Raw genomic sequence first — 57278 nt, 5'->3', positions numbered from 1 at the left:
AGCACCGCAGGACAGCAAACCCCCGGCCGAGGATCCGTTCTACACGCCGCCCGCACCGCTCCCGGCGGGCGCTCCCGGCGACGTCATCAGGTCGCGCCCGGCAGTGTTCAGCATGGACCCGATCGGCCATTCGCCGTACGCGGGCGTCAAGTCGTGGCAGGTGCTGTACCGGTCGGAGACGGTGCAGGGCGCGCCGACCGCCGTGTCCGGCATGGTGCTCGTCCCGACCAAGGCGTGGACGGGGCAGGGCAAGCGCCCGCTCGTCTCCTACGCCGTGGGAACGCGCGGCCTCGGCGACGCGTGCGCCCCGTCCTACACCCTCACCCAGGGCATGGACTACGAGATGTTCTTCGTCGCGGACGCCCTCAGCCGCGGCTGGGCCGTCGCCGTCACCGACATGGAGGGTCTCGGCACGCCCGGCCAGCACACCTACGAGGTGGGCGGCTCGCAGGGCAAGGCCGTGCTGAACATGGCGCGGGCCGCGCAGCGCCTCCCCGAGGCCGGTCTCGGCGGTGCGCCGGTCGGCCTCTGGGGCTACTCGCAGGGCGGGACGTCCTCGGGCTGGGCGGCGGAACTGGCCGACAGCTACGCCCCCGAGCTCGACATCAAGGGCGCCTTCGCGGGCGGCGTGCCCGCCGACCTGCTCGCGGTCGCCAAGGGCCTGGACGGCTCCCCGTTCGTCGGCCTGATGTTCATGGCGGCGGTCGGCTACGACACCGCCTACCCCGAGCTGGACCTGGAGAAGTACCTCAACGACGCCGGCCGCGAGCTGCTGAAGAAGGCCGAGAGCCTCTGCCTGGTCAGCGTCGACGGCATCGGCACCCTCGCCGGGACGCTGTTCAAGAAGATCAGCGACTACACCACCAGCGACCCGCTGGCCACGCCCGAGTGGCGGCAGCGGCTGGACGCCGGCAAGCTCGGCTCCACCGCGCCGTCCATGCCGGTGTTCCAGACGCAGGCCGTCTACGACGAGATCATCCCGTTCGCGCAGGCCGACACCCTGCACAAGGCGTGGTGCGCGAAGGGCGCGAACCTGACCTGGAAGACCTATACGTTCGCCGAGCACGCGACCGGCATGCTCTGGAGCGAGCCCGACGCGATGGCGTTCCTGTCGGACCGGTTCGCCGGCAAGCCCGTCACCGGCAACTGCGCCGCCTGATTCCGAGGCCGCCTGATTCCGAGGCCGCCTGATTCAGACGCCGCCTGATTCCGGTCTCCGGAAATCCCATGGGGCCGTCCCGCTCTCGCAGAGGGCAGGATGGCCCCATGGATTTGGTGGAGTTCCTCCGCGCCCGGCTGGCCCGGGACGAGCAGATCGCCCGCGACTGCGCGTCCGCCCCCTGGAAGGCCACCCCCTCCGGAACCATCGACACCGACACGGACGGACCCGCCTTCGTCGCCAAGGCCGAGAACGACGCCTACGCCGAGCACATCGCCCGCCACCACCCCGCCCGGACGCTCGCCGAGGTCGCCGCCAGGCGCCAGCTCGTCGACGACTACGAGAAGAACGCCTGGATCATCGGGCAGGGCCACCGCACGCCCGAGCTGGAGGCGGCGCAGGCCGTCCGCGAATCGGTCCTGCGCCTGCTCGCCCTCCCGTACGCCACGCACCCCGCCTACCAGGCGGAATGGCGTCCCTGAACGGCCTATGCGGCGGTGATCAGCGCCGGATGCTCGGGGTCGTCCACCTTCAGGACCACGTCGGCGGTGCGCACCGGGTCCACCTCGGAGTCGTAGCGCGCGTAGGCGGGCAGCGTCCACATCCGGTCATCCGGCGTGCGGCGCGCGAGGGCCCCGGCCGACAGCGTCAGATGGACGGCCAGCTCGACCGGCAGACCCCGGCCGAGCAGCAGCGATCCGTCCAGCAGGCACACCCCGCCGGGCTGGACGTCCACGTACCGGGCGCGGGTCGCCCGGTCGCGCTCGGCGTCCCACAGGCTCGGCAGCACCCGGCCCGTCCCGCCCGGCTCCAGCGGCGCCAGCACCTCCCGGACCAGCCCGTTCACGTCGAGCCACGCGTCGTAGAAGGCGTCGGGGTCGTCCCGGCCGAACTCGTAGCGCAGCGACGCGGGGCGCAGGAAGCCGCGCGCCGACACCCGGACCACGTCCCGCCCCAGCGCGCGCAGCGGGGCGGCGAGCGCGTCGGCGAGGTCCCACGGAGCCGCAGGTGGCGCGCCGTCCACCGCGACCCGGAGCCACGAGCCGCGGTCGGCGGCGGCGATCCGCTCGGAGAGTTCGGTGACCACCCGTGACGGTGAGATCGGTCGCGCGCGCATCACCTCATCGTGCCCGCATCGTGGGACGCGACTGACACACCGGATCTCGGGAAGGTAACCTCGAGACGGGTCCGAGAGGCGCTGCAACGGGCGTCAGCCCGCCACGCTCGGGCCCCTGACACCGACTTCCGCAAGGGCGCCTCCCACATGAGCTGGGAGGTGCTCGAAAACATATGACCCACACGAATCTGCGCGAGCTTCTGGACGAGCGGATCGCGGTGCTCGACGGCGCCTGGGGCACGATGCTCCAGGGCGCGGGGCTCAAGCCCGAGGACTACCGCGGCGACCGCATCGGCGGCGACCACCCGAAGGACGTCACCGGCGACCCCGACCTGCTCAACCTGACCAGGCCGGACGTGATCCTGGACGTCCACCGGCAGTACCTCGGCGCCGGCGCCGACATCACCACGACGAACACCTTCACCGCGACGAGCATCGCCCAGGCCGACTACGGCCTCGAGTCGCTGGTGCACGAGATGAACGTGCAGGGCGCCCGGCTGGCGCGCCAGGCGGCCGACGAGTTCGGCGGCCGGTTCGTCGCCGGGTCGGTCGGCCCGCTGAACGTGACGCTGTCGCTGTCGCCCCGCGTCGAGGACCCGGCCTACCGCACGGTCACGTTCGACCAGGTCAAGGACTCCTATGCGCAGCAGATCGCCGGGCTCGCCGAGGGCGGCGTCGACCTGCTGCTGATCGAGACGATCTTCGACACGCTGAACGCGAAGGCCGCGATCGCCGCGGCCCGCGAGGTCGCTCCCGAGCTGCCGCTGTGGATCTCGGTGACGATCGTCGACCTGTCCGGCCGGACGCTGTCCGGGCAGACGGTCGAGGCGTTCTGGCGGTCGATCGAGCACGCCGAGCCGCTCGCCGTCGGGGTGAACTGCTCGCTCGGCGCGACGGAGATGCGCCCGCACGTGGAGGAGCTGGCGCGGATCGCCGGCACCTACGTCGCCAGCCACCCGAACGCGGGCCTGCCGAACGCGTTCGGCGGCTACGACCAGACGCCGGAGGAGACCGGCGCCCTGCTGCGCGACTTCGCCGAGTCCGGTCTGGTCAACCTGGTCGGCGGCTGCTGCGGGACGGGCCCCGCGCACATCGCGAAGATCGCCGAGGCGGTGCGCGGGCTGGCACCGCGCGAGGTGGCCAGGCCGGCCAGGGCCAGCCGGTTCAGCGGCCTGGAGCCGTTCGAGATCGGCGCCGACACCGGCTTCATCATGATCGGCGAGCGGACGAACGTCACCGGCTCCAAGCGGTTCCGCAAGCTCATCGAGGCGGGCGACCACCAGGCCGCGGTCGACGTGGCGCTGGAGCAGGTCCGCGGCGGCGCGAACCTCCTCGACGTCAACATGGACGCCGACCTGCTCGACAGCGAGCGGGAGATGACGACGTTCCTCAACCTGATCGCGACCGAGCCCGAGGCGGCCCGCATCCCGATCATGGTCGACAGCTCCCGGTGGAGCGTGCTGGAGGCCGGGCTCAAGACCGTCCAGGGCAAGGGCGTCGTCAACTCGATCTCCCTGAAGGAGGGCGAGGAGCCGTTCCTCGCGCAGGCCCGCCGCATCCGCGACTTCGGCGCGGGCGTCGTCGTCATGGCGTTCGACGAGACCGGCCAGGCCGACACCGCCGACCGCAAGGTCGAGATCTGCGGGCGCGCCTACGACCTGCTCACGCGGAAGCTCGGGTTCCCCGCCGAGGACATCATCTTCGACCCGAACGTCCTCGCCGTCGCGACCGGCATCGAGGAGCACAACGGGTACGCGAAGGCGTTCATCGACGCGCTGCCCCGCATCAAGGAGCGCTGCCCCGGCGCCCGCACCAGCGGCGGCATCTCGAACCTGTCGTTCTCGTTCCGCGGCAACGAGGTCGTCCGCGAGGCGATGCACTCGGCGTTCCTGCTGCACGCCGTCCGCGCCGGGCTCGACATGGGCATCGTGAACGCCGGGCAGCTCGCCGTCTACGAGGACATCCCCGCCGACCTGCTCGAACTCGTCGAGGACGTGCTGTTCGACCGCCGCCCCGACGCCACCGACCGGCTGGTCACGTTCGCCGAGACCGTCAAGGGCAAGGGCACGGTCCGCGAGGTCGACCTGTCCTGGCGCGAGGCGCCGGTCGCGCAGCGCCTCTCGCACGCCCTCGTGCACGGCATCGTCGACTTCATCGAGGAGGACACCGAGGAGGCCCGCCAGGAGGCCGCCCGTCCGCTCGATGTCATCGAGGGCCCGCTGATGGACGGCATGAAGATCGTCGGCGACCTGTTCGGGTCCGGGAAGATGTTCCTGCCGCAGGTGGTGAAGAGCGCCCGCGCGATGAAGCGCTCCGTCGCCTACCTGGAGCCCTTCATGGAGAAGGAGAAGCAGGAGGCGCTGGCCGCCGGCCGCGTCCAGCAGGACCGCGGCCAGGGCAAGATCGTCCTCGCGACGGTGAAGGGCGACGTCCACGACATCGGCAAGAACATCGTCGGCGTCGTGCTCGGCTGCAACAACTACGACGTCGTCGACCTCGGCGTGATGGTCCCCGCCGCCAAGATCCTCGACACCGCGATCGCGGAGAACGCCGACGCGGTCGGGCTGTCCGGGCTGATCACCCCGTCGCTGGACGAGATGGTCTCCGTCGCCGCCGAGATGGAGCGGCGCGGCATGCGGCTGCCGCTGCTCATCGGCGGCGCCACCACCTCCCGCCAGCACACCGCCGTGAAGATCGCGCCCGCCTACGCGTCGACGACGGTGCACGTGCTGGACGCCTCCCGCGTCGTCGGCGTCGTCTCCGACCTCCTCGACGAGGACCGCGCCGCCGCGCTCGACACCGCGAACCGCGAGGAGCAGGCGCGGCTGCGCGAGCAGCACGAGAAGAAGCAGCGCCGGCCCATGCTCACCATCGAGCGGGCCCGGGAGAACCGGGAGAAGGTCGACTTCTCCGACATCCCGACGCCCGCCTTCACCGGCGTCCGGATCGTCCGGCCCGATCTCACCGCGATCCGCGAGATGATCGACTGGCAGTTCTTCTTCCTGGCCTGGGAGCTGAAGGGCAAGTACCCGGCGATCCTCGACCAGCCCGTCGCGCGGGAGCTGTTCGACGAGGGCAACCAGCTGCTCGACCAGATCATCGCGGACGGCGCGTTCGAGGCGTCCGGCGCCTACGGGTTCTGGCCGGCGCACTCCGAGGGCGACGACATCCTGCTGGACGGCGGGCCGCGCTTCCCGATGCTGCGGCAGCAGACGGCCAAGCCGGAGGGCCGCCCGAACCGCTGCCTCGCCGACTACATCGCCCCGGCCGGCGACCACCTCGGCGGCTTCGCCGTGACGATCCTCGGCGCCGAGGACCTCGCCGCGAAGTTCGAGGAGGAGAACGACGACTACAAGGCCATCATGGTCAAGGCCCTCGCCGACCGGCTCGCCGAGGCGTTCGCCGAGTACGTCCACCTGGAGGCCCGCCGCGCCTGGTTCGAGCCCGGCGCCGAGCCCGACCTGGCGGACCTGCACGCCGAGCGGTTCCGCGGCATCCGCCCGGCGCTCGGCTACCCGGCGAGCCCCGACCACAGCCTGAAGCAGCAGCTGTTCGACCTGCTGGACGCCGGCCGCCTCGGCATGAAGCTCACCGAGTCGTACGCGATGGCGCCCGCCGCCAGCGTCAGCGGCCTGATCTTCGCGCACCCGGAGTCGCGCTACTTCACGGTCGGCCGCGTCGGCAAGGACCAGATCGAGGACTACGCCGCCCGCTGCGGCCTCCCGGTCGCCGAGGTCGAGCGCTGGCTCGCCCCGAACCTGGCCTACGACCCGTCCTGACGGGCCGCCGGACGTGCGAAACGCCTGACGGCCGCCGCGCCGCGGCCGTCAGGCGTGCTCGCGCCCGAGGTCAGGGACGTCCGATGCGGACCTTCCACACCTCGGGGCCCGACTCCTCGTAGTCCCAGGTGAACGCGCCGGGGTGCTCGGCGGCGAACTGGTAGTACAGCGGCTTCGGGTCGTGGTCGTTGACGAGGACGAACGCCGTCCCGGCGGTGAGCCCGCCGAACGCGGCGAAGATCTGCTGGTGGCGCTGCGCGGGGACGAGCGTCCGCACGTCCAGCACCCCGTCGGCGACCTCGGCGGTCGCGCCCGGCGTGCCGGGGTCGTCGTGGCCGCCGCAGGTGCAGTGGTGGTCGCCGTGGGCCCCCTCGTCCTTGCCGAGGATGGCGTGCATGCCGTCGAGCAGCGCGTCGAGCTTCACGCCGGCGTCCACGAGCGCGGGCAGGATCAGGTCGTTCTCCTTCTCCAGGTGCGACTGGAACAGGGCGTTGACGGCCGCCGCCGCGCCGACCGCCTCGGAGGGCGTCCGGGCCGCCTCCAGCGCCGCGACCCGCTCGCGCAGCACGGTGTGCTCGCGCAGCATGGCCCGCAGCAGCAGCCGGGCCTCCGGCAGGTCCTCGGCGGCCTTGTAGAGCGTCGACTCCTCGGCCTCGGCGTGCGGGACGATCTCCTCCTTCAGGAACGCCACGAGCGTGTCCCGCCGCTCGTAGGGGGCGACGAGCTGGTCGACGGCGCGGGCGATGGTGAGCGCGTGGTCGGCCAGGGTCCGGCCGAGCCGCTCGTGGTGGTCCAGGATGGCCCGCACCGTCTCCTGCTGCGGGCTCGCGGTCGATGTGGTCATGCGCACTCCTCGATGCCGGCGTATTTTTCACAACGCTGCTTGTATTTATAATAGCTGCCATGGAGAATCAGGTGGCCGGGGTCCGCGGCCGAAGCCCCCGGGCCGCACCCCGCCTCGCGGCGCGCCGGCTACCGCTGCTCGCCGGCGCGCTGCTCTCCCTCATCGCCGGGCTCTGGGGCGCCCTCGCCCTGCTGGACGTCTCCGTCCCGCTGCCGCGCACGTCGTTCGCGCGGCAGCACGGCCCGCTGATGGCGCTCGGCTTCCTCGGCACGCTGATCTCCCTCGAACGCGCCGTCGCCCTCGGCCGGCCCTGGGCCTACGCGTCGCCCGCCCTCGCCGGCCTCGGCGCCCTCACCACCGCCGCGGGGCTCGCCGCCCCCGGCCGCGTGCTCCTCACCGCCGCCGGCGGCTGGCTCGTCGCGGTCTACATCGCCGTCCTCGGCCGCCGGACCGGCACGGACCTCGCCGTCCAGACCGCGGGCGCCGCCGCCTGGTACGCCGCCGGACTGCTGTGGATCGGCGGCCGCGGCGTCGGCGACATCGTCCCGTGGCTCGCCGCGTTCCTCGTCCTCACGATCGCGGGCGAGCGCCTCGAACTCGCCCGCGTCGCCTTCCTCGGCCGCCGCGCCTCCGACGGCCTCGTCGCCACCGCCGCGCTGATCGGCGCCGGCGCGGCCGTCTCCGTGTGGTGGGCCGAACCGGGCTGGCGCCTCACCGGCCTCGGCATGGCCGCCCTCGCGGGCTGGCTCGCCGTCCACGACGTCGCGCGCCGCACCGTCCGGGGGACCGGGCTGCCCCGCTACGCCGCCGCCTGCCTCCTCGCCGGATACGCCTGGCTCGCCGCGGCCGGAACCATCTGGCTCATCGCGGGACGTCCCACCGGCGGCGCCTACGACGCCGCCTTGCACGCGGTGTTCCTCGGCTTCGTGATGTCGATGGTGTTCGGGCACGCGCCGGTGATCCTGCCCGCCGTACTGCGAATCCGGCTGCCGTACCACCCCGTCCTGTACGCGCCGCTGGTCCTGCTGCACGCCTCGCTCCTGCTGCGCGTCGGCGGCGACCTGGCGGGCTCCTCCGGGGCGCGGACGGCCGGGGGAGTGCTCGGCGAGGTATCGCTCCTGCTCTTCGGCGCCTGTGCGGCGGCCGCGTCGCGGCTGGCAGCCAGGGCCGCGTCGCGGCTGGTCGGAAGGGAACGGTCATGACGTCCATCGGCCTCCGCCCGAAGGTGGGCCCGCCGCCCCCGGCGCCGCGCCGCCCGCGCGCGACCTGGCACGCCGCCGCCAACGGGGTCGTGCTCGCCTGGCTGGCACTGACCATCGTCGCCGCGCTCGTCCGGCACGAACTGCCCGCGCCGCGCTGGCTGCTCATCCACCTGTTCCTGCTGGGCGCGGTCACCAACGCCATCGTGACGTGGACGGAGCACTTCGCGTCGGCGCTGCTGCGCATCCCGGCGCCGCCCGACTGGTGGCCGATGACACGACTGGCCGCGCTGAACACCGGGATCGTCGCGGTGCTGTACGGCTTCTCGGACGGGCTTCCGTGGGTCGCCGTGGGCGGCGCCGTGGCGGTGGTCGCCGTGGTCGCGGCGCACATCAGCGTGCTGGCGCTGCGCGGCCGAGGCGCTCTGGGCGGACGCTTCGCGCACGTCGTCGGCTGGTACCTGTGGGCCGGAGCGGCCCTGATCGCGGGCGGCACGCTGGGCGGTCTGATGGCGTCCGGCCGCATCCCGTCGGAGTGGCACGGGCCGATGCGAGACGCGCACGCCCACGTCAACATCCTCGGCTGGGTCGGGCTCGCGGTGCTCGGCACGCTGTTCACGCTGTGGCCGACCGTCCTGCGCACCCGGATGGTGGACGGCACGGGCCGCATCGCCCGCTGGTCGCTGCGCATCGCCGTGCCGGGGCTGGGGATCGCGGTCGGCGGTCTGCTCGCCGAACTGCGATGGGTCGTCGTCGCCGGTCTCGTGGTGTACGCGGTGGCTGCCGGGCTGGCCCTCGTGCCGTTCGTCCGGACGCTGGTGCAGCGGCGCCCGCACACGCCCGCGTCCTGGATGCTCGCCGCCGGAACGCTGTGGTTCGCCGTGACGCTGCTGGCGGACGCGTCCCGGCAGAGCCTGTCGGGGCTGCTCCCGCTCGTGCTGGTCGGCTTCGTGGGGCAGACGCTCCTGGGCGCGCTTACCTTCCTGCTCCCGGTCGTCATGGGCGGCGGACCGGCGGCACTGAAGTCGAACGCCGCCCTGATCGAGCGGTTCTGGATCGCCCGGGTGGCGGCGATCAACGTCGCGGTGCCGCTGCTCGTCCTCCCGGTACCGGGATGGGCGAACCGGGCCGGCTGGCTCACCGTCCTCGCCGCGCTCGCCGCCTTCGTCCTGCTGGCGGTGGCGACGATCCTCCGCTCGCACCGGCCTTCACCGGTCGTCGCGGGCATCACGGCCGGTGTCGTCCTCTCGGCGCTGGCCGTGGGGGTCGCGGCGGGCAACGGCGGCTCGCCCCCGGAGACGGTGGCCGCGTCGGGGACGCGCGTGGTGGAGGTGACGCTGGCGAACATGCGCATCCAGCCCGGGACGATCGAGGCCGCGCCCGGTACGCGGTTGGTGTTGCGGGTTACTAACAAGGACGCGATGCAGCATGACTTGCGTCTGGCGTCGGGTCAGGCGACTCCGATGCTGGATCGGGGTGAGTCGGCGACGTTGACGGTGCCGCCGTTGAAGGGGGCGGTTGAGGGGTGGTGCACCGTTGCGGGTCATCGTGCGGCGGGGATGACGATGCAGATCAAGACGACCGGTGGGCGTGGGACGCACACCTCCTCGATGGGCCATCAGGCGATGGGGACCGGCCAGCTCGACCTGTCCGCTCATCCGTCGGCGGGTTGGAAGCCCTATGACGCGGCTCTGAAGCCCGCTCCTGGCGGGAGGGTGCATCGTCTGGAGTTGCGTGCGTCTGATCGGGAGTTGGAGGTTGCGCCGGGTGTGCGGCAGACGATGTGGACGTTCGGGGGCACGGTCCCGGGTCCGGTGCTGCGCGGCAGGGTCGGGGATGTGTTCGTGATCTCGCTGGTCAACGACACGTCGATGGGGCATGGGATCGACTTCCATGCCGGGAGTCTGGCTCCGGATGTGCCGATGCGGACGATCGGGCCGGGGGAGCGGTTGACGTACCGGTTCACCGCCGAGCGTGCGGGGGCGTGGCTGTATCACTGCTCGACCATGCCGATGCTGCAGCACATCGCCAACGGCATGTACGGCGCGGTCATCATCGACCCGCCGAACCTGCCGGCCGTTGACCGTGAGTACGTCCTGGTCCAGGGCGAGTTGTATCTGGGCGCGCCGGGCAGCGAGGGGCAGGTGGCCAAGATGCGCGAGGGCCGTCCGGACGCGTGGATGTTCAACGGCGCCGCCGCCGGCTACGACCATGCTCCGCTGACCGCTCGTACCGGTGACCGGGTCCGGGTCTGGGTGGTGGATGCCGGGCCCTCCTCCAGCACCGCGTTCCACATCGTCGGCGCCCAGTTCGACACCCTCTACAAAGAGGGCGCCTACCGACTCCGCAAGGGCGACCCCGGCGGCGCGCAGATCCTGGACCTGGCGGCGGGGCAGGGCGGGTTCGTTGAGACCGTCGTCCCCGAGGCGGGCCACTATCCCTTCGTCGACCACGACATGCGCCACGGCGAGTCCGGCGCCCACGGAATCCTGAAAGTCACCGACTGATGCAATCATCCTGTCCGTGGAGATACAGGCCCTCATAGAGCAACTGGCGGGACCGGACCACAAGGCCGCGAGCGACGCCCTCGTCCAGCTCGGCGTCCCGGCCGTGCGCCCCGTCCTGGACGTCCTCTGCGACGAGGACTCGCCGGTCGAGTGGAGCACCAGCGCGATCGTGCTGCGTCAGATCGGGCGCCCTTCCCTGGATCCGCTGCTCGAAGCGATCGCGGCGGCCCCCACCGCCGAGGTCGCCCGCCGCTGCGGCTGGGCCCTCTGCGGCCTGAAGCTCGACGACCTGTCGGCGCTCGTCCCCGGCCTGCGGCACCCGAGCCCGACCGTCCGCGCGGACGTCGCGTACACGCTGCAGCTCAAGGGCGAGGCCGCCCTTCCTTACGCCCCCGACTTGATCGCCCTCTTGGACGACCCTGACGCCGAAGTCCGGCAGCGCATCATCTGGGCCCTCCAGGGGATCGGCCCGGGAGTGCTCCCCCTGCTCGGCGAAGTCCGGCGCTCCAGTACCGCCGGCCGCCGCCGCGCACCCGCCTTGCAGGCCATCGCCGCGATCGCCGGGCCGTCCGCCCTGGACGACCGCGACCAGGCGCTCATCCGGCGCCTGATCCGCGTCAAGCTCGCGACCGAGACACCGGAGCCCATGCACCTCTGCGGCGCCTGGTACGCCGTCCCGACGACCGACCAGAAGGCCGTCCTGGACGCGTTCGGCCTCAGCGACCCCGAACCGGCGACGATGCGGCTCGGCCAGTCGGCGTGGAGCAACGACACCCACGAGTGGGACGCCGAGCACGGCGGCTGCTCCCGCGTGTACGTCTCCCCGGCCTTCGACGGCTGGACGCTGGTGTTCGGCCACCACTCCGACGACGCCCACGAGATCCGCGCCCTGGACGACGAGGAGGACGAGGGCGACGAGACCTTCCGCGACCTCGTCCTCGCCCGCTGCCGGAGCCTGAGCGACCGGTTCGGCGCCGTCCACTGGTACGGCGTGAGCGGCGGCGACGGGTGGACGTCCTGGTGCATCGCGGAGAAGGGCGAGATCGTCCGGTACTACGACTCCGAGGAACCGGAGGAGCAGCTCGGCTCCCTCGCCGCCGAGGAGGGCCACCACCTCCCCGACCTCGAAGAGTTCGGAGACGACGACCTCCCCGACGACCTCGAGACCGCCGACGCCACGACGATCGCCGCGCAGCTGTCGGTGAACCCGGAAGCACTCGGCCCGCAGACCCGCGTCCAAGGCCGCGGCGTCCTCGCCCTGACGGCCTGCGGCCGCGAGAACGGCCACCCGAGAGGAGCCCTGGAGATCTGACCCGGACGGCTACCAGCCGGCCGAGGCCAGCGCCTCGGCCAGCCTCGGCCCCACCACTTCCGCCTCCGCGAGACCGGCGATGTGGTCGAGCCCGTCGAACTCGATGACCTCGAAGCCGACCTGCCGCAACTGCTCGCTCCGGTCGCGGAGGCGGCGGGCGATGGCGCTGCCGCCGACGTACGCGTGCATCCGGCACTCGGGTTCGCCGTCCACGGAGCCGTACCAGACGATCTTCGGCCCCTTGAGGGCGGCGAGGGCCCCGGCATCGTCCCGAGCGGCCCACTCCTGGTACATGAGGACGCCCAGATGGTGCTCGTCCGCCTTCTCCGGCAACCCGGCCTGCAGCAGGGCGGCGCGGGCGCCCTCGACGTAGCCGAGCCAGTAGTCCACACCCGACAGCAGCGGAAACCCGCCGACCATGAGGCCCACCGCCCGTTCGCTGTCGCTCACCAGGAAGCCCGCGAGCGCGGCCATGCCCGAGTAGCCGGCCAGCACGAACTCGCCCACACCCGCCGCGTCCGCGACGGCGTGCAGGTCGGCGATCTCGACCTCCGTGGGAAACCGGGACCAGCTCGCCGCCGCCCAGGGGCCGCCCGCCTCCTCCTCGGGCTCCAGCACACCGACGACCTGCCGCGGCTTGTATCGCACGACCCGCCGCCCGCTCGCCGCCAGCACCCCCGCGAGCGCCGAGTGCTCGGCACGCATCCGCGACGGAAAGACGACGCCCGGACCGTCCCCCGTCACCTCGTACCACAAGGTGTAACCATCCTGAGTGACCGTCGTCGCCACGCTGCCCTCCCTGAACCAGTCGCCGCACCCAGCCTCCCAGCCCCGAGCGACTGGCCCCACCTACCCCCAGCCAACAGGCAATTCAGGCACCTGGCATCACCCTGTCTGACCAGCTAAAACAGCCCACCCGAGCCAAGTCGTCAAATGACCCGTTCATGAGGCACTTTAACGCTCCGCGAGCCTCCGGTTGCCGTTAGTTTGCTCCTTGCGTCGGACAGGTGCTCCGGCGCTCGGTCGCACGTACTCGGGAGGACGCGATAGAGACTCTTGCCCACCCCTGGAGGACGAACTTCGCATGGCAGCACTTCGAGGAGGCATGCTGCCGGGCGAAGGCGGATGCGGTGCTGCTCATCTTGGACGCCCGCGGCGTCGCTGTACCGGACGAGAGGCGTGCGCGCATTCTGGAGCAGAGCGACCGCAGTGTGATCGGTCGTTGGGTGTCGTATGACCGCCACATCGTCGACCCCGAGATCCTCTTTGAGAAGAGGTCCTTCTTCTACGACTACAAGTGGCAGTCCGACTTCGCCAAAGACCATCGTGCCGCGGGATACGTCCAGGGCATGTCCGGGGTGTTGGCCCAGGTGCTGCACTCCCATGGCGCCTACCTCGATGCGCTCCCTGAGCGCGTCACGGGGTGTACCGACCCGGACCAACTCAAACGCTGGATTCAGCGCGCCGCTGTCATGCGCGAGGGCGAAGACCTCTTCGAGTGACGGCTTGCCGTCGTCGGCCCCGTCCACTGTGCAGGTGGGCGGGGTCGTTTCGGTGGGGGATGGCAATGGGGGGTAGATCTTTGTTTTTTGCTGGTCAGGGGTGGGGGCGGTCGTTTCGTGGTGGTTTCTGGGGCTATGGCCCGGGTGTAGGAGGCATCGTCTAAGCGAGCGAAGTGATGACCATGGCGGACACGGGCGGCGGCGGAGACCAGGGCAAGGAGCTTCCCGTCGATCAGCTCAAGGAGGCCGGCCGGGATCTCGTCCAGGCGCTGATGGTGCGGACGCTCACCGGGGCCACCGGGAAGATCCAGGGCGTGACCCAGCGGCTGACCGACGCCGCGGACGGTGAGACCGGCACGAAGATGGCCGCCGCGGGCGCGAAGAAGATCGCCGAGGGGGAGTCCCCGCTGAAGGCGGGGGTCAGTGCCGGGGTGGCCGGCGCGAAGGAGAAGGTGAAGAACGCCCTGCCCTTCGGCGGCGGCAAGGACGGCGAGGGCGGCAAGGGGACCGGCGGCGGCCCCAAGGTGGTCAACATCATCGAGGAGTTCGATGTGGGACTGCCGCGCCGCGTCGCCTACGACCAGTGGACGCGGTTCGCCGACTACCCGAGCATCACGCGGAAGGTCGAGAGCGTCGAGCAGGAGTCGGACGAGAAGATCAACTGGCGGGCGCAGATCTTCCTGTCCCACCGCAGCTGGGAGTCGACGATCACCGAGCAGGTGCCGGACGAGCGGATCATCTGGAAGTCGAAGGGGGCCAAGGGCTACGTCGACGGCGCCGTGACGTTCCACGAGCTGACCCCGACCATGACGCGCATCCTGCTGGTCGCCGAGTACCACCCGGACGGCTTCTTCGAGAAGACCGCGAACCTGTGGCGGGCCCAGGGGCGCCGGCTCCGGCTGGACTTCAAGCACATCAAGCGCCACATGATGACCCAGGCCCTGCTCAGGCAGGAGGAGGTCGAGGGCTGGCGCGGCGAGATCCGCGACGGCGAGGTGGTCAAGACCCATGAGGACGCTCTGAAGGAGGAGCAGGAGGCTCAGGAGAGTCGCGAGAAGGAGAGGGCCGGGAGCGGCAGTGCCTGAGGGGCCCGACGTTTTCGCTGGTAGGCGTCGGGTAGCGGGTCGTGACACGGAGGCTGAGACCGGTCGAGGCTCTGGGGGAGCGATGGACAGCGGCGCGTCTGGCAGGCAGAAGCCCGAGCGGGAGCGGACCGAGGGGCCCGACGTCCACCTCGACGTTCCCCAGCTCGAAGTCGAGGAGATCTCCCTTGAGGTGGAGAACCTGGAGGCGCACGTCTCGCTCGTGGCCCAGGTCTTCGACCTGCTCAGACTGAACGTCGGCGCGGACGTGTTCCTCGGCAGGGTCAAACTGGAGATCAAGGGAGTCGAGGCGCAGGCGCGGCTCGACGTCCGGCTGGACAACGTGGCCGTCATCGTCGACCGGGTGCTGACCACCCTCGATCGCAACCCGGAGCTTCTCCAGCATGTCGGACGCGGCGTGGAGGCGGCGGCGCGCGACATCGGCGCGGGCACCGGCACCGCCGTCGGTGCAGTGGGCCGGGGCGCGGGCGGCGCGGTTCGGGACGTCGGCACGGGTGCGGCGGGTGCGGTTCGAGACGTCGGCCGGGGTGCGGGAGGTGCCGTCCAGGACGTCGGCACGGGCGCGGGAGGTGCCGTGCGGGACGTCGGCTCGGGCGCGGGCGGCGCGGTGCGAAACGTTGGCGAGGGTGCCGGCGGCGCAGTACAGGACGTTGGCGAAGGCGCGGGCGGCGCCGTCAGGGATGTCGGCACGGGCGCGGGCGGTGCGGTCGACGACGTCGGCGAAGGCACCGTACGGGCCGCGGAGACGGTCGCGCCGGGCGTCGCGGGCAAGGCGGGCACCGGCGATACCCCGTCCGAAGCGGACCGCCCCAAGGCGTCCGCCGAGAAAACGGAGGACGCCGACGACCGCCACAAGGAGACCCGGCCGGAGAGCGGCCCCGACGAGGGCGATTCCGGCGGCCCGGAGGAGAACGGCGGCGAGAACGGCGGCGAGACCGGCGAGCCGGGGTCCATGGAGCAGGCGCTTCACGAGGCGGAGGAGTCCGTGCGCGATCTGGGACGGGCGCTGCTCAGGATGGTCTCCGGGGCCGGCCGGTCATGAGCGGCGGCGAGCGTCCGGACGCCGGAGTCCGGCGGACGGCCGACATCCTCTTCACGGCCAGCATCAAGGCCGATGAGCTGCGCTTCGAGGTCGCCCCGGAGAACTCGGTGGAGTTCTCCGGTGACGCCTCCGCCGAGTCGTCGTCCGGCAGCGCGCGCACGAACCTCCCGGACGAGGTGCGGGAGCACGTCACCTACCGCGACGTGCGGATCGACTACGCGATCGCGGCCGAGCTCGCGTCCCCGGACCGGGACGGCGACGCCTGAACCAAGATCAGCTTTTCTGCGTCTGTACCTGGACATGTGACCGTCCAGAGGGAGCAGGATGCTGAACGTCGACGGATGGAACGCGATCGATGGGGTGCTCAAGGCGCGGTACGGCGACGCCGAGCGCCTGGAGTGGGACGCGCCGATGCCCTACCGGCCGATGGGGCCGATGCCGATGGGGCAGTTCGTCACCAACACGATCGCCGTCTACCCGCGCGCGGAACCGGTGCCGCACTGGCATCTCATCGGCTACGCGCTGACCGCGCCGTTCGAGGAGCGCGGCTACGAGTTCACGCTGCGCGTGCCGCGCCTCCCGCACGAGACGGCCGCGCCGAACTGGGCGATGGCGCACCTGGAGAAGCTGGCGTCGTACGTGTCGAACAGCGGCAACGACTTCGAGCCGGGCCACTACATCGAGTTCCCGGACCCGCTGGACCCGGAGCGCCCCGGTTCGGCGATCCGCGCGGGCGCGTTCGTCCTCGACCCCGAACTCGGCCGCGCCGGCACGTCCCTCGGCGAGGTCGCCTTCCTCCAGTTCGTCGGCATCACGACCGACGAGCTGCACGCCGCCCAGTCCTGGCACGTCGCGGGTCTGCTGGACGCGATGGCGCCGCACCTCCCGCTGCTCGTGACGAACCTGGACCGCATGTCCCTCGCGGACGTCCCCGGGGTCTCCGGCACCGTCCGGGAGGGGTCCCGGCGCGAGGGGTCGGGCACCGGCTACCTGTTCTTCCACCAGCTCGGCGCCGACACCTCCAACGGGGTGACGCTGGAGATCGGCGCGCGGCACGTCCCGCAGTTCACCCGCGTGCTGCCGGCCCGCGTCCCGCACGGGAACCCGCTGATCCTGCGCGGCCCCGGCCGTCCCGTCGCGCTGCTGCCGGGCCCGTCGGTCACGCACAACGAGGCCGCCCACGCGCTGGAGATCACCCTTCCGGACGCCGTCTGCCACGCCATCGCCGAGACCGTCCGCCCCCAACCGGGCACCTACCGCATCGACACGCTGACCGTCAGCATCGTCCCCTGACGCGGGCGAGCCGCCCCTCCGGGTCGGGGGCGGCTCGCGTCCGGGGTTTCAGGGGGTCCAGGGGGTGGTGACGGCCCAGGTGACGTCGGCCGCCCAGCTCGCGGACGCGTCGAAGTCGTGGGAACCGCCGTTGCTCGCGATGTAGAGGGTGTCGTTGTAGTGGCGGATGAAGCGGTCCGGGTAGTTGTAGGACGCGAAGGACGTTCCGCTGCCGCTCTTCCCGGCCTGCGGACAGAAGGTGGCGTCGGCGCGGAAGAGAGCCGAGCCGTCCATCGGCTGCCGGTAGAGCTGGTAGTTGAAGTGCCGCAGGAAATCACCGGGGTAGTTGCGCGACTCGAATGACACGCAGGAATTGTTCGCCAGGCCCCGGCGGACGATCCAGCTCCCGTCGTTCTTGTCCAGCGACGGGCTGCCCGACGAGATCTCCGACGTGACGACGTTGTCGTTCTGGTGCCGGATGTAGCGCGTGGTGCAGCAGGCCGTCGTCGCGCGTAGTGAAATGGTCGATCCGGGGTTGAGCGTGCCCGCCGCGACCGGGCTCGGCGCACCGTAGCCGACCGAGACGATGTTCGCCTGGACGGCGTTCTCCGCCGCGTCGGACGGCAGTCCCGACGTCATCACGCCCTCGTAGAAGGAGCCGATGGCGGTGTTGCTGTTGTCGCCGCCGATGCCGAGGATGATCGCGCCCTCCTTCTGCATCGGCGAATAGCCCGGACGGGACGTGGGCAAGGCCCCGGAATAGCGTGTGGCCAGCCCGCCCGATTGCGCGTTGCCGTCCTTGATGGCGAAGTAGTTCGTGCCGTTGTTCTTCAGCATCGCCGTGACGAACGGGTTGCGGTTGCCGGTGTAGCCGGTGTTCTGGCTGCCGCCGGTGTTCGACTGGAACAGGCCGTTCTCCAGGTCGGCCATCACCCACGGGCCGGAGCCGTGGCACGGCGAGAACCAGCACAGGGTGCCGAAGTAGATGGCGTCCATGTGGCCGTTGCCGTTGTCCAGATTGTTGGTCTCGGCGTTGCCGTAGTCGAAGCAGCAGCTGCTGTTGTAATGCGTCCCGGTCGTGACCATGTACATGCCCTCGGGCCGGCTTCCGGTGGCGATCCCGGACGTGGAGTTGTCGCGGTATCCCATGTGCCCGGAGAACGAGGCGCCGTAGACGGTGCGGCCGCCCGCGGTGATCGGCAGCCCGTCGGCGGGGACGGGGGCGTCCTGGCCGCCGACGCCGCCGGGCGGGGCCGGGGTCAGGTCGTTGTGGCGGGACGTCTGGTCGTAGATGACCGAGATGACGCAGGTGGTGCCGCCGCAGAACGAGTCCTGCGCGGCGGCGTCGGCGTACCCGCCGGCGCTGAGCACGCCGATGTCGCGGGTGCCGTTGTCGGAGGCGCGGCGCACTTGGTAGAGGCGGCCACTGTAGGAGCCGAACAGCGCCCGGGTGGTGCTGTGCGCGGCGACGCAGGGCGTCCCGGCGGACGCGTAGATGTCGCACGGCAGCGTCCCGGCGGCCAGGGACTGCCCCGGCATCCCGACCAGCCCGCCGAACCCGACCGCGGCGACCGCCACCGCGACCATCAGCTTCCTTTTCCAGTGCGCAAGCCGTAACCGAACCATGGTGCAAACCCTCCATTCCTGCTGCTGGACGCGCAGCGGCCTTTCACGGTGACGTTGAAGCAAGCGAGTTAGCGCTCACATACGGGAGCAGGAGCATGACGGCCGTCTGCGGAGGTCACATCCAGCGTGACTGCCACAAACAGCCATGAATGTTATCGCTAACATCTCGCTATCGCGGCATCCCTCCCTGATCGGGTCGTGGTTAAGGGCGATGCTGCGAGCACATACCAACCAGCGGACGCTGTCAACCCTCAATTGCGAACCCGCACATCGGAAGCCATAAGGCGGTGGCTTCGCGGAGGAGGCTCACCCGATCGGCGTCAGCTGGACCGTCCTCTCCTTCCCGGCGCCGGCCAAGAACCTGCCGTCCGGGCTGAAGGCGACCGTGTAGATGAAGCCGGACCGGTACATGGGCGACCCCACGGGAAGGCCCGTGGCCGAATCCCACAGCCGCACACTGTTGTCGCTGCTGCCAGTGGCCATGAGGGCGCCGTCCGGGCTGAACGCGACCGCGTTGACGTTCCCCGTATGGCCTTCGAGGACGGTGCTTTCGCGCGTGCGCACCTTTCGCAGCCGCACGGTCCGGTCGCTGCTGGCAGTGGCCAGAAGCTTGCTGTCGGGGCTGAACGCGATCGCGTTGATGGTGCTGTCATGACCGCGAAGTTCGTTGACGATGCGCTTGCCGGCCAGATCCCACAGGACGTCGGCAGTGGCCAGGAGCGTGCCGTCCGGGCTGAAGTCGACCAGGCCGATGCTGCTGATGTTGTCGCTCGGAATGCCGGCCTGGGTGCGGCCCTTGGGCAGGCTCCGCAATCGCACCATTTCCTTGCTGGCGGTGGCGATGCTGGTGCCGTCCGGGCTGAACGCGACCCCTGTGACCCAGCCCTTGTGACGTTTGAGGACGGACATGAGATCGCCGGTGGCCGGATTCCACAGCCGCGCGCTCTGGTCGCCATGGCCCGTGGCCAGGAGCGTGCCGTCCGGACTGAACGCCACGGTGACGGCGATGCCCTCACCGCGGAGGGTACGGATGGCCTTGCCAGAGGGGACGTCCCACAAGATGACCCGCCCGTCCACGCTCGCGGAGGCCAGGATCCGGCCGTCCGGGCTGAACGCCACATGGCGGACGGTGTCGGCATGCCCGGTGAAGAGCCGGGCCGCACGGTCGCCGCTCGATGCACGGGGACGCGCCGGCTCGCCCGGCTCGGTGGCCTGCGGAGTGGTGGTGTTCGGGACGTCCAACGCGGTGCGCGCGGGCGTCGGCGGCGCGGGACGGTCGATCGCCGTCAGCGCCTCGGCGGCCTGCTCGGAGGTGAGCCGCCCGGCCGGGTCCTTGACGAGAAGCCCCGCCAGCACCTCGGCCAGCGGGCCCGCGTGCTCGGCCGGACGCGGGTCACGGGTGAGGATCGCCCCGTACAGCGCGGTCAGGGACGGGCCGCTGAAGGGCGCCACACCCTCCACCGCCAGGTAGAGGGTCACGCCGAGCGACCACAGGTCGCAGGACTCGGTGATGCGCTGGCCCTCAATCTGCTCCGGGGCCATATAGACGGGCGTGCCCATGATGGCACCGGACGCGGTCAGCGTTGTGGCGTCGGCGATGTTGGCGATGCCGAAGTCGGTGACGACGGTCCGCCGCCCGGCCAGCAGCACGTTGTCGGGTTTCAGGTCACGGTGGACGATGCCCGCCGCGTGCGCCGTGCGCAGGGCGTCCAGCATGGCCGCGCCGAGTCGCGCGACCCGCGCGTACGGGAGGCGGCCCTCCTGCTCGATCACGGCGGACAGCGACGGACCGTCCAGGAACTCCATCACCAGGACCGGCGCGCCGTCATGCTCGGCGACGTCGTGGACGGTGACGATCCCCGGATGGTTGAGCCGCGCGGCCGCACGCGCCTCCCGCAGCAGCCGCACGGTCAGTTCTTCGCGCTGCCCGTCCGTCAGCCCGTGGTGGAGCAGTACTTGTTTGACCGCGACCGGACGATCCAGCAGCTCGTCATGCCCGCGCCACACCCGGCCCATCCCGCCCTGGCCGATCAACTCGACCAGCCGGTACCGCCCGCCCACCAGCTCCTCGGCAATCCCCGCCACGGGACAACCTTAGACATTGCCCATCACTTGCACGCCACGGTCGTGACCTTGCAGTCGGCCGATCACGGACGCATCCGACACCAGACCCACTTGCCGCCGGCGGGGTCGGCGGTGACGCCGCACTGGGCGGACATGGCCTGGACGATGTGCAGGCCCCAGCCGCCGTTGTCGTCGAACGCCTCCTCGGACAGGTCGAGGTCGTCGAGGGTGAGTTCCTTCATCGGCTTGGCCGTGGGCAGCGCGTGGTCGGCGTCCCAGACGGCGATGATGACCCCGTAGTCGTCCCGGCTGAGCTGGAGCCGGATCTCCTCGTCCGGCGTCTGGCGGACCGCGTTCGTGACGAGTTCCGAAACGATGAGAAGCGCGCTGTCGAGAATGTGCGGGTAGTTCCATTTGCGGATTTGTGTGTCCGTGAATGTGCGTGCTTGCCCCACTGCGGAAGGTGTGCCCATAAGGGGCATGATCGGCTCTGCGGTCGCCGTCATCGCCATCGTCCCGTCCTTGCCCGAGATTCCGATTTCCTGTGACAAGGATCACCGCAACGCTCTATGTTTTGCCTGTAGCCAGCCGATCTGTATACAGGGAGAGCGCCATGCCGATCGTCCGTGATCCGCTCAATCCGAAGCTCTCCATGTGGCACTTCCTGGCCTTCTACCTGCGCTTTTGGCGTGAGAGGGCTGGACTCTCGCTCACTCAATGTGGCGAGATCATGGGCGTGACGCGGGGTGCTGTATCCCACTTCGAGGCGGGACGGCGGCGACCGCACGACGACCACATGCGGGCGCTCGACAAGCACTATGGAACCGGTTGGCTTTTTCAGCTATTGCTCTGGTTTGCCCGAATGGCCCACGACCCTAACTGGGGCAGGCAGCTCGTCAAGTACGAGCAGGAGGCCGAGGAGATCAGGGTCTACCACGGTCACACCATCCCCAGGCCCTTGGAGACGGTGGAGTACATGCGCGCCCTCGTTGAGACCGGTACGGCCGAGGACATCGAGTTCGAGATCAACGAGCGCGTGGCCCGTCAGCAGAAGCTTCTCGACCGTGAGAAGCCGCCCTTCCTCTGGGTGCTCATGGACGAGAAGGTGCTGAGCTACGAGGTCGGCGGCCGCGACGTGATGCTGGCGCAGCTGCAACACCTCCGGAAGATGATGGAGCTTCCCAATGTCATCGTGCGCTTTGTTCAGCCCTCGGCGGGGGCGCACCGTGGCTTCGACGGCCCCTTCCAGGTCATCAGCCTGGACGGCCGGGACGTTGCGTACGCGGGTGCGCAGAACGGTGGGCGACTGATCGAGGTGCCGGGCGAAGTTCGGGAATTCTGGACTAAGTTTGAGCACATCGGCGCAAAGGCCCTCCCGGAGGATGCCTCGCGTGCCCTCGTCGAGCAGTACTTGGAGCAGTACAGATGAACGTCCAATGGCGGAAGAGCACTCACAGCAGCGGGGTTGACGATCAGCACTGCGTTGAGCTGGGACGGTTTGCGTCGGGGGCGGGGATCGGTGTGCGGGACAGTAAGGACCCGGGTGGGGGGCACCTCATCTTGTCCGTTGCGCAGTTCGCCGACCTGATCGAGCAGGTCAAGCAGGATCGGGTGCGTTAGCCATGGCCGTCCAGTGGCGGAAGAGCAGTCACAGCGGTGGCATCAGTGACCAGCAGTGTGTTGAGCTGGGACGGCTTGCGCAGGGGGTCGGGATCGGTGTGCGGGACAGTAAGGACCCGGGCGGGGGCCACCTCATCTTGTCCTTCGCTCAGTTCGCCGGCCTGATCGAGCAGGTCAGGCGGCGCCCGGCAGGCTGACACTTCCGCCTCGACGCGACGTCCGGGCCTGGACTAGAGCGTTCGGTGCCGGCGGGTGGTGCGGTTGCGTCTCGATCGGCTATCGCGCTTCGGGGGTCGTCCTGGGGGTGCGGTGGGGGAGGACGATCGCGAACAGGGTGGCGCCGAGGCCGATCGCGCCTGCCGTCCATCCCGTCCATTCGGGGACCTTGCCCAGGGCCACGGAACTCGCGGGCTTCAGGTGGAGACCGGCGGTGGCGGCGCGACGGTTCAGAGCGCGCGCCTTCAGGTGGTGGGCGCCGTCCGCTGCGACCGCCAGCGGCGAGCGGAGGGCGCGATGCTCTGCCCTGGACATGGTGACCGACCCGTGCACCGTCTTTCCCTGCGACCTCCAGGAGCCCGCGCATTTGTAGCCGGACAATGTGCAGGTCCAGTCGTGCGGAACGGCGGCGTCGACCGGCTCACCGTACTTCCAGGCGTATCCCGGTTTGGCGCGCTCGATCGAGCCGATGATGGCGAGAACCGCCACCGACAGGCATGTCCCGACCAGGAGCACCGCCGCCGCGGTGCCCCACCGCTCGCCGACGGCACCGACGGCGAGGGTCACCGGTGCCAGCGCGAACACGCCGATGAACCCCAGCAGGACGGCCAGCAGGACCAGCCCGACGAGTCGTCCACCAGGATTGGCCAGCAAGGCCCACTCCGCGGCCACGACCGCCAGAATCCCCAGGGGGACGGCCCACAGCAGGGTGATTTTCATGGCCGTCCCTCCCGGGCCCCGCATGCCCTGGTGATGGTGATGACTTTTCGAGGCCGCGCGATCACGGTAAACCATCACGACCCGGCCCGCTTCTGAATCCTCCTCCGGCCGGGCTCCGATCACAGGGCTGTCATTGCGCCGGGGCCAGGTCGCGCCGGGGTGAGGGGGCGGCATGTCCGCTCGCGGGTGCGCCGGTGGCCCGTTCGTGTGGGGCCGGGCCGCCGGTGACGGCTCCGCCGAGGACGGGACGTTCGGCGTCGAGGTAGGCGACCACCGCCAGCACGCGCCGGTTGTCGTCCTCGGACCGCGGTAGCCCGAGCTTCCCGAAGATGCTGTTGATGTGCTTGCTGACCGTCTTCTCGGTGACGAACAGCGCGGACGCGATGGCGGCGTTGGAGCGGCCCTCCGCCATCAGCCTGAGCACTTCCCGCTCCCGCGCCGTCAGGGCCTGCAACGGCTCCTCGCGGTCGTGGCGGCTCAGCAACTGGGCGACCACGCCGGGGTCGAGCACGGTACCCCCGGCGGCCACCCTCCGTACCGCGTCCACGAACTGGCCCACGTCCGAGACCCGGTCCTTGAGCAGGTAGCCGGTGCCGCCGCTGCCGCCGGACAGCAGCTCTCGCGCGGAGAACTGCGCCACGTGCTGCGAGAGCACCAGGACAGGAAGGTCCGGGAGCCGCCCGCGGGCCTCGACCACCGCGCGCAGGCCCTCATCGGTGAACGTCGGGGGCAGCCGGGCGTCCACCACCGCCACGTCCGGACGGTGCACGGTCAGCGCGCGCAGCAGCGACGGACCGTTGTCGACGGCCTCCACCACCTCCACCCCGGACGCGTCCAGCAAGCGGACCAGCCCGTCCCGGAGGAGGGTGAGCCCTCGGCGAGGACGACGCGCAGGGCGCCCGCACGATCGCGGTGCCCGGCGCCGCCCCGCCCAGGGGGCCGGCCGACCGAGCGGAGCGGGACGACCGTGCGGCTCTCGTCCGGTGCGGGATCGCCGGCGCCGGGACCGGGCTCGGCGTACGGCAGCTCGGCGACGACGGACCAGCCCACTCTTGCCCGCGGGCCTGCCCGGAGGGTGCCGCCGAGCATCCCGGCCCGCTCGCGCATCCCCGCCAGGCCATGGCCTCCGCTGGGCGCGGGCCTGGAAGCGGTCCGGGCACCGTCGTCGTCGACCGAGACCGTGAGCGCGCCGGGCCCGTAGCGGATCTCGACGCTCACGCATGCCCCCGGCGCGTAGCGGACGGCGTTGCTGAGCGACTCCTGCACGATCCGGAAGGCCGCCAGGTCCACGCGGGCGCTCAGCGGGCGCGCCACCCCGACGACGGCGCTGGACACCAGCAGCCCGCCGCCGCGCGCCGCGCCGACCAGTTCACCGAGCCGGTCGAGGCCGGGCTGCGGGCCGCCCGCCTCACCGGCGCGCAGCATCCCGACGATGCGGCGGGTGTCGGTGAGCGCCCCGCGCGCGGCGTCCCGCACCGCCTCCAGCGCCTGCCGCGCCGCGTCCGGCAGGTCGGGAACGCTCCGCAGCGCCGCCTCGGCCCGTACGAGGGTCAGGGACATGTGGTGCGCGACGGTGTCGTGCAGCTCAAGGGCGATGCGAGCGCGCTCCCGCGCCACCGCGCCGCCGTCGCCGCCGCACGCGACTGCGGTGGTCGGCGGCGGGTTCGACGGCATCTCCGTGGCCATCGGGATCTCCTGTGCATGAGCGGGGGCCTGTCTGGACGGCGGCCATCCTGCTGCCTTCCAGACCGGCACGGCACGGACCGTGCCGTATGGGTCAGCGTGGCGTACCCGTCCGACGCTGTCAACACGGCACGTGCCGTGCCGTTAGGGTGGACGCCATGACCGACCACCACGCCGCCCTTGCGGCCGCCCGGACCGAGGCGATCAGGCAGGCCGCCCGCGACCTGGTCCTGGAGTCGGGCTACGCCAAGCTCAGCATCGAGGCCGTGGCGTCCCGGGCGGGCGTCGGCAAGCACACGATCTACCGGCGCTGGCCGTCCAAGGGACTGCTCTTCCTCGACGCGGTCCTCAGCCTGAACACCGAAGACCTGGTCCACCGCGACACCAGCGACGTTGTGGCCGACACGCGCGAGGTGATGGTCAAGGCCACGGAACTGCTGAGCCGGCCGCCCTGGGGCCCGCTGTACCGGGCCCTCCTCGGCGAGGCCCAGCACGATCCGGACGTCGCCGCCGGGCACAGGGAACGCTTCATCCGGCGGCAGACCGACGACCTCCTGCGCCGTCTCCAGGCGGCCAAGGAGCAGGGCCAGATCGCGCCTGACTTCGAACTGGAGCTCGCGATGGACCTGCTCTCAGGCGCCCTGTACTACCGGTTCCTGTGCACCCGGGAACCGATCACCCGCGACTACATCGACCGGCTCCTCAACGCCACATCCGCCGGAATGTCCCCAAGGCCCTGAGCACCTCGGACCACGCCGCACCCCGGTTCACCGGGGGCGAGACCGTACCGGCCGTCAGAAGCCGGTGGGCTGGAAGAAGCCGCGCACGTACGAGTCCTCAAGGGCGGCCAAGCCGGCGAGGTCGCCCGTGGCGATGACCCTTCCCTCACGCATGAGCGCGACGCGGTCGGCGACCCTGGTCGCGGTGAGCATGGGCACGTCGTGGGTGATCACCAGGACGGCGGCTCCGGCGTCGGCGTACCGGCGCAGGGTGACCCACACGCCGTAGGCGGTCTCCATGTCGAGTGAGGCCGTCGGTTCGTCCGCGATGAGGACGCGGGGCTCGGGCAGCAGCGCGGCGGCGAGCGCGGCGCGCTGGATCTGGCCGCCCGAATGCTGCTTCGGGTAGAGATCGGCCAGCTCGGCCGGATACCCGGCGGCCGCGCAGGCACGCTCGACGCTCCACCGCCCATACCGGTCCTCCAGGGCGCGCAACTGCTCGCCCACGGTGTCCTCGGCATGGAAGGCCGTCACGCCCGCCTGCGGCAGCAACCCGACGGTGCCGCCGCGAAGCCGCAGCCACTGGCGCCGCTCGCGCACCGGCTCCCCGTCGACGCGCACCTCCCCCGTGATGCCGGCGGAGTCGGGAAGCGAGCCGGTGAGCGCCGCGGCCGCCATCGACTTGCCGCACCCGGACTCGCCGAGCAGCGCCGTGATCTTCCCGTCCGGCACGACGAGATCGACGCCGTCCAAGACCGTCTCACTCCACCGCCCCGTATCGACGTGGACGGTCACTTCACAAAGTTCGGCAGGCAAGGAGATGGTCCGTTCTAGGGAGGACGTCCCGCCACCCTAGGCCAGCCCACACCGGGAGAGAGCACCCGCTACGCCATGCACGTCCCGCGCCTCGGACGGTGTTTCCCGGCAATGATCCTGGATCATTCCATGTGTGCATTTTTTCGCAAAACTGCCGATGAGTGGATTGTGCGGTGCAGATAACCTGGCATGAGACCGTGCCATTATCCGTCAGTCCGGGTGAGAATTCGCTGGAGTCGGTAGGCTTTCAATGGTGCCCCGGTAGCGGGCCTCAAAGGAAGGCAGGCCATGAAGCTGGTCATGCTTTACAAAGATCAAGGTTCCGGCGGGAACGGATGCCCGTCCGTCTATCTGGCGGAGAACGGGGAGCTCGTCGTTCAAGGGCACGCGGTGGACGGCGGTACCCTCGCCGAGCTGTCGAACGTGCTGCCGGGCGAGACCGCCGTCCGCATCTCGGCGGACGTCGTCGAGGGCGCGATCGAGCGGCTGCGCGCCGCGAGGGAGGAACGGTAGGTGGGACGGGTCTTCCACTCACTCGCCGACGAGGAATTCAACAGTCTCTTCAGTGACTTCTCGTACACGGCTTACCGTCTGGAGTCACTGCAGAGCTATGACGTCTCCTACGAGAAGGGTGAGTTCGCGCTCTTCCTGGCAGGTCAGGAGCGCGGCGAATTCCCGGGTATCGCCGACTGGATCGAGGGGTATGTCCGGCCGGCGCAGAAAGCGGGGAAGCGCATGCACCGGGTCCACGTCGTGGAGGAGCCACCGTCCGACTACGTCCGTTTCGAGTGCGCCTGGTCTTACGAGCACACTGTTTCGGCCGGAGAGGACGTGCGGATCATCCCGGTAGGGCGAGGCGAGTGGCCGGAAGGGCTGCCCCACGACGACTACTGGCTCTTCGACTCCCGCCGTCTCGTCACCATGCACTACGAGACGGACGGCGCGTTCGCGGCGGCCGAGATCGTCGACGACGCGGAGAAGATCGTCCAGGCGAACTACTGGCGGGACCTAGCCGTGAGCCGAGCCGTCCCGTACCGCGAGTTCGCCGCCCGGTACAACGGACGGTTCCTGCCCCTGCCGGGCTGATGCCCAGCGAGAAGCGGTTCCCCTCCAACGGGTTCGAGGGCGACGCCGGCACCGTCATCCAGGCGCAGAGCGTGCAGGGCGGGATCCGCGTGGGCGGAGGACGCGACCTGCCTCCACCACGGCAGTTGCCGCTGGACGTCGCCGGCTTCATCGACCGGGAGGCGAGCCTCCGCGCCTTGGACGGCCTGCTCACCGGCTCCACGACGGACGGTGGCCCACCTGCCGTCGTGGTGTCCGCCGTCGCCGGCGCACCGGGCGTCGGCAAGACGGCGCTGGCCCTGCGCTGGGCGCACCGCTCCAGGTCCCGCTTCCCCGACGGCGATCTCTACGTGGACATGCGCGGGTACGGTCCCGGCCGTCAGCTGACGGCGGGCGAGGCCCTCGACGGGTTCCTGCGGGCACTCGGCGCCCCGCCGGAGGCCATCCCCGACGAGACCGGCCAGCGAGCGTCCATCTACCGGACGCTCCTCGACGGCAAACGCGTCCTGGTGGTCATCGACAACGCCGCCGCGTCCTCCGACATCAGGGAGCTGCTCCCGGCGTCGCGGGGATGCTTCGCGCTCATCACCGGCCGAAGTACACTCGCGGGGCTGGTGGCCAGGGAGGGAGCCGCGCGCGTGACCTTGGACGTGCTGTCGCCCGAGGAGTCCGTCGCGCTGCTCGCGACCGTGATCGGAGCGGACCGGGTCGCGACCGACCAGGCTGCCGCCCTGCGAGTCGCCGACCTCAGCGGCCACCTTCCGCTTGCCCTGCGCGTCGTCGCCGAACACGCCGCGGGCCGACCCGAGCTCTCCATGGCGGGGCTCGCCGGTGAACTGGAGGACGAACGGCACCGGCTCGACGCCCTCGCCGCCGGCGAGGACGAACTGAGCGACGTGCGCGCCGCGTTCTCCTGGTCCTACCGCGCTCTGCCCGAACAGCAGCGCCGCGCCTTCCGGCTCCTCGGCCTGCACACCGGGCCCGACATCGGCATCGGCGCCGCAGCGGCCCTCATCGGCACCGGACGCGCCGCCGCCGGGCGTTTGCTGCGCGCTCTCACAGCCGCCCACCTGCTGCGAGAGACCTCCAACGATCGCTTCCAACTCCACGACCTGCTGCGCGCCTACGCCCGGGAGCGGGCCGCCGCCGGAGACCCGCAAGGTGAGCGGACGCGCGCGGTGCGGCGGATGCTCGCCTGGTACCTGCTGGCCGCCGACGCCGGACGGCGGCTCGTCCTGCCCTACTCGCACTCGGTCCCGCTCGTACCGCCCGGGGGGATCGACGTCCCCGCCTTCGCGACGGCGGAGGAGGCCACGCGGTGGTTCGAGCAGGAGCGCTCCAACCTGCTCGCGGCACTGCGACTCGCCGCCGACCTCGGACAGTACGACATCGCCTGGAAGCTGCCCGTCGTCGCCGACGGCTTCTTCGAACTCGGCTCGTACTGGGCCGACTGGGAGGACGTCCACCGGCTCGGCCTGCGGGCGGCGCGGGAACTGGCCGACGCCCTCGGCGAGGCGTCCAATGTCCTCTGCCTCGGGGACGCCGGCTGGCGCGCCGGCCGGTACGACGAGGCCCTCGCCGACTACCGGCGGGCCCTCCTGCTCGCCCGCGAACTCGGCGACGGCTGGTTGGAGGGCTTCGCCTCCCGGGGCATCGGCCTGATCCACGAGGAGCGCCACGAGATCGGAGACGCGACAGGCCACTTCCGGACGGCACTGCGGGTCTTCCGTGACAGCGGTGTGCGCCGCGGTGAGGGCATGGCGCTGCTGAGTCTCGGCCGCTGCGCCGCCGAGACCGGCGACCGGGAGGAAGCCGTCGGCCTCTGCGAACGCGCTCTCGCCGTCTTCGCCGAGTTGGGCGACGAGTGGAGCGAGGCATGGGGCACGCTGTCACTCAGTTCCGCGCTGCTCGCCCTGGAACGCGCTCCAGACGCGGAGCCGCGGCTGCGGCGGGCGGCCGGCGTCTTCGAGCGCTTCGGCGACCGCCGCAGCACCGCGATGGCGCTGACCTCCCACGGCGAGGCGCTACTCGCGATGGACGACCCCATCGGCGCCGCCGACCGCTGGCGCATGGCCGCGACCATCTACGACGAACTCGGCGACGACCGGGCGGCCGGCCTCCAGACGCAGGCCGCGGCACTCGAACGGAGGGGCGATGACGACTGACGCGACCATCCAGAGCGGCACCCGTCCGCTCGCCGAGCAGCACTTCACCGCGCTCTGCGGCGTGCACGACACGGTCTTCGCGCAGCCGCCCTTCGCATGGGTGCCTCGAATGTCGGACGAGCACGCCGACTACCTGCGGCGCCTGATGCACGACCCCACCTTCGCACTGGTGGTGGCCGAGCACCGCGACGACCCGATCGGCTACGCCGTCGGCCACCGCCTCCCGCCCGACCACGGCTGGTGGAACGACTTCCCCGATCCGCTCCCCGAGGAACTGACGGCCGAATGGGAAGGACGTACCTTCGCCCTCATCAGCCTCGCGCTGCTTCCGCCCTGGCGAGGCCACGGCCTCGGCAGCCGCCTCGTCCGGCAACTGCTGGCGGACCGGACCGAAGAGCGCGCCGTCCTGTCAGTCCAACCCACCGCCGCCGCCACCCAGGCCTTCTACCGCCACCTCGGCTGGCAGAAGATAGGCCGCAAAGGCCCCCTGCCGAACGTCGTCCCGTCCCACTGGGACATCTACCTCCTTACACGATCACACGCGGTCTGAGGCAGGGGATCGGTCCCCGAGACTGGCGCCGACCCGTCAGTGAGAGCACGCCATCCGGACTACAGCTGGCCGGGGATTGGTGGATCGGCTGCTTGAGTTGCACCACGAGCGGTACGCGGCCGAGGCCGCCGCCGACATGCAGGACAAGCAGGCCAAAAGGGCCAAAAGCGGAAGAGTTGGCAGCGACATCCCCGACCAGCTGGATGGGCTCCTCCGGACGGCGGACCCTGACTCGTGCCAGTGAGTCCCTGGATGTCAGTGGTCGTGCTTACTCTCGCTGACGTCCGGTGAGTGGGGGAAACGTGATCATCGAGCGGACCGGGGACCTTCTGCAGGACGATGCGCAGGCGCTCGTCAATCCCGTCAACACAGCCGGTGTGATGGGGAAGGGGCTCGCTCGCCAGTTCAAGCGCGCGTTCCCCGCCAACTTCACGTCCTACGCCGACGCGTGTGCAGAGGGTCGTCTGCGGCCCGGCAAGGTCCTTGCCGTTCCGATCGATGACAACCGGTGGGTCATCAACTTTCCGACCAAGCGCCACTGGCGGAATGCGTCCCGCTTGGAGGACATCGAATCCGGCCTGAGCGACCTGTCCCGCCTCGTGACCGAACTGGACATGACCAGCGTGGCCGTCCCGCCCCTCGGATGCGGTCATGGGGGCCTTGCCTGGGACGCAGTTCACCCTCTGATCATCGAGCGCCTCGGCCCGCTCGACCTGGAGGTTCGGCTGTATGTGCCCGAAGTGCGCGGGACGCAGGTGGTCTGAGCCTTGAGTCGCGTCAGCGGTAGTGGGCGGCGACGGCGGTGAAGGCGGTCTTCGGCTCCCAGGGCATGTCGGGGTAGGTGGTGCCGTGGCCGTTTTCGAGGACCTTGACGATTCCGTAGCTGGCCAGGTCCAGGTCGTCGCGGGGGTCGCCGCCGGGGCGGTGCGGGTGGTCGTAGAGGGCGAAGATGAACACGAAGGCGCTGTCGACGCCTTCGGCCTCGAAGACGTCCAGCAACTCGCTCAGGTACGCGGCCTGGCCGGCTTCGTCGCGGGCGTACTCGCCGTTCAGCCGGACGGGGGCGCCGGTGTCCTCGTCGTACTCGACGATCTCCAGGCCGCGGGCGCCCACGTCGCCGGCGCCGCGGAAGCAGGACGAGCCGAACTCGGTGATGGCGACCGGTTTGCCCTGCGCGACGAGGGTGCGGACGCCCTGAGCGAACTGGTCCGCGATGTCCGCCGAGCGGTAGAGGTCCATGGAGACGATGTCGAAGGGCGTCCAGTCCACGAAGTCGAGCTGGACGGCCGCGTAGGTGATCCGGCCGCCGAAGCGCTCGCGGACGAGCTTGACGGCGTCGCCGAGAAAGGCGTTCACGCGGCCGCTGACCTCGGGGACCAGCTCACGCAGCTTCTCCGGTCGGCTCAGGAGTTCTACCCGCTCGTTCAGGGAGTTGCCGGGGAGGAAGCCCTTGTTCATCAGGCTCAGTTCGGCGCCCGCCACGAACACGACCTCCGCGTTCCGCTGCCGGAGCCGCTCGGCGCGTTCGGCGCAGTCGGCGAAGAGCGTCAGCATCTCGTCGGTGGTCAGCTCCAGGGGATAGGGCGAGAACCAGACCTCCAGGCCCAGGTCGGCGGCGAGGGTGGCGGCCAGTTCCAGCCGGTCGGGGTCGCCGCCGGTGACGCGGACCGCGTTGCAGTGCAGGTCGTCCCGGATGATGCGCAGTTCGCGCTCGGCCAGCGCCGGATCGAAGTGTCCGCGCGAGTTGTGCCCGTCGCGGACGAAGCCGGTGTCGTACGTGATGCCCTTGGCGCGCATGGGGAGGTGTCCTCTCTTCGATTTAGGGTACTCAACGTACCTTAGTTGCCTCTCGTGCGAGGACGGCGCCAACCTTGGCGAGGAACGGGCGGTACCGAATACGGGACGAGGGCATGGCGGACGATCCGGCTGAACGGCCAGCGGGCGGGCAGACGCGGCGGCGTGGCGCCGTCCTGGAGGAGGCGATCCTCGACGCCGCCGTCGAGGAGCTCACTGAGTCCGGGTTCTCCGGGCTGACCATGGACCGGGTCGCCGAGCGCGCCCGCACCAACAAGAATGCGATCTACCGCCGCTGGCCGAACCGCCTCGCTCTCGGCATCGCCGCCTACCGGCGGCTGGCCAAGAGCGTCCAGCCGCCCGACACCGGCAACCTGCGGGACGACGTCCTTGAGCAGCTCCGCCGGGCGAACCGCCACTGGAGTTCGCCGCTCGGCTCGATCCTGCGCGACCTGCTCGCGGCGGCCGGCGGGGCGTCGGAACTCATGGCGCAGCTGCCGGACCAGTCGGCCGACGCCGTGGCCTCCTCCTGGCTGACCATCCTCGGACGCGCCGTCGCGCGCGGCGAAGCGGCCCCGGAGGCGCTCCACCCGCGCGTCGCGACCGTGGCGATCGTCCTGCTGCGCAACGAGTTCGTGGTGCGCGGCGTCCCCACCGCCCCGGACGAGGTCCTCGTCGAGATCGTCGACGAGGTCTACCTCCCCCTGGTCCGCCAACGCGGCACGTCGGCTGAGTGATTCTGGTTCACCCTGAGGGGAGGGGGCCCGCGTCCCCGGCCTCGCCGGCCAGGAGGGCGTGCTCGTAGGCGGCCCGCTCGTGGGCGAGTTCCGACCAGTCGTCGGGTGCTTCGGCGACTTTGAGGCAGTCGGCGTCGGTGAGGTCCCAGACCTGCGACTCGACCCAGCTCAGGTGCCGGTATTTGCGCGGGGCCATGGACTGGGAGCCGAAGTCCCAGCCGACCGCCGACACCGGCCGTCCGGAGAACTGCTCGCGGGCCCGCTCGGCGTAGCGGGCCCGCGTGATCGTCTCGGGATGCAGGAAGGACAGGTCGAAGCCGTTGTCTCCCAAGCCGAACGCCGCGAGACCGTACAGGAACGTCGCCTCGATGCCGTGGCCGGCGCAGAACTCGGCGATTCTCGTGGCGCCCACGAGCGTCCCCGCATAGGAGATCACGAAGACGCGCCGGAGCGGATGGACGTCCAGGAAACGCCGGAGCGCCGTGATGATGGTTTCGCCCGACGCGACGGTGTCGCCGATGAGCAGTGTTTCGGCCGGTGCCTCGAAGCAGCAGTACGGCACCTCGATGCGGGCGGTGTCGTGAGCGACCGCCGTCCGCGATGTCGCGATCAGATTGGTGGGCAGGTTGCGGCCCGTCTCCGCCGAAACGGCTGCTGCCAGCTGGTACGTCAGGCCCTTGCTCAGGATCACCAGTTCGGCGGTCTCGTCAGGGCTCAACTCGTCGGCCAGATGGGCGATGAAACACCGGCTGGAACGAAGGCACGCCCGGCGGAATCCGGTCCCCATGAGGTTGCGGTCGAAGAGCAATTCCTCAAGGGGGTCGTTGTGGACGAGATAGAGCCGTGGGCCGTCCCCGATGTGTTCCGCGCTGCTCCGTTCCAGCTCGGTGATCACGGTCAGCGTCCCATGCTGAGCGATGGTTCGTTCAGTCGCTCCAGAGCGGCCAGCATGGGCGGATCGCCGGGCAGGACGTTGTCGCGGTACTCCGTGATGGCCTCATCGAGCCAGCCGGGTATCGGGGACGTCTCGCGAGCCTTTTGCGGCGCCACTTCCGCAAGCAGTTCCCCGGCGGTCAGGAAATCCTCGACGACCGCGGAGGCCAGCGCGGCCACGTGCGGGTGGACGTAGTCGCGGACGAGGACGCCGCGGTATTCCAGCTCGTCCGCCCGGTACTTGGAGTTGCGCGGGGCCACGACGATGATCGGAGTGCCGAGGAGGGTGGCGGCGGTCATTTCCACGCCGATGCCGATACCGCGCCGTTCACGGGCGTCCACGACGACCGCCGTCGCGACCATCACCTGGTACATGTCGCGGCCGAACTGGCCGAGCGTGTTGGACGGGTCGGTGATCGGGTCGTCCGGGTTCAGGAACACGACCTCGCGAGGTGCGGCGCCTTTGGCGACCTCCCGCCGCTCGATGTCCGACCAGCAGAGTTTCTTCTCGTCCGCCGCGCCCTTCATGATGGAGCCGGAGCAGTATATGGATATGGTCATCGATCGTCTCTCCATGGTGTCCTGGCGTTGAGCGTGAAATCGGCCATGGTGCCGGCCACGGCCTGCACGTTGGACTTCGCCTCGGCATAGGTGCGGGCGAGGCGGAATCCACGTGATCCGCGGACCGCGAGAACCGCGATCCGCAGCGCGTCCAGTGAGGTCTCGTCGTAGGCCCGGTCGATGACGAGTCCGAATCCGGGCAGGGAGCGCAACCGCAGCAGTTCGTCCCACTCGGCGATGCGGTGGACGAAATCCGCGATGCCGAGCCAGCGAAGCACGGTGTCGAGCCGCCGCGCGGAGGGGAGCCTGCCGTCCATGCCCGCCGACCGGTGTGCGAGACCGCAGGTCAGGTCGCCCGCGGGCAGGTCCGCGAGGATGGCGGCGTCCAGGTCGAGGAGGTAACTGCGCAGGTAGGCGCGGGAAAGGAAGAAGGCGAGCGATGTGCTTTCGGCGGGTGAAAGGGGCACGGGCAGCGTGCGCTCCACGAACCGGCCGATGAAGGCCTGCCCGTCCAGCCGTTCGGGGGTCCGCGCGAGCAGCCGTTCGGCGCGTCCCCGCGGCCGGTGCCATCTGCGCGCGGTCCCGCGTGCGACGCGGTGCAGTTCGCCGCCGGGCTGCAGGGCCGCACGCCACAGTTCGCCGATTCCGGCGGCCGTCCCGCCGCCGTGCCGAGGGGCCCAGCGGAAATCGGGATCGGCGCAGATTCCCCGCAAGCCGGTGTGGCGGTAGGGGTTGTGCCGGTCCCGGCGGTACTCGTGGACTTTCATCTCCCGGTAGTCGGCGAGATCCGGGACCGGTGCGACGTAGCGGAGTGCACCCGCCCGCACCAGCGGCTCCACACACCCGAGGAAGACCGGGTACCAGGGGATCTCGAAGATGTAGGACGCGGGAATGAGGAGGTGCCGTTCGGTCATGAGCACGGCCAGCCGTGTGGCGTCCAGCGCCTGGGTCAGAGTGAGCGCCGCGTGCCTTTCACTGACGTCGATGCCGTAGCACGCCAGGATTTCTGGATTCGTGTACTGGACGAAGAGAGGCCGTTCACGCTTGACGGCGCTCGCCGCGGCCACGGATGACTGCGGCGTGGTGCCCATCACCGCGGTGACGTAGATGTCCCGGGCTGCGACGAAGGCGTCGCGTCTCGCCCACACCTGTTGCGTGGAGGCCGGATGTTCCAGCTCTTCACCCATCATCGTCCAAGGTCAGGGATATGTGCTGGTCCCTTCCCGCGATGAAGGCGTTCCGCCCGGTGGTGATGTTCTGGACGACATGGACGGCGTCCGTGTCCGGCAATGCCTCTCGGACATGCCTGACGAAGTCCTGCAGTTCGGTCGAGGCGTCCATGTGCTCGGCGAGGAAGGCCGTCAGCAGGGCCGTCCATCTCGCCTGCTCGGCCGCCACGGCCGCCTGCTCGGACGGGGATCTCCGGCTCACCCTGCCCGCGGACTCCTCTAACTCACGGGTCACGTCCGACTCGGCGGTATGCGCACCGCGGCCGACGATCCGGGCGAGCCGGCTCCTCGCGGTGCCCCAGAAATCGGTCGTCATGGCCTCCACGAGGGCCGCCGCGACCGCGCCGGCGAGCCCTGCCAGCGCGGGATCCATGTCGCTGCACCTTCCCCGGTCTCTCGCGGTCGCCCCGTGTCCCTAATTCAGGCCTCATTATGGGCCGGTAATCGTGGATCTTCCAGGGTTATCGCGCATAAGGAAGGTCGCGGCCAGGGGCACTTGCCCTCGTCTCGGTCGCAAACAGCAAGGTTTCCGGATGTACTACACAGGCCGTAATCCGAATGTGCTTCGCTTCTCGGCCGCCGTGCCTGCTGAAACGGGCGGGAGCGAACGTGTCTGCTTTCGGAGTCGCTGTCCATAAATGTACCGACAAGTAGGTGTGTCGGATTGCTCACAGAGACGCAGATGGCGACCGGGAATTCTCACTGAATCGGCCGTTCGGTGCCCGTATCGAGCGTGGGTGCCGTGCTCGGGCCGGGAGTGTTGTGGTCAGGGGATTTCTAGGGTGAGTTTGCCGTGGACGGCTTGGGTTGTTATGCGGGTGGCGGCTTCGTTGATGCTCGTCCAGGGGAGGACGGCGTCGATGGGGACGTGCAGGCGGCCGTTGGCGACGAGGGTTGCCAGGCGGGTCAGGATGGGGCCGCAGCCGGTGGGGGTGGTCAGGAGGTTGCCGAGCCACAGGCCCTGGAGGCGGGCGCCGGGGACGTTGTAGAAGTCGACGGGGTCGAAGCTGGCGGGGGTGCGGCTGCCGTTGCCGAAGCTGACGCAGACGCCGCCGGGGGCGAGGGCGCCCAGGGCGGTGCCCAGGGAGTCGCCGCCGACGCCGTCCAGGATCACGTCGTAGCGGCCGGCGTCGCGGGCCGCGGTGATCGTGGGGTGGACGGTGGCGGGGACGCCGTCCTCGCGGAGCAGGCGCGGCAGGGCGGGGCGGCGGCTGATGGCGGTGACCTCGGCGCCGGCCAGGTGGGCGAGCTGGCAGGCGTAGCGGCCGACGCCGCCGGACGCGCCGGTGACGAGGACCCGGCGGCCGAGGAGTGTGCCGGCCGATTCCAGGGCGACCAGCGCGGTGATCCCGGCGATCGGGAGCGCGGCGGCCTGGGCCATCGTGACGCCGTCGGGGATCTCGGCGAGGACGGTGGCGGAGGCGGCGACGTACTCGGCCCAGGCGCCCTCCAGGGGGACGGCGCCGTAGACGCGGGCGCCCTTGGGCGGGGTGGTGCCGTCCGCCGCGGGTTCCTCGATGACGCCGGCGAAGTCCCAGCCGGGGACGTAGGCCGTGGTGGCCTCCAGTGCCCGGCGGGTCTCGCCCGCGTTGAGGGAGACGGCCTCGACCTTGATCAGGGCCTGGTCGGGGGCGGGCTCCGGGCGCGGTACCTCCGACAGGCGCAGGCGCGGGGTGCGCTCCGGGTCGGTGACGACGGCTCTCATGTGCATCCGCCTTTCGGGAACGGTGAATACCGGTAATGATGGTTACTGGTATAGCTCGGTTGATATGCGGAAGTCAACGTTGCCGTTAAGGTTGGGGGGTGAGCGCGACGCGGGGGCGGCCCCGGGACCCGGCCGTCGACGAGGCGGTGCTGCGGACGGCGCTGGAGCTGCTCGACGGCCGCGGCTACGACGGGCTGCGGGTCGCGGAGGTCGCGCGCACCGCCGGGGTCGGGCTCGGCTCGCTGTACCGGCGCTGGCCGACCAAGTACGCCCTGGTCGTGGACGCGCTGCGGGCCGCGGCGGCCGAGCGCGCGCCCGCGCCCTGCGGCGACCCGCTCGACGACCTGGTGGCGGGCCTGGTGCGGATGGCCGAAGGGCTCCGCCACCGCCGCGCGCGGCTGCTGGCGGTGCTGCTGACCGACCCCGGCTCGGAGCTGGCGGCGGCGGTGCGCGAGGCGAAGGTCGACCCGCTGCTGGCGGCCAACCGGGAGAACCTGCGGCGGGTGATCGGCCCGGTGCCCGACCTGGAGAGCCGCGCGGACGCCGGCCCGGCGCTGATCTTCGTGCACCTGATGACGCACGGCGACCCGCCGGACGAGCGGCACGTCCGCGAGCACATCGTGCCGCTCATGACCGGCCCGCGTGAAGGTTGATCGGGGCTAGGACGCGGCTTCGGTCAGTTCGGTGATGAGCTCGGAGGTCGTGATCGGGTCCAGGTCGCCGAAGGGGCGGCCGATGCGGGTGCCGTTCCAGTAGCCGTCCTCCGGGTGGTCGTCCAGGCGGATCACCTGCAGTTGTTGGGGGCCCCTGTCCTCCAGGTCGCCGATGGCCATTCCCGGGTCCAGCTTGACGTTGACGTACAGGCCGCCTGGGGTCTCGCGGTAGATGGACCACTGGAGTCCGGCGTCCATGGCGCCGCCGCGCCGCCAGCCTCGCCTTTCCAGCCCGAGGACGGCCATGGCCGGGACGGTGAGGCCCTGGAGGCGGTCCAGCTGCCGGGCGGCGCGTTCGGCTGCGGTGAGGGTGTGGACGGTGCGGCCCAGTTGCGGGAACGGCTGCAGGATCTCGTAGTCGGCGAAAAGCGTCGTCCAGGCGGTGAGGGTGTCATGGAACTCCAGTGGGTGCGGGATGCGGATGGTGGCGTTGTCCTGGAGCTTCAGCGCTTCGTCGTCGGCGTTCGCGAGGGTGCCGTCCTCGGCGATGCGGAACGTGGTCGCGTCCTCCGCGAGCCAGATCAGGCGGCGGGCGATGTGGGAGACGAGCGGGTGCTCCGCGAAGAAGCGGCGGAACTCCGGGGCCGTCCAGCGGCGCTGGGCGATCATCGCCGACTCCAGGCGGCGGATCTGGTCGGCGGCGACCGTCCGGACGTCCTTCTTCAGCGCGGCGAAGCGCTGGTGGGCGGCCGGCGCGAGTTCCTTGTCGTCCTTGGCGCCCGGCTTGGGGAGTGACTTGCGGTGGGTGCCGTCCTCGTCGGTGACGAACGGTTTGAGGTGCTCGTCGAAGGCGACGAGGAAGCGGCGCGGGCCGTAGTCCAGGACGAGGCCGCCGGTCGCGTCGAGGCCGAAGTCGGGGACCAGGCGGTCGCCCAGTTCGTCGGACGTCAGCCCCAGGTTGTCTGCGACCTGCTGCACCTTCTCCTGCGCGCGCGCCTTCAGGCCCTTGAATTTGACCTTCTGCGCGATGCCGTACAGGTGCATGAGGGCGACTTCGCCGCCGATCGCCGTGAGGACGTCCAGGCCGGTGACCGCCTTGGCGTGGCCGCCTTCGCCGGGCCATGCCCGGATCAGCGGGGCCAGCCTGCGGGCCGTTTCGTCGTCGCCGAGCCAGCCGAGCTGTGCCAGGGCCCAGCCGTCCTTGGCGGGAGCACCGTGCTGCCGCCACAGCTGGAACAGCTCCCAGGAGAACGAGGCGATGGACGCCCGGTCGCACGCCTCCTTGACGATCCCGACGCCCGCGTAGACCTGCATGGGTGAGGAGATGGCCAGCATTGGCAGTAGATGCTGCGTGGCGTCGGCGGGGAGCGCGTCGTTCCGGGACCGGAGCTTGATTTGCGGGAGGTCTTGCACATCGGCCCAGTCGGGGACGGGCGGAATGCGGTCGGGCAGGAGGTCAAGAGGGTCTATCGCGAGCGTCGCGTGGAGGGCTGCGGCCGCCTGGTCGCCGTGCGCGCGCGCCGCCTCGTCTACGACCTTGTCCGTTCCGTGGGCGTCGGCTAGGAGGCGCAGGGCGTCCTCGGCCTCGCGCTGCGGCTTCCCGGGCTTGCCCACTGCGGCCGGGACGAGCAGCGGCACCGCGTCCAGGCCGTGCCTGTCGAACCAGGCGAGCGCGACATCGCGGCCTTTCTTCGGGCGGTTCAGGCGCTCTGCCATCAGCCGGGCCAGCTCCGCGTCCAGGAACGGGAGCGCCCGGTCGCCGAGGCCCTTCATGTCCGCCTCGGCGATCCGCAGCGCGACGGGCAGGGCGTCGGCCTCGAACCGCGCCACGGTCGGCCGCAGCCACATCTCGGCCTCCCAGAGTTGCGGCTTCCAGGCACCGAGCAGCGGCCTGACCTCCTCCTCCGGGCCGTAGGTGAGGACGCCGAGACCGTAGCCGCCGGCGCGCCCGCGGCGGAACTCATCGACCAGCGCGTCCCAGTCGTCGGTCGACGGTTCGCGGTGCCGGTGGTCGGTCTTGGACCACGCGTCCCGCTCGCCCGGCAGCCAGCGCATCCGTGTGGCGGCGGGAGGCGTGAGGCCCTCTACGGGCGCCGGGTGGGGCCGTTCGCCCGCGCGCTGCCACGGCGGGTCGGCCAGCGGGCGGGGCAGGGCGGCTGGAGGAGCGTCCGGCAGCCCGTCCTCCCGCCGGCCGGCGCCGCCCGGCAGCGCTTCCGAGGGCAGCAGCCGCCGCGCACGTTCCGGGAAGCGCTTCGTCGCCGCCACCAGCAGGGGCTTCACCAGCTTGTTGTCGGCCCGGTCCAGGAGGGCCTGCAGCGCCTCGTCGCCCGGCAGCATCGACAGCGCCTCGACGAACGGTTTGGTGCGCTGGGCGCTGAAGCCCTGGTTCTCGTCGAACGCCTCCGCGAGCAGCGGCGCGATGGCCGCCCCCGCACCGTCCATCATGGTGACCAGGAACGGGCGGTCCCACCAGTACGACAGGACGGGCCCGTGGTGGGCGATCATCTCGACCTGCCGGCGGGAGCCCAGCGCGCTGTACAGCAGCCACCACGACTTCGACTCGGTGACCGGGTCGGGCGGCGCGGCGCAGCACTCGTCCACCCAGTCCTCACGGGTCGGCACGAGGAAGGACACCGACACCCGCCGGGTCGGGGTGTCGCGGTACGCCGCCAGACGCTCGACGGCGTCCGCGTACTCGGCGTCGCCGGCGCGGGCCAGCATGTTCCGTATCCGCCCCCCGATGGTGCCGATGCCGGAGTGGTCGAAGAGGGTGGCCAACTCCACGAACGCGCACGCGGCGAAGGGCGCCCCGTGGTCGGCGGCCCAGGCGTCCGTCAGCGGCACCGCGAGTTCCCCGACGGCGCCGTGGTGGGGCGGGGCGTCGGCCAGCATCTTCCCGAGCACGGCCGCGCCGAGGGCGTTCGCGTCGCCGTCGAGGTAGTCACGGGCGGCCTTGGCCGACGCGGGCTCGACGGCCTCCCAGTGGGCGGGCTCCAGCTGCATGGCGCGCTCGCGCAACTCCGCTCCGCCGGACGGGACGGCCTTGATCTTCGGCCCGGGGCGCCCGCCGCGCCGCGCGTACAGCTGGCGCCGCCACCCTTCCGGGATGACCAGTTCGTCCTCGCCCGCCTGGAGTTGATCTTCCATGCCCCGACCGTAGAGGACGTCTCCGACGAACCAACCAGAATCCCCGCACTCAGCCCCGTACCAGGACGAGCCGCTTCACCGCTCGCGGCTCGGGCTCGCAGTAGCCGGGGGAGATGGGTGTAAGTGCGATCAGCGTGCACAGAGCGCTGCGGAGCACCTCGGTCAACTCCTCGTCCGGCTCCCCGTCGCCCACGAGCGTGAGCGCCGCCAGGACCGACGTCGCCGCCCACACGAGGTCCTCCTGCCGAGTCGGACGGTCGGGAAACCGCAGCTGGGCGGCCAGGTCGAACGCGTTCACGATCAGCGTCCCCAGAGCCGGCTCGCCCCGTCGCTCGGCGAGGATCTGGGCCTGCGCGAGCGCCAACGCCGGGTCGCCGGAGGGCGGCACCGCCGGCAGGGCCTGAGCGTCCAGCAGCTTGCCCAGGTACCGGGTCAGCGACGCCTCCTCCTCCCTCCGGCGACGGCGACCGGTGCCGCCCTCGAACGCGTGCGCCGTGTAGCAGTGGGTCAGCTGGGCGCAGGCGAGGCCCATCGCGACCATGCCCTGGGTCTCGAGACCGCTGGAGGCGCCGAGTTGGGCGAAGCCGAGGTCGCGGGCGATGTACTCGGTGCGTCGCTGCCCGCCGTCGGGGTCGTGGTCGACGGCACGGGCCTGAGCGAGAGCGAGGTCGCGCGCGAGGACCAGAGCGGCGAGGGGGCCGGGGATCGGAGCGCCATCGCGGCGGGCACGGTCCAGGGCAAGGGGGAGGTCGCGGGTCGGAACGACGGTGCCGCTGCGAGGAAACCAGGCCCCGGCCTCGTATGCGAGCCCCAAGGCCCGGTCGAAGGCCCGGTCGAGGGCGCGGTTCAGTTCGTGGACGGGGACATGGCGCGCGGTCTCCGCGAGCGCGGCGGTGATGATGGGGACGGCGCCGGAACCCCGGGCGCCGGAGGACAGGCCGCGGCGCTCGGCGTCGTACATCAGCAGAAGCTCGAGTGAGGGGAGGAGCGCCTCGGCCCTGCTCGGGACGAAGTCTCGGGTGGCCGCAGCGAAGAAGGCGTCGAGGACGTGGTCGAGGTCGAGGTCGCGGTGGAGGTCGCGCTGGAGGTCGCGCGCATAGGCGAGGGCGCGGGCGATGGCGTTGCGGAATGGCACGTCGAAGGTGCGCGGTGCGGTGGGGCGATCGTCGAGGTCGAGGTCGAGCCCGAGCGCGCGGGCCTTCTCCGAGACACGGTCACGGGTGAGGCCATGGGCGGGCTCACGGCTGAAGGCGAGGTCGAGAGCGAGGTCGATGCTGTGCAGGAGCCGTTGGCCTCTCTCCGTGAGACGGCGGTCACCGGCATACGCGGCGAGTTGCCAGAAGGTCACCTGGGAGAAGGGGGGCGAGCATCCTGATGATGAAGTGCGTGTGGTTGAGGATCAGCTCGGGATAGGCGGCGATCTGCCACCTTGCGGGGCGGTGGGGGTGCAGGTCGGGGTCGGCGGTGACGATGCGCTCCCTGTCGGCGTTGGTCGCCCAGTCGTCCTCCGCCGCGTAAAGGCCGGTCCGGTCGGCGGGGTAGAGGTCGCTGTCGAGTGCCTGGCTCGCCTCGGACGGGCTGGGTAGGCGATAGCTGGCGCCGTCGCCGAACAGGCCGTTGAGCCAGGCGAGGAATCTTGAGATGTCGGACGTCCAGAGGTCGGCTCCTGGCCCGGGGACGGCGTCGCTGTCTGAGTGGGACGCGTAACGGGCCCACAGTTCGTCGGGGACGGGGTGCGCGCAGATGCGGGTGCCGGTGTCGTCGAGGGCGTGGGTGTCCTGCAGAGCGCGCGCGGCGGCGACTCCGTCCAGCAGCCGGATCTCGTCGGGGTCGTCGGAGGTCGTGTTGAGCAGTTCGTCGAGCCGGGCGCGTAGTGCGGGGTCGACTTCGCGGGCCTCGTCCAGGCAGGCGTAGGCCAGGCTGAGGGCGGTCACCGTGCGCGCCTCCAGGCACGCCTCTACGACGGGACTGGCGTCGGCGCGGGCGGCCCACAGCAGTGTGGTCTCGCGCCAAGCGGGATCACTGACGTTCTCCACGAGCAGTTGGCGGCGGGACGCGTGCCCAGGGACCAAGGCCGCCGCCAGGTACTCCTGCAAGGTCAGGTGCGCGAAGCCGTAGTGCCGGTACTGATGCTCCAGCAGCAGGCCGCTGCGCCTGACGTAGCGGAGGAACGCCTCGGGAGAAACATCCGGAGCAGTGCGTTGCAGCACGGTGCGGATCGCGCGCTCGGCCTCCTCAGCGGGGACGTCCCGGAGATTGCGGCGCATCATGTACCAGGCCAGCTCCTGGACGATCCGGTCGATCTCCCGTGCGTCGCCCTCGCGGGAGCGGTGCTCGATCGCCTGGTACCAGGCGTGCAGGAAGTCCCTGATCTGCCGGGACGTGAACCGCTGCACCTGAAGGACGTCGGCGCGCGACAGCCGGTTGCCGTCGTATCCGCCAGGACGGGACGTGACGACGAAGGCGTTGTCCGGGTAGCGGCTGTACTGGTCCTCTATCCACTGCACCACGCGGCTGCGGTGCCGGGCGTCGGCGACCTCGTCGAGGCCGTCCAGCAGCACGACGCACTGGCCCCGGTCCAGCCGCTGCTCCAGCCATTCGGCCGTGACGGCGCCGTTCAGCCAGGGTGCCGCCGCCGCGATCTGCGCGAGCCCGCCCGGCTCATCGCCCAGGACGGACGCCGCGTGGTCGCGCAGGTACAGCAGCACCGGAAGCCGCCCCCGGTGCCGCCATCCGAACCGGCGCCGCTCCACCATCTCCAACGCCGTGTGGCGGGCGAGGGTCGTCTTTCCGGAGCCCGCCGCGCCCAGCACCGCGAGCATCCGGCCCCCCGCGAGGAAGGACGCCAGCGACGCGCGCCGACCGGCGCCCTCAGCCGGCCCCGGGCCGATGCCGGTGTCGGTCACCACGTCGGTGACCGTCCTAGGCCGCAGCATCACATCGACGTAGACCTGCCGGGTCCGCAGTACGAACTCCGCCTGCGTGACCAGGCCGATCGTCTCCATCTGGTCGACCGCCGAGCGCATCCGCCGCAGGTACTCGCGACGTGACCCCGTCCGCCTCCGCCGCGCGGGCGGCGGGGGCGGGACGTCCTCCGAAGGCGACCGCACCGTCTGGGGTGCCGCCTGCACGAGCCCGCCCAGCACCGTGAAGACGAAGGCCAGATAGCCCCAGCTCCAGCTCAGCTTCCCGTTGTTGAGGATCTGGTTGACCGCCACCCCCGCCGCGACCGTCAACGACGCCGCGATCAGGGCGCGGCCCAGGTACTTCAGCATCCGCACGACGGTCAGCCCCCGCGTCCGACGACAAGGCCCGGCGGTACACACCTAACCGCGCCGATGCCCGCCCCGCCCACCTCCGTCGCCGATCCGATACCTTCCGGCGCTCGGGTCCTAGTCCAATCGGACGTGCTCTCCTGGTCCCCTTGCCCGACGCGGACGAACCGGGTCGGAGGGCAGCATGACCGGCATGAGCACCACTGATCTCACTGCCGATGGAGAGGCGGTGCGCAAGGCCGGGCGAACGCCCGGCTGGGCCGCGCTGCTCGCCGCGTCCATCGGGCAGTTCCTCGTCGTCCTGGACATCTCCGTCGTCAACGTCGCCCTGCCGCACATGCGCGAGGGTCTCGGCCTCGGCTCCACCGGGCTGCAGTGGGTCGTCAACGCCTACTCGCTGACGTTCGCCGGGTTCCTGCTCCTCGGCGGGCGCGCCGCCGACCTCTACGGGCGCAAGCGCGTGTTCCTGGCGGGCCTCGGCCTGGTCATCGCGTCCAGCCTGGCGGGCGGGTTCGCGCAGGACGGCGCCATGCTGATCGGCGCCCGCGCCGCGCAGGGAATCGGCGCCGCGGTCCTCGCGCCCGTCACGCTGTCGCTGGTCACCGCGACGTTCCCGGCCGGTCCCGCGCGGACGCGGGCGATCGCCATGTGGACGGCCGTCGGCACCGCCGGCGGCGCGACCGGCGGACTCGTCGGCGGGCTGCTGACCGACTACCTCAGCTGGCGCTGGGTCCTGCTGATCAACGTCCCGGTCGGGGTGGCGGTCGCGGTGGTCGCCGCCCGCTGGCTGCGCGACGACCGGCCCGCCACCGGACGCGCCCGGCTCGACCTGCCCGGCGCCGTCCTCGTCACCGCGGGCGTCGGCCTGCTGGCCTTCGGCATCGGGCAGACCGAGGACCACGGCTGGACGTCCCTGATCCCGCTCGCCGCCGGGCTCGGGCTGCTCGGCCTGTTCGTCGCGGTGGAGGCGCGGGCGCCGCAGCCGCTCGTCCGGCTGGGCATGTTCCGGCGGCGCAGCGTGGCGGTCGGCAACCTCGCCACGCTCGTCATGACGATGGCCGGGTTCGCGCTCTGGTACTTCCTGTCGCTCTACATGCAGAACGTCCTGCACTACAGCGCCGTCAAGACCGGCCTGTCGTTCCTCCCGCACACCGCCGGGATCATCCTCGGCTCGCGGTTCGCGCCCGCGCTCATGGCCCGCGTCGGCGCGCGGCTCCTCGCCGGCATCGGCGGGCTGATGGCCGCCGGCGGGTTCGCGTGGCAGGCCGCCGTGCTGGACGCCGATGGAACGTTCCTCAGCGCGATCCTCGGCCCCGGCGCGCTGATGGCCCTCGGCTTCGGCCTGCTCATGACGCCGCTGGTGGAGGTCGCGACGAGCGGCGCGGACGACGCGGAGGCGGGTACCGTCGCGGGCGTCGTCAACACCTCCCGCACGATCGGCGGCGCGATCGGCCTGACCGTCCTCAGCACCGCCGCCGCGAACGCGGGCCCCGACCTGGTGGACGGCTACACGGCCGCGTTCCTCGTCGCCGCCCTGGTCACGGTCGCCGGCACGGCCATCGTGCCCTTCCTGCCCCGCCCGCGGCGCACGCCCAAGGACGAGCCCGCCGCCGCGTGACCCGGCCCGTCCGGCCGAGCCCGGTCGCGCCAGCCCGCATTGGAACGGGGAGCGCGGCGCCGCGCCGGGAGACGGTGGCGAGGGGCGGCACGGTCACCGGGAGGTCGGGTGCACGAGGGCGAGCGGATCACCTGTATCGCGTTCCGCATCGGGGGGTGGGACCGGCTGGACACCCCGGCGCGGTTACGGGCGCGCGCGGAGGCCGCCGGGTTCCTGGGACGGGCCGGGCAGGCCGGGCGGGCGGGCCGGGTCGGGGCGGTGCTGGGGTCGGGGGAGGTGCTGGCGCTCGTCCTGCGCGCCGACCCCGCCGAGGCGGCCCCCGTGCTCCTGGACGGCCTGCGCCGCCGCCGCCCGCCGGGGGACGGGACGACGATCGGGGTCGCCGGAGGCCCGGCCGGTCCGCGGACGGGCGCCGAGATCGTCGCCGAGGCGGCCCGCCTGCTCCGGCGCCCCGGCCCCCGAGAGGCCCCCTTCACCGTGGTGATAGGGGCGCTGCTGCACTGGCGGCTCCGGGACGCGCGGTCCATGCCGGCCTTCCAGCGGGTGAAGGGGGAGGCGTGCGGGCCCGACCATTGGGTGTGGCCGGCCGGCCACACCCCCAGCGCACCGCACGGCGGCGCATGCCCCGGCCCGGAGAGGCTGCTCGCGCTCGCGCAGCGCCAGCGCGGCCTCGGGGAGCGGCGCGCGGCCGTGGAGACGTGCCGGTACCTGCTGCGCCGGTATCCGCTGACGCCCGCCGCCTATCCGCTGATGGACCTGGAGGAGCACGACGACGTCGCGTCCGCCTATCTCGCCGACGGGCTCCGCGTCGTCCGGTCGCGCACGGGGCCCGACCGGGAGCGCCTGGAGCGACTGGAGTACGAGCTGCTGCTCGCGCTGGCGAACCGCGCCTACCGCCGGGGCCGCTCGGACGAGGGCGACCGGCTGGTGAACGCGGCGGCGGAGGTGTTCCCGGCGGGCGACGCGCCGCTGCGCGTGCTGGCCCGCGAGGCGGCCCGGCGCGGCGACCGGCAGGGGGCGCGGGTGCTGCTGGCCGCCGCGCTCGCCCGGACATGGGAGGCACCGTAGATATGTGTCTCATGACCGGAACGGCCGGTGGGGAGGCTGCCATACTGAATGCCCGTCCGGGCGGCCCGGCTCCGCGGGGCCGGAGCGGCGACACGCACGTGCGCTGAGGAGACGTCGATGACGAGCTCCGGTTGGCATCATCTCTCGTTCCTCGGCCGGCTGACCCCGCCGGCCCGCAACGCGGTCCTGCGGCTCGGCATGCCGCGGACCGTCCAGCGCGACCGGCCCCTGATGCGGCAGGGCGAGCCGGGCACGGAGGTGCACCTCCTCCTCGACGGCCGCGTCGCGGTGGTGCGCGGCGTGGAGAACGGCAGCGTGTCGCTGCTCGGCATCAGGCACCGCGGCGACCTGGTCGGCGAGATGGCGGTGCTCGGCGACGGCGTCCGCACCGCGACGGTCACCACGCTCGACCGGTCGATCCTGGCGGTGATCCCGGCGCGGCCGTTCATCGCGTGCCTGCGCGCGCACCCGGAGGCGCTGATCGCGCTGAACCTGATGACGGGCGACCGGCTCTCCCAGGCCAACAGCTACCGCGCCGACGCGGCCGGGTACGAGGTCGAGGTGCGGCTGGCGCGGGCGCTGCTGTACCAGGCGTGGCGCGCGCCCGAGCGCGAGGACGGCCGGCCCGTCGTCCGGCTCCGGCAGAAGCAGCTCGCGATGCTGATCGGCGCGCAGGAGGGCACGGTGCAGAAGGCGCTCAACGGGCCCGCGCTGCGCGACATCGTGCTGTGCGCGCGGGGCCGGGTGGTGCTGCTGGACGTGCACGAGCTGGCTAGGCTCGCCGAGATGAAGGCGCCGTCCGAACTGTGCGAGTGATGCTCCGCGGCGAGTGACGCTCCCGCGCGGCGGGATTTGAGGCGATCTCGCCTTTCCCGCACTGGTGCGGGTTGCTCCGTCCCCCCGGCCGCGAGACTGCGGTCACGGAGGAAAGGGGGACGCATGGGGGCACGGTCGCGGCGTTCGCTGTGCGCGGCGCTCGACATCAAGGGGTGGAGCAGCAGGCTCGTACCCGAGCAGATCCGCGCCCAGCAGGCGCTGGTGACCGTGGCGATGGCGGCCTGCCGGGAGGCGGGGCTGCCCGAGCAGATCGTGCAGAGCAGCGGGGACGGCGTGCTGATCCTGCCGCCGAGCGACATCGACGAGACCGCCGCCATCCCGGCGCTGGTGGCGGAGCTGGAGGTCGCGTTGCGGCAGGAGAACCGGCTGCTGGCCGAGGACGCGCGGATCCGGCTGCGGCTCGCGCTGACCAGCGGGCTGGTGACGCCGGGCCCGGCCGGGTTCAACGGCGCCGCCGTGATCGACTGCTTCCGGCTGCTGGACAGCCCGCCGGTGAAGGACGCGCTGGACGACCACCCGGCCGCGCAGCTCGCGGTGATCGTGTCGGACCACCTGTTCCAGGACGTGATCCGCAACGGGTTCCGGTCGCTGCGCGCCGAGGACTTCTGGCGGGTGCGCAGCTCGCTGCCCGGCAAGGGCTTCGCGATGGACGCCTGGCTGTACGTCTCGGACCGGTCCGGCGGCCCGGACCGTGCGCCGTCCGGCACCGCGGGGGCGCCGGACAGCGCGGCCGAGGCGGCGGCCGCCCCGCCGGACGGGGTCGCGCGGGCGTGGGCGGTGCTGGAGCGGGGCCGGCCGCAGGAGGCGGTGCGGCTGCTGGCCGGCGTCGCGACCGACGACCGCGAGGGGTGGGCCGCGCTGCTGGACGTCCGGGCGGAGGCGCTGATGCGGCTCGGCGAGTTCGAGCGCGCGCGCATCGACCTGGAGGAGCTGCTCGGCGTCCAGGACGACCCGGTGGCGCCGCCCAGCCCGTCGGCACTGCTGCGGCTCGGCCGGTGCAACATCGCGCTCGGGGCGGTGCAGGAGGCGCGGCAGACGCTGCTCTTCCTGCTGGAGCACGTCCCCTCGTCGGCGGAGGCGCACCTGGACCTCGGGCAGCTGGAGCGGCGGGCCCGGCGGTTCGCGACGGCGCAGAGCCATCTGCTGGAGGGGCTGCGGCTGATCCGGGAGCAGGCGAGGAAGGCCGAGCCGGGGGCGCAGGAGCGGCTGCTGGACGCGTTCCTGCGCGAGCTCTCGGCCCTCCCCGTCATCGACGACGCCGCGCTGGACGACGCGCCCCAGGACGTCATCCCCGGCGCCGGCTCCAGCGCCGCCCGGGACGGTGCGGCTATGGACGGCACGGCCCTGGACGGTGATCCGCCGGGAATGGCGGCCGAATCCGGCCAGCGGCGCGGTCATTCTGATAACCGATTCTAATTCGGTGTCCGATTTAGACCGTTAAGGCAATCATTCAAGCGGGGCAATCTCCCTCGCAAACGGAAAAATTAGGACATCGAGCAACTTTTGATCTTCCTTCAACTGGAAGATCGTTAATCCGTAACAGTCGGATAACTAGCGTCGGGTCGCGGGATGCGGCCCGGCCATCATCAGGAAAGTTCGGGGCGTACGGGGGACAACCCACCATTTCAGGGGCTCTGGAGAATGATGCGACTGACGGGGCGTGCTTTCGCGTGCCCGGTGCGAATCACCATGGCGGCGGTGTTGACCGCCGCGCAGTTGGGGCCGCTGGCCGCGCCCGCCGCCGCGGCGCGCGCCGCCGAGCCGGCCGCCGCCCCCGAGCCGACGCTGATGGACGTGTCCATCCTGGTGGACGAGTCGGGGAGCCTGTCGGACGCCGACGTCCGCGAGGAGATCAAGGCCGCCACCTCGATCGCGCTCGGCGGGCTGAACCCGCGCAGCCGCGTGTCGGTCTACGGGTTCGGCAGCCAGAACGAACCGGGCCAGAACGCGATTACCGAGGCGTGCCCGCCCACCGTTCTGGACAGTTCCGTGAAGAAGGACGCGCTCGGCGCGTGCATTCGCAAGATCCACCGCCGCGCCGACGGCGAGGGAAACGACACCGATCACGCCGCGGCCCTGGCCAAAGGGCTGAGCGCGCTGAGCGGCGGAGGCCCGGACGGGGTGCTCAAGGTCGTCTTCCTGCTCACCGACGGCCGCCTCGACGTGCACCGCAGCCCCCATTACGGACGCATCGAAAGTGACCGGAACCGGGAGGCGCAAAAGCAGGTCGAGACCCAGTTGGCGCTCGCCGCCTCCGGTCGCGTGCAGATATGGCCGCTCGGTTTCGGCGACGGCATCGACCGCGCGGCGCTGGACCGGTTCGCCGCCGGCGGGTACCAGGGCGCGTGCGACGGGCGGACCGCGTCCCGGCCGAAGGCCCGCGTCGTCCGCGACTCCGGCGACGTGGGGCGCTCGCTCACCGACGCGTTCGCCGCGGCGGGCTGCGCCGGCGTCAGCCGCAGCGACGAGACCACCCTCGGCCCCGGCCAGACCCGCGAGCTGAAGATCGACATCCCGATCATCGCGACGGACGGCAGCATCACCGTGGCCAAGGGGGACCCGCGCGTCCGGGTGGACTACGTCCAGCCGGGCGGCGGCGCCGTCGTGCCCAACGGCAGGTCCGGACAGTCGGAGTTCAAGCGGGCCGGCGAGAACGCGGTCGTCGAGACGCTGCACATCGTCAACCCGCGCAACGGCACCTGGACGATCCGCCTCACCGCGCCCGGCAGACTCGCGAAGCAGCTGGTCAGCGCCACCGCCATCTGGCAGGGCGCGGTCAGCGCCTCGCTCGTGGTCGAGCCGCCCAGCGCGCGGACCGGGCAGCCGCTCACCGTGCGGCTCTCGCTCGTCACCCGGCAGGGCGCGGTCACCGACGCCAAGGCCCTCAGCGGCCTGAACTTCACCGTGCAGGCCACCGGGCCGTCGCTCGGCGCGCCGCAGAGCATCGTCATCCGCGACGACGGCAAGGCCCCCGACGACCGGGCCGGCGACGGCCGGTACGCGGGCACGTTCACCGCGCCGGGGCAGCCCGGCGACCTCACCTTCACCGGGGTGGTCAGCGGGTACGGCGTCCACGCCGACAAGCTGCCGGTGACCGTGGCGGTCGGTGCGCAGGCGCCCGCGCTGCAGGGCCGCGTCGAGTTCTCCTCCGACCCGGTCGTGCACCCCGGCGACGAGGTGCGCGGCAAGGTCACGATGGAGAACGCGGGCGCCCCCGTCCGCGGCCGGATCATCATGGACGGGGCCGGGCGGGCCGGCGGCGCGACCCTCGGCGGCGGCACCGACCTGGCGATCGGCACCGGCACCACCACCCGGCCGTTCACCGTCCGCTTCCCGAAGGACGCGGCGCTGGGCGGCACCTCGATGACCGTCAAGGTCGTCGACGCGGCCGACCTGGCGAAGGTGTACGCGAACGGGCAGCTCACCGTCACCGTCAAGGAGCCGCCCGGCTGGCTGGAGCGCAACCGGTACGCGATCGCGGGCGCGCTGCTGCTCCTGCTCGCCCTGGCGCTGCTGCTCCACCTGCGCCGCCGCGCCTGGAAGGCCGGGGTGGACGTCCGGCGGCTGCGCGCGTCGCTCCGGCAGGACGGCGAGGAGGTGGCCCGCCTCAAGGCGCCGTCGAAGTGGGCGCAGGAGTTCCGGTTCGTCGTGCACGACGGCACGGCGGGCGAGCCGGGGCTCGACTACCCCAAGGCGGGCGACCGGCCCGTCCGGGCCCGCCGCGGCGCGCCCGGCAAGGTCGTCGTCCAACTGCCGGACGGCCCGCGCTACGAGATCGCCGTCGGCGGCGACGGGGAGCCGCTGGAGGAGACGGGCCTGACCCTCGCCTTCAGCGACGACCGGCCGCGCCGCGCCCGCCGCACCGGCGCCCGGCGGGACGCCCCCGGCCGCACCGGCTCCGGCCGCACCGCTGCGGACCGCACCGCCCCGGACCGCACCACCCGGGACGGCGGCACGTCCGGCGAGGCGCGGACCGAGCCCGCCGCCACCGCGAAACCGGGCCACGAGGACGACCCCTGGTTCTAGCCCGCCGATGACAAGGAAACCCCCCATGAAGCTCTACCAGTCAGTTCTTTTCGTGGGACTCGGCGGCACCGGCTGCCTGATCGGGGCGGAGCTGGAGCGCCGGCTCCGCGAGGAGTTCTGCGGCCCCGACGGCACCGCGTTCCAGCGGGTCCGCGAGGACGCGCTGCCCTACCAGCTGCCCGACTGCACCCAGTTCGTGTACGCCGACGTCAACCAGGCCGACCTCGACCGGCTGCCGGCCAGCGTCGTGCCCGGCCCGCAGCACGTCCCGGCGGTGCAGCGCACCGCGCACTACGTCCGCGGCCTGGTACCGCGCGTCGACACCTACCCGGAGGTGGCCCGCAACCTGCGGCTGACCGCCGAGCGCGAGGTCGCCGCGTGGCTGCCGCCCGACAACGGGGAGCCGCGGGTGACGCCGCTGCAGCGCGGCGCCGGCCAGCTGCCGACGATCGGCCGGGCCGCGCTGTTCGAGACGTTCCGCAGCGGCATCGCGCACGCCACCGCCGACCTGAACAACGCGGTCGGCCGGCTGTCGGGGCCGCAGGCCGCCACCGACCTCTACAAGATCGGCGGCAGGTCGAGCAACAAGAACGCGGTGGACGTGTTCGTCGCGTTCTCCGTGGCGGGCGGCACCGGCGCCGGCATCTTCTACGACTACCTGCACCTGATCGGGGAGCTGTTCGAGCGCACCGACCTGCGCCCCAAGATCTACCCGCTGGTGCTGATGCCGTCGGCGTTCGTGGACGGCCTCGGCGGCGGCCGCCCCGCGCAGCTCAACGCGGGGCGGGCACTGCTCGACCTGTTCCGGCTCGTCGACCGGCAGAACGGCGGCGGCGCCCGCCGCGACCTGCGCGGGCACACCTCGCACGCGCCCGTCGACCCCGACGAGGTCGCCGTCCACTACCCGGTGGACGGGCGGATCGCGCTGCGCCCCGGCACCGCGCAGACCGGGTTCCTGTTCTGCCGGCCGGTGGGCGCCGAGCCGGGCGACCTGCGCCGGTCGGTGGTCTCGCTGATGCTGTCGCTGATCGGCACCGAGCTGGACCAGCGCGCGAGTTCCGACGGAGAACAGCACCAGTCCTTCGCCGACAGCTTCATCAACGCCAGCGTCGACCGGCAGATCCCCGCCGAGAACGGCATCGGCGGCCGCGGGGTGTCGACCGCGCTGGTCGCGTCGCTGACCGTGCCGGTCGACGAGCTGGCCGACCTGGTCGCCGGGCGGCTGCTGCGCACCGGGGTGGACGACCTGCGCGGCGCCCCGTCCGGCCAGGAGTCCAACCGCTCGCTGATCCAGGAGTTCCTCGCGGTCGCGAACATCTCCGAGATCTTCACCCGGCCCGCGCAGGACCACGCCGAGCCCGAGCCGGTCACCGGCGCGAAGGAGGTCACCGCGGCGCTGAACGACCGGGCGGAGGCCATGCGGGCGGCGCTGGCCCGGCTGCGGACCCGGCTCGACCGGGAGATCCCCGACCGGGTCAGCGGCTTCGACCCGCGCGACGCCGTCCCCCGGATGCTGGCCGGGACCGACCCGTTCCGGCTGACCCGGGCGCTGTTCGGCAACCCCGACGCCGCCGACGAGGTGGAGCGCGGCGGCGCGGTCGGGCTGCTGCAGCGCCGCCGGGTGGAGCCGCCCGCGCCGGAGGGGCTCGGGCCGAACCCGCCGCCGCTGCCGACGCTGCGGGACCGCTCGCTCGGCATGGTGAAGGTCAAGTGGACCGACCCGGACCCGGTGGACGCGCGCGAGGACCAGGACCGCTGGTACCGCTGGCGCACCCACGTCCAGTGGACGGAGCCCTGGTCGCAGCTCGCGCCGCGCTGGCGCAAGCCGCTCGACCAGGTCGAGGCGGTGCTGCGCGGCCTGACCCGCGCGCTCGGCGAGCAGGCCGCGCAGGACCGCGACCGGTTCCGGGACCGGGCCGCGGACCTGTCGAAGTCCCGCGTCGGGGTGTCGTACCTGCTGCCGCCCGGCGGCGAGCTGGAGCAGTTCTACACGCGGGTCGTCCGGCGGATGACCGACGACCTGGTCGGCAAGGGGCAGCTGCGGCCGAGCGCGTCCGGGGCGGAGCTGCTGGCCCTGCTGATCGGCGGGGACGGCTGGCGGGAGGCCTACCGGACGGCGTGGGACAGCAACCCCGAGGCGGCCGTCGCGCAGCTGCGCGAGCGGGTGAAGGCCGAGGTGAAGACCTACTTCCGGCTGGCCGAGCAGGGCCGTGCCCCGCTGCTGCCGACGCTGCACGACCTGCTCGCGCAGGCCGCCGGGCAGGCGCCGGGGGAGCTGAGCGAGGCGGAGCTGGAGGAGTTCCGCGGCAAGCTCGCCGGGCTGGTGCCGGCGAACTTCAGCCCGCAGGGCACCGGCCGGCTGAAGGTGCTGGTGTCCTACCCGGCCGGCGCCGACGACCCGGCGATCGAGGCGTACCTGCGGGAGGCGGTGAACCTGCCCGCCGGGCCCGACCTCGTCTACGACTTCACCCACACCACGGCCGAGTCGATCACCGTGGTGCTGTTCCGGTCGTCGATGGGCATCACCGACGTCCGCGAGGTCCGGGACGTCCTGCGGACGTGGGCCGACGCGATGGACCGGCCGCAGCGGCAGGACTACCTCAAGTGGCGGCAGCGGCTCGGCTACGACTTCGGCTACCTCGCCACCCACGAGGAGCACCGCGTGCAGATCCTGCACCGGCTGCTGTGCGCGATGTGGAACGACAAGGTGACCGTGGACGGCGACCCGGCGTCCCCGATCAGCGTGTCGGTACGGCTGTCCGGCGGCGTGTCGATGACGCTGGAGCTGAAGCCGCTGGAGCACGCGTCGTCGTGGGGCAGCCTGCTCCAGGCGTACGAGCTGTGGACGTTCGCCGACAACGCCGGCATCCGCCGCGACTTCTGCGCGCAGCTGATGCGGGAGGCGCCCTACGGGGTCGGCAGCATGCCGAAGCCGCCGGGCGAGCTGTACGTGGTGCTGCGCGACATGGCGGACGCCCAGGTCCGCCGGATCGACGGCATGCTCGGCGAGCTGCACTCCTCCAGCCGGGCCCGCGCGCTCCAGCTGCGCGACTTCTGGGTCCGCACGTACCCGGCGGCGCTGGACACCGAGTTCACCGAGGTGTCGGCCGTCCGGGCGAACCTGCGGGCGCTGGAGCGGCCCGCCCTGCGCGACCCCGACGGGCGGCCTCCCGAGGGGCCGCCGCCCGAGGGGCCGGAGCCGGCCCGGCCGGAGTGGGAGCGATGAGCGCCCGCGCCGCCCGCGTCGTCCACCTCGACCTGCGCGACCGCGACGCCGCCGAGGCCGCGGACCGGGTGGCGGAGCTGCTGCACACCGCGCAGGACCTGGAGCTGCTGCTGGTCGTGGACTCCGCCTCGGCGGTCGTCCGGCACCGGGCGGCGTTCGAGGCGCTGGACGCCTCCCGGCAGGTGTCCAAGCTGCTGTGCCTGGTGGCGGGCCGCCCGCCCGCCGCGCCGGCCGCGCCCGGCACCGACCCGGCGGTGCTGCGGCTGCCCGGCAACATCCAGCGCCGCGCGCTGTGGGTGATCGAGGAGACCGGCGTCGACTGGCCGCTGCGGGCCGCCGCCCGCGCCCGCCGCCGCGACGGCCGGGACGGCGACGGGCTCGCCCGGCTGGCCGAGCTGCTGCGGCTGCCCGCCCTGTTCGAGCGCACCCACCGGGTGCTCGGCGAGGTGCCGTTCGGCGCGGCCGTGCCCGGCCTGCACCTGGCCGGGCACGGCGGCACCGGGCAGGAGGACTTCCTGCTGGCGCTGCGCGCGGCGATCCGCCGCGCGCTGGACCCGGCGTCCCCGGCGCCGCCCGAGCGCGCGGACGAGGGAGCACGCGGCAGGGTGCCGGTGCGGTTCACCGCGGGCGGCGACCTGCGGCGCGCGTTCGACGACGCCGAGCACGCCCTCGCCGAGGCGCGGGAGGCCGCGGTCGAGCTGCCCGGCGCCGGCGCGCTGCTGCGGGAGCTGCCCGCCGGCGCGGCGGTCCGCGACGCCGGGGACCGGCTCGGCGCGCTGCGCGACCGGCTCGCCGACCTGTTCGGCGCCGTCCCGGACGGCGACCGGCTCACCGACGACCGGCGGGCCGCGATCGCCGCGCGCGGCGTCGAACCACCGCCGCCGGAACCGTTCGAGCCCCGGCCGTACCGCGACGGGCTGCACGCCTGGCTGGCCGACGGCCTGCGCCGGGGCGTGTCGCTGCCGCGGCTCGACCACGACCTGCGCGCCTCGGCGGCGGCGCTGGACGGGCGCGGCGGCCATGCCCGGCGGCTGCGCACCGCCTGCCCCGGCGACCTGCTCGACGGGCTGCGCGCACCGGCGCCGATGGCGCCGCCGCAGCCGTGGCTGCCGGCGGCCGGCGCGGCCGCCGCGGCGCTCGCCGGGCTGTCGCCGCTCGGCGTCGCGGGCGGCCTGGTGATGGCGCTGCTGTGGACGGCGCTGGTCGCGCTGACCGTGCTGCGCGGCCCCGGCGGACGGATCGCCGACCATTCCAGCGCGCTCGGGCTGAACGCGTTCGCCGCCCTCGCCGGGGCGATCGGCGGCGGCGTCGCGGGAGACACCGGGCTGCCGCCCGCCGCGTGGGCGGCGGCGGTGGCCGCCGCCGTCGCGGGCGCGCTCGCCGTCGTCGCGCAGTCGTGGCGGTCCCGCGCGATCCGCTGGGGCGACGAGACGGGCCTCGACCGGGCCGAGACCGCGCTGCAGGACATGCGGCACCTGCTCGGCGGCGCGCTCGCCGACTGGGCCCGGCTGAACCGGCGGCTGGACACCGTCGACGAGCTGAACGCGCTGCGGCAGGCGCTCGCCGGCGTCCGCGAGGAGCTGGTGGAGCGCGCCGCGAAGCTGGACGCCGACGACTTCGGGCGCCCGGCCCGGTCCCCGCTGCGCTACCCGGAGGCCGTCCAGTCCTGGCTCGGCGACCTGGTCACCGAGGCGGTGCGCGGGGCGCCGCACGGAGAGCGCGGCGAGCAGGCCGGGCCGCACGTGCGCAAGGCCGCGCAGCTGCTCATCGACGACTGGGAGCACGCCGTCGAGCGGGGCCACGCCCCGGAGGCGGCCCCGTTCGTCACCGACTCCCGGCCGGTGCCGCTCATCGACGCGGAGGACCTCGCGTTCGCCGCCGAGCAGGCCGGCCACGACCCGGCGGGGGAGATGTGGCAGCTGTGCGCGCCGGAGGACCTGGCGCTGCTGGACACCGCGCCGGAACCGCGCGCGGTCCGGTTCGCGCCGCGCTCGGCGGGCGGCGCCGCCGGCCTGCCGCCCGGGACCGTGGCCGTGCCGTCGGCGGCGCACTGCGGCGTGCTCCGGCTCGTCCCGCTGCACGCGGGGGTCGTGGAGTGGACGTGGTCCGAGGACGACGACGGCGGATCGGTCGAGGCGGGCCGGGACGGGAGGACGGCGTGAACGTCAGGCTGCACTACCGGGACGTCCACGGCGGGGGCGTCGAGGCGAAGGCCGTCGAGGTGCGCGGCGCGGAGCCGCCGCTGCGCCCGCCGCTGGAGGCCGTCCGGCTCCAGCTGGAACTGGACGACCGCACCCGCACGGTCCGCTGCGTCCGGCCCGTCGACCGCGGGCCCGGCGGGCGCGCCGCCGGGTACCGGCTGCTGGACGGCGAGATCCTCGCCGGGCTG

The 57278-nt window shown here is 72.0% G+C and carries 47 protein-coding genes and 2 pseudogenes (2 of these 49 cut by a window edge); 30 read left to right on the top strand and 19 right to left on the bottom strand.

What is annotated here, in order from left to right; all coding sequences use genetic code 11:
• Both HUT06_RS33615 and HUT06_RS33610 read left to right on the top strand, forming a co-directional pair.
• Positions 1-1159, top strand: the 3' portion of a protein-coding gene (locus HUT06_RS33615) for a lipase family protein (RefSeq protein ID WP_176199384.1). 95 nt of this gene lie to the left of the window's left edge; 1159 of the gene's 1254 nt are visible here — the last part of the coding sequence; its start codon lies beyond the left edge, outside the window; its stop codon occupies positions 1157-1159.
• Positions 1160-1266: 107 nt separating this feature from the next.
• Complete coding sequence (locus tag HUT06_RS33610; RefSeq protein WP_176199383.1) at positions 1267-1641, top strand: DUF6221 family protein; 375 nt, start codon at positions 1267-1269, stop codon at positions 1639-1641.
• 5 nt (positions 1642-1646) lie between these two features.
• Here HUT06_RS33610 and HUT06_RS33605 read toward each other — a convergent pair whose 3' ends face one another.
• Positions 1647-2276 carry a uridine kinase gene (locus tag HUT06_RS33605; RefSeq protein ID WP_176199382.1) on the bottom strand — a complete coding sequence of 210 codons (630 nt, stop codon included), beginning with the start codon at positions 2274-2276 and terminating at the stop codon, positions 1647-1649.
• A 173-nt stretch (positions 2277-2449) separates the two neighbouring features.
• On the opposite strand from HUT06_RS33605, the gene metH reads away from it, so the two are divergent.
• Entirely contained in the window at positions 2450-6055 is a 3606-nt protein-coding gene (metH, locus tag HUT06_RS33600; protein WP_176199381.1) for a methionine synthase, read from the top strand.
• Between the two features lie 70 nt (positions 6056-6125).
• Here metH and HUT06_RS33595 read toward each other — a convergent pair whose 3' ends face one another.
• Positions 6126-6899 (bottom strand): DUF2249 domain-containing protein, encoded by a 774-nt coding sequence (locus HUT06_RS33595; protein ID WP_176199380.1) that lies wholly within the window; start codon positions 6897-6899, stop codon positions 6126-6128.
• A 59-nt stretch (positions 6900-6958) separates the two neighbouring features.
• On the opposite strand from HUT06_RS33595, the gene HUT06_RS33590 reads away from it, so the two are divergent.
• The 3 genes from HUT06_RS33590 to HUT06_RS33580 are packed head-to-tail and all read left to right on the top strand — an operon-like array spanning position 6959 to position 11917.
• Positions 6959-8101, top strand: coding sequence for a hypothetical protein (locus HUT06_RS33590; RefSeq protein WP_217711566.1), 1143 nt, complete (start codon positions 6959-6961; stop codon positions 8099-8101).
• The gene (locus HUT06_RS33585; protein WP_176199379.1) at positions 8098-10605 is read left to right on the top strand and encodes a multicopper oxidase domain-containing protein; all 2508 of its coding nucleotides are present in this window, start codon (positions 8098-8100) and stop codon (positions 10603-10605) included. Before HUT06_RS33590 ends, HUT06_RS33585 begins: the two co-directional genes overlap by 4 nt.
• Before the next feature lie 16 nt (positions 10606-10621).
• Positions 10622-11917 (top strand): HEAT repeat domain-containing protein, encoded by a 1296-nt coding sequence (locus HUT06_RS33580; protein WP_176199378.1) that lies wholly within the window; start codon positions 10622-10624, stop codon positions 11915-11917.
• Between the two features lie 9 nt (positions 11918-11926).
• On the opposite strand, the gene HUT06_RS33575 is transcribed toward HUT06_RS33580, so the two are convergent.
• Complete coding sequence (locus HUT06_RS33575) at positions 11927-12706, bottom strand: alpha/beta fold hydrolase (protein WP_176199377.1); 780 nt, start codon at positions 12704-12706, stop codon at positions 11927-11929.
• 341 nt (positions 12707-13047) lie between these two features.
• On the opposite strand from HUT06_RS33575, the gene HUT06_RS33570 reads away from it, so the two are divergent.
• The 5 genes from HUT06_RS33570 to HUT06_RS33550 all read left to right on the top strand — a co-directional run bounded on the left by HUT06_RS33570 (position 13048) and on the right by HUT06_RS33550 (position 16857).
• Positions 13048-13419 carry a hypothetical protein gene (locus tag HUT06_RS33570; RefSeq protein ID WP_176199376.1) on the top strand — a complete coding sequence of 124 codons (372 nt, stop codon included), beginning with the start codon at positions 13048-13050 and terminating at the stop codon, positions 13417-13419.
• A 176-nt stretch (positions 13420-13595) separates the two neighbouring features.
• On the top strand, positions 13596-14504 hold the full coding sequence (locus HUT06_RS33565; protein ID WP_176199375.1) for an SRPBCC family protein: 909 nt from the start codon (positions 13596-13598) through the stop codon (positions 14502-14504).
• 82 nt (positions 14505-14586) lie between these two features.
• Entirely contained in the window at positions 14587-15564 is a 978-nt protein-coding gene (locus tag HUT06_RS33560) for a hypothetical protein (protein ID WP_176199374.1), read from the top strand.
• Positions 15561-15830 carry a hypothetical protein gene (locus HUT06_RS33555; RefSeq protein ID WP_176199373.1) on the top strand — a complete coding sequence of 90 codons (270 nt, stop codon included), beginning with the start codon at positions 15561-15563 and terminating at the stop codon, positions 15828-15830. Before HUT06_RS33560 ends, HUT06_RS33555 begins: the two co-directional genes overlap by 4 nt.
• 58 nt (positions 15831-15888) lie before the next feature.
• Positions 15889-16857 (top strand): suppressor of fused domain protein, encoded by a 969-nt coding sequence (locus HUT06_RS33550; RefSeq protein ID WP_176199372.1) that lies wholly within the window; start codon positions 15889-15891, stop codon positions 16855-16857.
• A gap of 48 nt (positions 16858-16905) precedes the next feature.
• Here HUT06_RS33550 and HUT06_RS33545 read toward each other — a convergent pair whose 3' ends face one another.
• The 3 genes from HUT06_RS33545 to HUT06_RS33535 all read right to left on the bottom strand — a co-directional run bounded on the left by HUT06_RS33545 (position 16906) and on the right by HUT06_RS33535 (position 21038).
• A complete protein-coding gene (locus HUT06_RS33545; RefSeq protein ID WP_176199371.1) occupies positions 16906-18423 on the bottom strand; it encodes an alpha-L-arabinofuranosidase B in 1518 nt (505 codons plus the stop codon).
• Positions 18424-18768: 345 nt separating this feature from the next.
• A complete protein-coding gene (locus tag HUT06_RS33540) occupies positions 18769-20547 on the bottom strand; it encodes a WD40 repeat domain-containing serine/threonine protein kinase (RefSeq protein WP_176199370.1) in 1779 nt (592 codons plus the stop codon).
• Positions 20548-20609: 62 nt separating this feature from the next.
• The gene (locus HUT06_RS33535) at positions 20610-21038 is read right to left on the bottom strand and encodes an ATP-binding protein (protein WP_176199369.1); all 429 of its coding nucleotides are present in this window, start codon (positions 21036-21038) and stop codon (positions 20610-20612) included.
• A 101-nt stretch (positions 21039-21139) separates the two neighbouring features.
• Between HUT06_RS33535 and HUT06_RS33530 the strand changes: the two genes are divergently transcribed.
• Genes HUT06_RS33530 through HUT06_RS33520 form a run of 3 tightly spaced genes read left to right on the top strand, consistent with a single transcriptional unit; the run spans position 21140 to position 22343 of the window.
• Positions 21140-21955 carry a helix-turn-helix transcriptional regulator gene (locus tag HUT06_RS33530; RefSeq protein WP_176199368.1) on the top strand — a complete coding sequence of 272 codons (816 nt, stop codon included), beginning with the start codon at positions 21140-21142 and terminating at the stop codon, positions 21953-21955.
• Positions 21952-22146: a DUF397 domain-containing protein gene (locus tag HUT06_RS33525; protein ID WP_176199367.1), complete on the top strand. Its 195-nt coding sequence runs from the start codon at positions 21952-21954 to the stop codon at positions 22144-22146. The genes HUT06_RS33530 and HUT06_RS33525 overlap by 4 nt, the downstream gene beginning before the upstream one ends.
• Before the next feature lie 2 nt (positions 22147-22148).
• Positions 22149-22343 (top strand): DUF397 domain-containing protein, encoded by a 195-nt coding sequence (locus HUT06_RS33520; protein WP_176199366.1) that lies wholly within the window; start codon positions 22149-22151, stop codon positions 22341-22343.
• Positions 22344-22422: 79 nt separating this feature from the next.
• Here HUT06_RS33520 and HUT06_RS33515 read toward each other — a convergent pair whose 3' ends face one another.
• The 3 genes and pseudogenes from HUT06_RS33515 to HUT06_RS45710 form a co-directional block, all read right to left on the bottom strand.
• On the bottom strand, positions 22423-23082 hold the full coding sequence (locus tag HUT06_RS33515) for a hypothetical protein (protein ID WP_176199365.1): 660 nt from the start codon (positions 23080-23082) through the stop codon (positions 22423-22425).
• A 130-nt stretch (positions 23083-23212) separates the two neighbouring features.
• A pseudogene (locus HUT06_RS33510) lies at positions 23213-23976 on the bottom strand (response regulator transcription factor).
• A gap of 135 nt (positions 23977-24111) precedes the next feature.
• Positions 24112-24756 (bottom strand): annotated as a pseudogene (locus HUT06_RS45710) (sensor histidine kinase); the annotation flags it as partial.
• A 167-nt stretch (positions 24757-24923) separates the two neighbouring features.
• Here HUT06_RS45710 and HUT06_RS33500 point away from each other — a divergent pair.
• Entirely contained in the window at positions 24924-25505 is a 582-nt protein-coding gene (locus HUT06_RS33500; protein ID WP_176199364.1) for a TetR/AcrR family transcriptional regulator, read from the top strand.
• A 54-nt stretch (positions 25506-25559) separates the two neighbouring features.
• Here the strand turns inward: HUT06_RS33500 and HUT06_RS33495 are convergent, their stop codons facing one another.
• Entirely contained in the window at positions 25560-26237 is a 678-nt protein-coding gene (locus HUT06_RS33495) for an ATP-binding cassette domain-containing protein (RefSeq protein ID WP_254715517.1), read from the bottom strand.
• A gap of 351 nt (positions 26238-26588) precedes the next feature.
• On the opposite strand from HUT06_RS33495, the gene HUT06_RS33490 reads away from it, so the two are divergent.
• The 5 genes from HUT06_RS33490 to HUT06_RS33470 all read left to right on the top strand — a co-directional run bounded on the left by HUT06_RS33490 (position 26589) and on the right by HUT06_RS33470 (position 30844).
• Positions 26589-26813, top strand: a complete 225-nt coding sequence (locus HUT06_RS33490; protein ID WP_176199362.1) for a hypothetical protein — start codon at positions 26589-26591, stop codon at positions 26811-26813.
• Positions 26814-27386 (top strand): DUF6879 family protein, encoded by a 573-nt coding sequence (locus tag HUT06_RS33485; RefSeq protein ID WP_176199361.1) that lies wholly within the window; start codon positions 26814-26816, stop codon positions 27384-27386. It abuts the gene before it with no gap.
• Positions 27386-29530, top strand: a complete 2145-nt coding sequence (locus tag HUT06_RS33480) for a tetratricopeptide repeat protein (RefSeq protein ID WP_176199360.1) — start codon at positions 27386-27388, stop codon at positions 29528-29530. Before HUT06_RS33485 ends, HUT06_RS33480 begins: the two co-directional genes overlap by 1 nt.
• Entirely contained in the window at positions 29520-30080 is a 561-nt protein-coding gene (locus HUT06_RS33475) for a GNAT family N-acetyltransferase (protein WP_176199359.1), read from the top strand. The genes HUT06_RS33480 and HUT06_RS33475 overlap by 11 nt, the downstream gene beginning before the upstream one ends.
• 302 nt (positions 30081-30382) lie before the next feature.
• Positions 30383-30844 (top strand): macro domain-containing protein, encoded by a 462-nt coding sequence (locus HUT06_RS33470; protein WP_176199358.1) that lies wholly within the window; start codon positions 30383-30385, stop codon positions 30842-30844.
• A gap of 13 nt (positions 30845-30857) precedes the next feature.
• On the opposite strand, the gene HUT06_RS33465 is transcribed toward HUT06_RS33470, so the two are convergent.
• Positions 30858-31877, bottom strand: coding sequence for a hypothetical protein (locus HUT06_RS33465; RefSeq protein ID WP_176199357.1), 1020 nt, complete (start codon positions 31875-31877; stop codon positions 30858-30860).
• A 113-nt stretch (positions 31878-31990) separates the two neighbouring features.
• On the opposite strand from HUT06_RS33465, the gene HUT06_RS33460 reads away from it, so the two are divergent.
• Positions 31991-32611, top strand: a complete 621-nt coding sequence (locus HUT06_RS33460) for a TetR/AcrR family transcriptional regulator (protein ID WP_176199356.1) — start codon at positions 31991-31993, stop codon at positions 32609-32611.
• Between the two features lie 7 nt (positions 32612-32618).
• Here HUT06_RS33460 and HUT06_RS33455 read toward each other — a convergent pair whose 3' ends face one another.
• The 5 genes from HUT06_RS33455 to HUT06_RS33435 all read right to left on the bottom strand — a co-directional run bounded on the left by HUT06_RS33455 (position 32619) and on the right by HUT06_RS33435 (position 37039).
• Entirely contained in the window at positions 32619-33506 is an 888-nt protein-coding gene (locus HUT06_RS33455) for a hypothetical protein (RefSeq protein WP_176199355.1), read from the bottom strand.
• Positions 33507-33508: 2 nt separating this feature from the next.
• Positions 33509-34105, bottom strand: a complete 597-nt coding sequence (locus tag HUT06_RS33450; RefSeq protein WP_176199354.1) for a hypothetical protein — start codon at positions 34103-34105, stop codon at positions 33509-33511.
• Entirely contained in the window at positions 34102-35295 is a 1194-nt protein-coding gene (locus HUT06_RS33445; protein ID WP_176199353.1) for a hypothetical protein, read from the bottom strand. The genes HUT06_RS33450 and HUT06_RS33445 overlap by 4 nt, the downstream gene beginning before the upstream one ends.
• Positions 35285-35707: a hypothetical protein gene (locus HUT06_RS33440; protein ID WP_176199352.1), complete on the bottom strand. Its 423-nt coding sequence runs from the start codon at positions 35705-35707 to the stop codon at positions 35285-35287. The genes HUT06_RS33445 and HUT06_RS33440 overlap by 11 nt, the downstream gene beginning before the upstream one ends.
• Positions 35708-36100: 393 nt before the next feature.
• Positions 36101-37039: a zinc-binding dehydrogenase gene (locus tag HUT06_RS33435; RefSeq protein WP_176199351.1), complete on the bottom strand. Its 939-nt coding sequence runs from the start codon at positions 37037-37039 to the stop codon at positions 36101-36103.
• A gap of 98 nt (positions 37040-37137) precedes the next feature.
• On the opposite strand from HUT06_RS33435, the gene HUT06_RS33430 reads away from it, so the two are divergent.
• On the top strand, positions 37138-37692 hold the full coding sequence (locus HUT06_RS33430) for a TetR/AcrR family transcriptional regulator (RefSeq protein WP_176199350.1): 555 nt from the start codon (positions 37138-37140) through the stop codon (positions 37690-37692).
• 6 nt (positions 37693-37698) lie between these two features.
• Here HUT06_RS33430 and HUT06_RS33425 read toward each other — a convergent pair whose 3' ends face one another.
• Genes HUT06_RS33425 through HUT06_RS33415 form a run of 3 tightly spaced genes read right to left on the bottom strand, consistent with a single transcriptional unit; the run spans position 37699 to position 44114 of the window.
• Entirely contained in the window at positions 37699-40839 is a 3141-nt protein-coding gene (locus tag HUT06_RS33425) for a DUF4132 domain-containing protein (protein WP_176199349.1), read from the bottom strand.
• A gap of 49 nt (positions 40840-40888) precedes the next feature.
• Positions 40889-42187, bottom strand: a complete 1299-nt coding sequence (locus HUT06_RS33420) for a hypothetical protein (protein ID WP_176199348.1) — start codon at positions 42185-42187, stop codon at positions 40889-40891.
• A complete protein-coding gene (locus tag HUT06_RS33415; protein WP_176199347.1) occupies positions 42153-44114 on the bottom strand; it encodes an NACHT domain-containing NTPase in 1962 nt (653 codons plus the stop codon). Before HUT06_RS33415 ends, HUT06_RS33420 begins: the two co-directional genes overlap by 35 nt.
• Positions 44115-44307: 193 nt before the next feature.
• Between HUT06_RS33415 and HUT06_RS33410 the strand changes: the two genes are divergently transcribed.
• From HUT06_RS33410 to HUT06_RS33375, 8 genes are all read left to right on the top strand, one after another.
• Positions 44308-45732: an MFS transporter gene (locus HUT06_RS33410; RefSeq protein ID WP_176199346.1), complete on the top strand. Its 1425-nt coding sequence runs from the start codon at positions 44308-44310 to the stop codon at positions 45730-45732.
• 108 nt (positions 45733-45840) lie between these two features.
• Positions 45841-46800, top strand: coding sequence for a hypothetical protein (locus HUT06_RS33405; RefSeq protein ID WP_176199345.1), 960 nt, complete (start codon positions 45841-45843; stop codon positions 46798-46800).
• A gap of 117 nt (positions 46801-46917) precedes the next feature.
• The gene (locus HUT06_RS33400) at positions 46918-47616 is read left to right on the top strand and encodes a Crp/Fnr family transcriptional regulator (protein WP_176199344.1); all 699 of its coding nucleotides are present in this window, start codon (positions 46918-46920) and stop codon (positions 47614-47616) included.
• Between the two features lie 123 nt (positions 47617-47739).
• The gene (locus HUT06_RS33395; protein ID WP_176199343.1) at positions 47740-49053 is read left to right on the top strand and encodes a M48 family metallopeptidase; all 1314 of its coding nucleotides are present in this window, start codon (positions 47740-47742) and stop codon (positions 49051-49053) included.
• 273 nt (positions 49054-49326) lie between these two features.
• Positions 49327-51663 carry a vWA domain-containing protein gene (locus HUT06_RS33390; protein WP_176199342.1) on the top strand — a complete coding sequence of 779 codons (2337 nt, stop codon included), beginning with the start codon at positions 49327-49329 and terminating at the stop codon, positions 51661-51663.
• 25 nt (positions 51664-51688) lie between these two features.
• Positions 51689-54889, top strand: a complete 3201-nt coding sequence (locus tag HUT06_RS33385) for a tubulin-like doman-containing protein (protein WP_176199341.1) — start codon at positions 51689-51691, stop codon at positions 54887-54889.
• Positions 54886-57051, top strand: a complete 2166-nt coding sequence (locus HUT06_RS33380; RefSeq protein ID WP_176199340.1) for a hypothetical protein — start codon at positions 54886-54888, stop codon at positions 57049-57051. Before HUT06_RS33385 ends, HUT06_RS33380 begins: the two co-directional genes overlap by 4 nt.
• Positions 57048-57278 carry the 5' portion of a protein kinase family protein gene (locus HUT06_RS33375; protein WP_176199339.1) on the top strand. 819 nt of this gene lie beyond the right edge of the window, so 231 of the gene's 1050 nt are visible here — the first part of the coding sequence; its start codon is at positions 57048-57050; the stop codon falls past the right edge of the window. The genes HUT06_RS33380 and HUT06_RS33375 overlap by 4 nt, the downstream gene beginning before the upstream one ends.

Origin of the sequence: Actinomadura sp. NAK00032, from assembly GCF_013364275.1 — a bacterium.
Classification (GTDB): Bacteria; Actinomycetota; Actinomycetes; order Streptosporangiales; family Streptosporangiaceae; genus Spirillospora.
Note: the sequence above shows the minus strand (reverse complement) of the source record. Positions and strands in the feature narration are given on the sequence as shown.

Coding starts and splice junctions, on each gene's coding strand:
- HUT06_RS33610 (WP_176199383.1), top strand. CDS start 1,267: ATGGATTTGGTGGAGTTCCTCCGCGCCCGGCTGGCCCGGGACGAGCAG.
- HUT06_RS33605 (WP_176199382.1), bottom strand. CDS start 2,276: ATGCGCGCGCGACCGATCTCACCGTCACGGGTGGTCACCGAACTCTCC.
- metH (WP_176199381.1), top strand. CDS start 2,450: ATGACCCACACGAATCTGCGCGAGCTTCTGGACGAGCGGATCGCGGTG.
- HUT06_RS33595 (WP_176199380.1), bottom strand. CDS start 6,899: ATGACCACATCGACCGCGAGCCCGCAGCAGGAGACGGTGCGGGCCATC.
- HUT06_RS33590 (WP_217711566.1), top strand. CDS start 6,959: ATGGAGAATCAGGTGGCCGGGGTCCGCGGCCGAAGCCCCCGGGCCGCA.
- HUT06_RS33585 (WP_176199379.1), top strand. CDS start 8,098: ATGACGTCCATCGGCCTCCGCCCGAAGGTGGGCCCGCCGCCCCCGGCG.
- HUT06_RS33565 (WP_176199375.1), top strand. CDS start 13,596: ATGACCATGGCGGACACGGGCGGCGGCGGAGACCAGGGCAAGGAGCTT.
- HUT06_RS33560 (WP_176199374.1), top strand. CDS start 14,587: ATGGACAGCGGCGCGTCTGGCAGGCAGAAGCCCGAGCGGGAGCGGACC.
- HUT06_RS33555 (WP_176199373.1), top strand. CDS start 15,561: ATGAGCGGCGGCGAGCGTCCGGACGCCGGAGTCCGGCGGACGGCCGAC.
- HUT06_RS33550 (WP_176199372.1), top strand. CDS start 15,889: ATGCTGAACGTCGACGGATGGAACGCGATCGATGGGGTGCTCAAGGCG.
- HUT06_RS33545 (WP_176199371.1), bottom strand. CDS start 18,423: ATGGTCGCGGTGGCGGTCGCCGCGGTCGGGTTCGGCGGGCTGGTCGGG.
- HUT06_RS33535 (WP_176199369.1), bottom strand. CDS start 21,038: ATGGCGATGACGGCGACCGCAGAGCCGATCATGCCCCTTATGGGCACA.
- HUT06_RS33530 (WP_176199368.1), top strand. CDS start 21,140: ATGCCGATCGTCCGTGATCCGCTCAATCCGAAGCTCTCCATGTGGCAC.
- HUT06_RS33525 (WP_176199367.1), top strand. CDS start 21,952: ATGAACGTCCAATGGCGGAAGAGCACTCACAGCAGCGGGGTTGACGAT.
- HUT06_RS33520 (WP_176199366.1), top strand. CDS start 22,149: ATGGCCGTCCAGTGGCGGAAGAGCAGTCACAGCGGTGGCATCAGTGAC.
- HUT06_RS33515 (WP_176199365.1), bottom strand. CDS start 23,082: ATGAAAATCACCCTGCTGTGGGCCGTCCCCCTGGGGATTCTGGCGGTC.
- HUT06_RS33500 (WP_176199364.1), top strand. CDS start 24,924: ATGACCGACCACCACGCCGCCCTTGCGGCCGCCCGGACCGAGGCGATC.
- HUT06_RS33490 (WP_176199362.1), top strand. CDS start 26,589: ATGAAGCTGGTCATGCTTTACAAAGATCAAGGTTCCGGCGGGAACGGA.
- HUT06_RS33480 (WP_176199360.1), top strand. CDS start 27,386: ATGCCCAGCGAGAAGCGGTTCCCCTCCAACGGGTTCGAGGGCGACGCC.
- HUT06_RS33475 (WP_176199359.1), top strand. CDS start 29,520: ATGACGACTGACGCGACCATCCAGAGCGGCACCCGTCCGCTCGCCGAG.
- HUT06_RS33465 (WP_176199357.1), bottom strand. CDS start 31,877: ATGCGCGCCAAGGGCATCACGTACGACACCGGCTTCGTCCGCGACGGG.
- HUT06_RS33460 (WP_176199356.1), top strand. CDS start 31,991: ATGGCGGACGATCCGGCTGAACGGCCAGCGGGCGGGCAGACGCGGCGG.
- HUT06_RS33450 (WP_176199354.1), bottom strand. CDS start 34,105: ATGACCATATCCATATACTGCTCCGGCTCCATCATGAAGGGCGCGGCG.
- HUT06_RS33445 (WP_176199353.1), bottom strand. CDS start 35,295: ATGATGGGTGAAGAGCTGGAACATCCGGCCTCCACGCAACAGGTGTGG.
- HUT06_RS33440 (WP_176199352.1), bottom strand. CDS start 35,707: ATGGATCCCGCGCTGGCAGGGCTCGCCGGCGCGGTCGCGGCGGCCCTC.
- HUT06_RS33435 (WP_176199351.1), bottom strand. CDS start 37,039: ATGAGAGCCGTCGTCACCGACCCGGAGCGCACCCCGCGCCTGCGCCTG.
- HUT06_RS33425 (WP_176199349.1), bottom strand. CDS start 40,839: ATGGAAGATCAACTCCAGGCGGGCGAGGACGAACTGGTCATCCCGGAA.
- HUT06_RS33415 (WP_176199347.1), bottom strand. CDS start 44,114: ATGCTGAAGTACCTGGGCCGCGCCCTGATCGCGGCGTCGTTGACGGTC.
- HUT06_RS33410 (WP_176199346.1), top strand. CDS start 44,308: ATGAGCACCACTGATCTCACTGCCGATGGAGAGGCGGTGCGCAAGGCC.
- HUT06_RS33400 (WP_176199344.1), top strand. CDS start 46,918: ATGACGAGCTCCGGTTGGCATCATCTCTCGTTCCTCGGCCGGCTGACC.
- HUT06_RS33395 (WP_176199343.1), top strand. CDS start 47,740: ATGGGGGCACGGTCGCGGCGTTCGCTGTGCGCGGCGCTCGACATCAAG.
- HUT06_RS33390 (WP_176199342.1), top strand. CDS start 49,327: ATGGCGGCGGTGTTGACCGCCGCGCAGTTGGGGCCGCTGGCCGCGCCC.
- HUT06_RS33385 (WP_176199341.1), top strand. CDS start 51,689: ATGAAGCTCTACCAGTCAGTTCTTTTCGTGGGACTCGGCGGCACCGGC.
- HUT06_RS33380 (WP_176199340.1), top strand. CDS start 54,886: ATGAGCGCCCGCGCCGCCCGCGTCGTCCACCTCGACCTGCGCGACCGC.